49 protein-coding genes, 4 tRNA genes and 2 pseudogenes (1 of these 55 running past the window's edge) are annotated in these 57671 nt (G+C 56.1%); 22 read left to right on the forward strand and 33 right to left on the reverse strand.

Annotation, left to right across the window (positions count from 1 at the left end; translation table 11 throughout):
- Positions 1–84: 84 nt before the first annotated feature.
- The 3 genes from sbmC (at position 85) to ACOTX7_RS13605 (ending at position 2191) form a co-directional block, all read left to right on the forward strand.
- A complete protein-coding gene (gene sbmC / locus ACOTX7_RS13595) occupies positions 85–558 on the forward strand; it encodes a DNA gyrase inhibitor SbmC (protein ID WP_047354515.1) in 474 nt (157 codons plus the stop codon).
- Between the two features lie 91 nt (positions 559–649).
- Positions 650–1708, forward strand: coding sequence for an FUSC family protein (locus ACOTX7_RS13600; RefSeq protein WP_047354516.1), 1059 nt, complete (start codon positions 650–652; stop codon positions 1706–1708).
- A 147-nt stretch (positions 1709–1855) separates the two neighbouring features.
- A complete protein-coding gene (locus tag ACOTX7_RS13605; RefSeq protein WP_000450410.1) occupies positions 1856–2191 on the forward strand; it encodes a DUF496 family protein in 336 nt (111 codons plus the stop codon).
- A gap of 138 nt (positions 2192–2329) precedes the next feature.
- On the opposite strand, the gene ACOTX7_RS13610 is transcribed toward ACOTX7_RS13605, so the two are convergent.
- A tRNA-Asn gene (locus ACOTX7_RS13610) sits at positions 2330–2405 on the reverse strand.
- A 226-nt stretch (positions 2406–2631) separates the two neighbouring features.
- Between ACOTX7_RS13610 and emmdR the strand changes: the two genes are divergently transcribed.
- Positions 2632–4050: a multidrug efflux MATE transporter EmmdR gene (emmdR, locus tag ACOTX7_RS13615; protein WP_260630749.1), complete on the forward strand. Its 1419-nt coding sequence runs from the start codon at positions 2632–2634 to the stop codon at positions 4048–4050.
- Positions 4051–4153: 103 nt separating this feature from the next.
- Positions 4154–4229, forward strand: a tRNA-Asn gene (locus ACOTX7_RS13620).
- A gap of 131 nt (positions 4230–4360) precedes the next feature.
- On the opposite strand, the gene ACOTX7_RS13625 is transcribed toward ACOTX7_RS13620, so the two are convergent.
- A complete protein-coding gene (locus tag ACOTX7_RS13625; protein WP_047354369.1) occupies positions 4361–5815 on the reverse strand; it encodes an AMP nucleosidase in 1455 nt (484 codons plus the stop codon).
- Positions 5816–5891: 76 nt separating this feature from the next.
- Entirely contained in the window at positions 5892–7205 is a 1314-nt protein-coding gene (gene shiA / locus ACOTX7_RS13630; RefSeq protein WP_221812932.1) for a shikimate transporter, read from the reverse strand.
- A gap of 193 nt (positions 7206–7398) precedes the next feature.
- Between shiA and ldtA the strand changes: the two genes are divergently transcribed.
- On the forward strand, positions 7399–8334 hold the full coding sequence (ldtA, locus tag ACOTX7_RS13635; protein WP_047354371.1) for a L,D-transpeptidase: 936 nt from the start codon (positions 7399–7401) through the stop codon (positions 8332–8334).
- Between the two features lie 85 nt (positions 8335–8419).
- On the opposite strand, the gene ACOTX7_RS13640 is transcribed toward ldtA, so the two are convergent.
- Positions 8420–8495 (reverse strand) — tRNA-Asn (locus tag ACOTX7_RS13640).
- 320 nt (positions 8496–8815) lie between these two features.
- On the opposite strand from ACOTX7_RS13640, the gene nac reads away from it, so the two are divergent.
- Both nac and cbl read left to right on the forward strand, forming a co-directional pair.
- On the forward strand, positions 8816–9733 hold the full coding sequence (gene nac / locus ACOTX7_RS13645) for a nitrogen assimilation transcriptional regulator NAC (protein ID WP_221256201.1): 918 nt from the start codon (positions 8816–8818) through the stop codon (positions 9731–9733).
- Between the two features lie 96 nt (positions 9734–9829).
- Entirely contained in the window at positions 9830–10780 is a 951-nt protein-coding gene (cbl, locus tag ACOTX7_RS13650) for an HTH-type transcriptional regulator Cbl (RefSeq protein ID WP_003859532.1), read from the forward strand.
- A gap of 275 nt (positions 10781–11055) precedes the next feature.
- Here cbl and ACOTX7_RS13655 read toward each other — a convergent pair whose 3' ends face one another.
- Entirely contained in the window at positions 11056–12609 is a 1554-nt protein-coding gene (locus ACOTX7_RS13655; protein ID WP_221812933.1) for a bifunctional metallophosphatase/5'-nucleotidase, read from the reverse strand.
- Positions 12610–12741: 132 nt separating this feature from the next.
- On the opposite strand from ACOTX7_RS13655, the pseudogene ACOTX7_RS13660 reads away from it, so the two are divergent.
- Positions 12742–13894 (forward strand): annotated as a pseudogene (locus tag ACOTX7_RS13660) (cytoplasmic protein).
- A gap of 292 nt (positions 13895–14186) precedes the next feature.
- Here ACOTX7_RS13660 and ACOTX7_RS13665 read toward each other — a convergent pair.
- The 6 genes from ACOTX7_RS13665 to ACOTX7_RS13690 form a co-directional block, all read right to left on the reverse strand.
- A tRNA-Asn gene (locus ACOTX7_RS13665) sits at positions 14187–14262 on the reverse strand.
- 167 nt (positions 14263–14429) lie between these two features.
- On the reverse strand, positions 14430–16619 hold the full coding sequence (locus ACOTX7_RS13670; RefSeq protein ID WP_221256200.1) for a TonB-dependent siderophore receptor: 2190 nt from the start codon (positions 16617–16619) through the stop codon (positions 14430–14432).
- A gap of 26 nt (positions 16620–16645) precedes the next feature.
- Positions 16646–17971 carry a lysine N(6)-hydroxylase/L-ornithine N(5)-oxygenase family protein gene (locus ACOTX7_RS13675; protein ID WP_214591881.1) on the reverse strand — a complete coding sequence of 442 codons (1326 nt, stop codon included), beginning with the start codon at positions 17969–17971 and terminating at the stop codon, positions 16646–16648.
- Positions 17968–19710 carry an aerobactin synthase IucC gene (iucC, locus tag ACOTX7_RS13680; protein WP_313771841.1) on the reverse strand — a complete coding sequence of 581 codons (1743 nt, stop codon included), beginning with the start codon at positions 19708–19710 and terminating at the stop codon, positions 17968–17970. The genes ACOTX7_RS13675 and iucC overlap by 4 nt, the downstream gene beginning before the upstream one ends.
- The gene (locus tag ACOTX7_RS13685) at positions 19707–20654 is read right to left on the reverse strand and encodes a GNAT family N-acetyltransferase (RefSeq protein WP_221256198.1); all 948 of its coding nucleotides are present in this window, start codon (positions 20652–20654) and stop codon (positions 19707–19709) included. Before ACOTX7_RS13685 ends, iucC begins: the two co-directional genes overlap by 4 nt.
- Positions 20654–22396 (reverse strand): IucA/IucC family protein, encoded by a 1743-nt coding sequence (locus ACOTX7_RS13690; protein ID WP_221256197.1) that lies wholly within the window; start codon positions 22394–22396, stop codon positions 20654–20656. Before ACOTX7_RS13690 ends, ACOTX7_RS13685 begins: the two co-directional genes overlap by 1 nt.
- Positions 22397–22534: 138 nt before the next feature.
- On the opposite strand from ACOTX7_RS13690, the gene ACOTX7_RS13695 reads away from it, so the two are divergent.
- Entirely contained in the window at positions 22535–23743 is a 1209-nt protein-coding gene (locus ACOTX7_RS13695; RefSeq protein ID WP_221812934.1) for an MFS transporter, read from the forward strand.
- On the opposite strand, the gene mtfA is transcribed toward ACOTX7_RS13695, so the two are convergent.
- Positions 23740–24537: a DgsA anti-repressor MtfA gene (gene mtfA, locus ACOTX7_RS13700; RefSeq protein ID WP_006811184.1), complete on the reverse strand. Its 798-nt coding sequence runs from the start codon at positions 24535–24537 to the stop codon at positions 23740–23742. The genes ACOTX7_RS13695 and mtfA overlap by 4 nt on opposite strands.
- Before the next feature lie 266 nt (positions 24538–24803).
- Between mtfA and ACOTX7_RS13705 the strand changes: the two genes are divergently transcribed.
- Complete coding sequence (locus ACOTX7_RS13705; protein WP_221256195.1) at positions 24804–25706, forward strand: LysR family transcriptional regulator; 903 nt, start codon at positions 24804–24806, stop codon at positions 25704–25706.
- Here the strand turns inward: ACOTX7_RS13705 and ACOTX7_RS13710 are convergent.
- From ACOTX7_RS13710 to ACOTX7_RS13720, 3 genes are all read right to left on the reverse strand, one after another.
- Complete coding sequence (locus ACOTX7_RS13710; protein WP_221256194.1) at positions 25678–26466, reverse strand: substrate-binding domain-containing protein; 789 nt, start codon at positions 26464–26466, stop codon at positions 25678–25680. The genes ACOTX7_RS13705 and ACOTX7_RS13710 overlap by 29 nt on opposite strands.
- A gap of 6 nt (positions 26467–26472) precedes the next feature.
- Positions 26473–27774, reverse strand: coding sequence for an MFS transporter (locus tag ACOTX7_RS13715; protein ID WP_221256193.1), 1302 nt, complete (start codon positions 27772–27774; stop codon positions 26473–26475).
- 260 nt (positions 27775–28034) lie between these two features.
- Positions 28035–29330, reverse strand: coding sequence for a serine hydrolase domain-containing protein (locus ACOTX7_RS13720; protein ID WP_221256192.1), 1296 nt, complete (start codon positions 29328–29330; stop codon positions 28035–28037).
- Between the two features lie 95 nt (positions 29331–29425).
- Here ACOTX7_RS13720 and ACOTX7_RS13725 point away from each other — a divergent pair, with 95 nt between their 5' ends.
- Positions 29426–30331: a LysR family transcriptional regulator gene (locus ACOTX7_RS13725; RefSeq protein WP_221257268.1), complete on the forward strand. Its 906-nt coding sequence runs from the start codon at positions 29426–29428 to the stop codon at positions 30329–30331.
- Here the strand turns inward: ACOTX7_RS13725 and fumA are convergent.
- Entirely contained in the window at positions 30320–31969 is a 1650-nt protein-coding gene (gene fumA / locus ACOTX7_RS13730; RefSeq protein ID WP_221256191.1) for a class I fumarate hydratase FumA, read from the reverse strand. The genes ACOTX7_RS13725 and fumA overlap by 12 nt on opposite strands.
- A gap of 53 nt (positions 31970–32022) precedes the next feature.
- On the reverse strand, positions 32023–33531 hold the full coding sequence (locus ACOTX7_RS13735; RefSeq protein WP_006811177.1) for an anion permease: 1509 nt from the start codon (positions 33529–33531) through the stop codon (positions 32023–32025).
- 608 nt (positions 33532–34139) lie between these two features.
- On the opposite strand from ACOTX7_RS13735, the gene ACOTX7_RS13740 reads away from it, so the two are divergent.
- Together ACOTX7_RS13740 and ACOTX7_RS13745 are read left to right on the forward strand one after the other, a co-directional pair.
- Positions 34140–36920: a flavocytochrome c gene (locus ACOTX7_RS13740; RefSeq protein ID WP_047353409.1), complete on the forward strand. Its 2781-nt coding sequence runs from the start codon at positions 34140–34142 to the stop codon at positions 36918–36920.
- A 57-nt stretch (positions 36921–36977) separates the two neighbouring features.
- Positions 36978–37940 (forward strand): FAD:protein FMN transferase, encoded by a 963-nt coding sequence (locus tag ACOTX7_RS13745; RefSeq protein WP_221256190.1) that lies wholly within the window; start codon positions 36978–36980, stop codon positions 37938–37940.
- Here ACOTX7_RS13745 and dcuR read toward each other — a convergent pair.
- Positions 37921–38640, reverse strand: a complete 720-nt coding sequence (gene dcuR, locus ACOTX7_RS13750) for a two-component system response regulator DcuR (protein WP_006811173.1) — start codon at positions 38638–38640, stop codon at positions 37921–37923. The two genes, ACOTX7_RS13745 and dcuR, sit on opposite strands and share 20 nt — an antisense overlap.
- Positions 38637–40253, reverse strand: a complete 1617-nt coding sequence (locus tag ACOTX7_RS13755) for a sensor histidine kinase (protein WP_006811172.1) — start codon at positions 40251–40253, stop codon at positions 38637–38639. The genes dcuR and ACOTX7_RS13755 overlap by 4 nt, the downstream gene beginning before the upstream one ends.
- A gap of 153 nt (positions 40254–40406) precedes the next feature.
- Here ACOTX7_RS13755 and ACOTX7_RS13760 point away from each other — a divergent pair, with 153 nt between their 5' ends.
- Positions 40407–41270 carry an N-acetylmuramic acid 6-phosphate etherase gene (locus ACOTX7_RS13760; protein WP_047353406.1) on the forward strand — a complete coding sequence of 288 codons (864 nt, stop codon included), beginning with the start codon at positions 40407–40409 and terminating at the stop codon, positions 41268–41270.
- Between the two features lie 55 nt (positions 41271–41325).
- Here the strand turns inward: ACOTX7_RS13760 and ompC are convergent, their stop codons facing one another.
- Entirely contained in the window at positions 41326–42468 is a 1143-nt protein-coding gene (gene ompC / locus ACOTX7_RS13765; RefSeq protein ID WP_221812941.1) for a porin OmpC, read from the reverse strand.
- A 285-nt stretch (positions 42469–42753) separates the two neighbouring features.
- On the opposite strand from ompC, the gene ACOTX7_RS13770 reads away from it, so the two are divergent.
- Genes ACOTX7_RS13770 through ACOTX7_RS13780 form a run of 3 tightly spaced genes read left to right on the forward strand, consistent with a single transcriptional unit; the run spans position 42754 to position 45404 of the window.
- Positions 42754–43455, forward strand: a complete 702-nt coding sequence (locus ACOTX7_RS13770; RefSeq protein ID WP_221256188.1) for a phosphohydrolase — start codon at positions 42754–42756, stop codon at positions 43453–43455.
- 43 nt (positions 43456–43498) lie between these two features.
- A complete protein-coding gene (locus ACOTX7_RS13775; RefSeq protein ID WP_221256187.1) occupies positions 43499–44932 on the forward strand; it encodes a DNA cytosine methyltransferase in 1434 nt (477 codons plus the stop codon).
- A complete protein-coding gene (locus tag ACOTX7_RS13780) occupies positions 44913–45404 on the forward strand; it encodes a very short patch repair endonuclease (RefSeq protein ID WP_047353402.1) in 492 nt (163 codons plus the stop codon). Before ACOTX7_RS13775 ends, ACOTX7_RS13780 begins: the two co-directional genes overlap by 20 nt.
- Here ACOTX7_RS13780 and yedA read toward each other — a convergent pair.
- On the reverse strand, positions 45376–46290 hold the full coding sequence (gene yedA / locus ACOTX7_RS13785) for a drug/metabolite exporter YedA (RefSeq protein WP_006811166.1): 915 nt from the start codon (positions 46288–46290) through the stop codon (positions 45376–45378). The genes ACOTX7_RS13780 and yedA overlap by 29 nt on opposite strands.
- A 178-nt stretch (positions 46291–46468) precedes the next feature.
- Here yedA and ACOTX7_RS13790 point away from each other — a divergent pair, with 178 nt between their 5' ends.
- From ACOTX7_RS13790 to dgcQ, 3 genes are all read left to right on the forward strand, one after another.
- Positions 46469–47380 carry a DUF808 domain-containing protein gene (locus ACOTX7_RS13790; protein WP_221256186.1) on the forward strand — a complete coding sequence of 304 codons (912 nt, stop codon included), beginning with the start codon at positions 46469–46471 and terminating at the stop codon, positions 47378–47380.
- 77 nt (positions 47381–47457) lie between these two features.
- Positions 47458–47640: a YodC family protein gene (locus ACOTX7_RS13795; RefSeq protein ID WP_003859574.1), complete on the forward strand. Its 183-nt coding sequence runs from the start codon at positions 47458–47460 to the stop codon at positions 47638–47640.
- A gap of 84 nt (positions 47641–47724) precedes the next feature.
- Positions 47725–49425 carry a cellulose biosynthesis regulator diguanylate cyclase DgcQ gene (gene dgcQ / locus ACOTX7_RS13800; protein ID WP_221256185.1) on the forward strand — a complete coding sequence of 567 codons (1701 nt, stop codon included), beginning with the start codon at positions 47725–47727 and terminating at the stop codon, positions 49423–49425.
- Here the strand turns inward: dgcQ and ACOTX7_RS13805 are convergent.
- Positions 49410–50210, reverse strand: a complete 801-nt coding sequence (locus ACOTX7_RS13805) for a mannosyl-3-phosphoglycerate phosphatase-related protein (RefSeq protein ID WP_006811163.1) — start codon at positions 50208–50210, stop codon at positions 49410–49412. The two genes, dgcQ and ACOTX7_RS13805, sit on opposite strands and share 16 nt — an antisense overlap.
- A 294-nt stretch (positions 50211–50504) precedes the next feature.
- On the reverse strand, positions 50505–50732 hold the full coding sequence (yodD, locus tag ACOTX7_RS13810) for a YodD family peroxide/acid resistance protein (RefSeq protein WP_017383339.1): 228 nt from the start codon (positions 50730–50732) through the stop codon (positions 50505–50507).
- A 128-nt stretch (positions 50733–50860) separates the two neighbouring features.
- Between yodD and dsrB the strand changes: the two genes are divergently transcribed.
- A complete protein-coding gene (gene dsrB, locus ACOTX7_RS13815; protein ID WP_003859583.1) occupies positions 50861–51049 on the forward strand; it encodes a protein DsrB in 189 nt (62 codons plus the stop codon).
- A 99-nt stretch (positions 51050–51148) separates the two neighbouring features.
- Here the strand turns inward: dsrB and rcsA are convergent, their stop codons facing one another.
- The 10 genes and pseudogenes from rcsA to fliJ all read right to left on the reverse strand — a co-directional run.
- Complete coding sequence (rcsA, locus tag ACOTX7_RS13820) at positions 51149–51772, reverse strand: transcriptional regulator RcsA (RefSeq protein ID WP_006811161.1); 624 nt, start codon at positions 51770–51772, stop codon at positions 51149–51151.
- Between the two features lie 290 nt (positions 51773–52062).
- A pseudogene (gene fliR / locus ACOTX7_RS13825) lies at positions 52063–52855 on the reverse strand (flagellar biosynthetic protein FliR); the annotation flags it as partial.
- Between the two features lie 6 nt (positions 52856–52861).
- Positions 52862–53131 carry a flagellar biosynthesis protein FliQ gene (gene fliQ, locus ACOTX7_RS13830; protein ID WP_003859587.1) on the reverse strand — a complete coding sequence of 90 codons (270 nt, stop codon included), beginning with the start codon at positions 53129–53131 and terminating at the stop codon, positions 52862–52864.
- Positions 53132–53141: 10 nt separating this feature from the next.
- Entirely contained in the window at positions 53142–53879 is a 738-nt protein-coding gene (gene fliP, locus ACOTX7_RS13835) for a flagellar type III secretion system pore protein FliP (protein ID WP_221256183.1), read from the reverse strand.
- On the reverse strand, positions 53879–54253 hold the full coding sequence (fliO, locus tag ACOTX7_RS13840; RefSeq protein ID WP_006811159.1) for a flagellar biosynthetic protein FliO: 375 nt from the start codon (positions 54251–54253) through the stop codon (positions 53879–53881). Before fliO ends, fliP begins: the two co-directional genes overlap by 1 nt.
- A 2-nt stretch (positions 54254–54255) precedes the next feature.
- A complete protein-coding gene (gene fliN, locus ACOTX7_RS13845) occupies positions 54256–54669 on the reverse strand; it encodes a flagellar motor switch protein FliN (protein WP_003859592.1) in 414 nt (137 codons plus the stop codon).
- Positions 54666–55670, reverse strand: a complete 1005-nt coding sequence (gene fliM, locus ACOTX7_RS13850; RefSeq protein ID WP_006811158.1) for a flagellar motor switch protein FliM — start codon at positions 55668–55670, stop codon at positions 54666–54668. The genes fliN and fliM overlap by 4 nt, the downstream gene beginning before the upstream one ends.
- A gap of 4 nt (positions 55671–55674) precedes the next feature.
- Positions 55675–56145 (reverse strand): flagellar basal body-associated protein FliL, encoded by a 471-nt coding sequence (fliL, locus tag ACOTX7_RS13855; protein WP_006811157.1) that lies wholly within the window; start codon positions 56143–56145, stop codon positions 55675–55677.
- A gap of 106 nt (positions 56146–56251) precedes the next feature.
- Complete coding sequence (fliK, locus tag ACOTX7_RS13860) at positions 56252–57469, reverse strand: flagellar hook length control protein FliK (RefSeq protein WP_221812936.1); 1218 nt, start codon at positions 57467–57469, stop codon at positions 56252–56254.
- Positions 57466–57671, reverse strand: the 3' portion of a protein-coding gene (fliJ, locus tag ACOTX7_RS13865) for a flagellar export protein FliJ (RefSeq protein WP_006811155.1). It continues 238 nt past the right edge of the window; the window shows 206 of its 444 coding nt (coding positions 239–444); its start codon lies off the right edge, out of view; it ends in the stop codon at positions 57466–57468. Before fliJ ends, fliK begins: the two co-directional genes overlap by 4 nt.

A 57671-nucleotide genomic window follows, 5' to 3' on the forward strand; every position in this document is an offset into this window, starting at 1 on the left:
TGGCGATTAAATACACCATTATCATGCCTTCAGCCACCACAACAAGGGAAGACCCATATATATACAGTAATAAACGGAGGCAGCATGGACTACAGCATCAGGCAGCAACAGAAACGTACAATCGCTGGTTTTCATCTCGTGGGGCCGTGGGAAAAGACGGTCAAGCAGGGTTTTGAACAGCTGGTCATGTGGGTAGATGGACGTCATATTCAGCCCCAGGAGTGGGTGGCCGTTTATTATGATAATCCGGATGACGTGCCGGCAGAAAAACTCCGCTGCGATACCGCTGTAACGGTGCCGGAGGGTTTCACCGTCCCTGAGAACAGCGAAGGGGTGATGATGACTGAAATTGCTGCCGGAGAGTACGCTATTGCTGCCGCGCGCGTGGAAAATCATGATTTTGCCACCCCCTGGAACCAGTTCTTCAACTCCCTTCTCCAGGACAACACATATCAGATTGCGCCAAAACCCTGCTTCGAACGCTATCTGAATGATGGCAATGCAGACGGCTACTGGGACATAGAGATGTTTGTACCGGTAGAGCACAAAGTGGGATAATCCTGCGAAACGCAGGGTTTTTCAGCCGGGCGCGATCCACCCGGCTGAAAACACAGTACAATTGTGGTTTGCCGTAGAGCTGGAGACGGGTGTGCGCCCCGACAAGTCATTAACGCCTTTTGAAATTCGGTTATACAAACATTATCGCGTGGTGCACGGTTGCCGCATTGCGCTGGCGTTTGTGTTGACCTTCGTACTGGTGCGTGTGCTGGATATCCCGGAAGGGACGTGGCCGCTGATCACGCTGGTGGTGGTTATGGGGCCGATCTCATTCTGGGGGAACGTGGTCCCTCGCGCCTTCGAACGCATAGGCGGCACGGTTTTTGGCTCGGCACTTGGGCTTATCGCCCTGAAGCTGGAGCTGATTTCATTTCCAATCATGTTGCTGTGGTGCGCGGTGGCGATGTTTCTTTGCGGCTGGCTGGCCCTTGGCAAGAAGCCGTATCAGGCGCTGCTGATCGGCATTACGCTCGCAGTTGTGGTCGGCGCACCGGCGGGTGATATGACCACCGCATTATGGCGAAGCGGGGACGTGATCCTCGGCTCGTTGCTCGCCATGCTGTTTACCGGCATCTGGCCGCAACGCGCCTTCCTGCACTGGCGCATTCAGATGGCAAATTACGTCACGGCATTTAACCGGGTCTACCAGGCCGGGTTTTCGCCGAATCTGATCGAACGGCCACGGCTGGAAAAGCACCTGCAAAAAATCCTCAATGATGTGGTCAAAATGCGCGGATTGATTACCCCGGCAAGCAAAGAAACGCACATTCAGAAAGCCATTTTTGAAGCTATTCAGACGGTCAGCCGTAATCTGGTCTGTATGCTTGAACTGCAAATCAATGCCCACTGGGCCTCACGCCCCAGCCATCTTCTGATGCTCAACGCGCATACGCTGAAAGAGACGCAGCAGATGACGCAACAAACTCTGCTGACCATCGCCCATGCGCTCTACGAAGGTAATCCACAGCCGATACGGGCGAACAGCGAGCGGCTGAACGAAATCGTCGCCGAGCTCAAACAACTGATGAATGAGCGTCAGGGTGACAACGTGGCGGAAACGCCCATCCACGGTTATGTCTGGCTGAGTATGGAGCTGGCGCGACAGCTGGAGTTGTTATCGCAGCTGATTTGCCGGGCACTGCGCAAATAAAAAGCGTATGTGATGCCTGCTGCTTCGATTCAGCAACAATTAGGGTTATGATGGTTTTAAACGATATACTCATTGTCATTCGCAGCCGCTGTCTGTTAAAACGGTTGCTTTAACGAATCCGAATCTCACATTATCAGGGGTGTAAAAATGGAAACTACCAAGCCTTCGTTCCAGGATGTTCTGGAATTCGTCCGCCTGTTCCGCCGCAAAAACAAACTACAGCGTGAAATCCAGGACGTAGAGAAGAAGATCCGTGACAACCAGAAACGTGTCCTGCTGCTGGACAACCTGAGCGACTACATCAAGCCAGGTATGAGCGTGGAGGCTATTCAGGGCATCATCGCCAGCATGAAGAGCGATTACGAAGATCGCGTTGATGACTACATCATCAAAAACGCTGAGCTGTCCAAAGAGCGTCGCGACATCTCCAAAAAGCTGAAAGTGATGGGCGAAATCAAAAACGTCGACGCTAAAGGCGAGTAATCACGCGAACTGTCGCCCGGTGGCGCTGCGCTTACCGGGCCTGCAATTCCGTAGGTCGGGTAAGGCGAAGCCACCACCCGACGATTTTACCAGCCGCAGAAAAGCAAAAGCCTGCTATAAAAGCAGGCTTTTTAAATTTGGCTCCTCTGACTGGACTCGAACCAGTGACATACGGATTAACAGTCCGCCGTTCTACCGACTGAACTACAGAGGAATCGTTGTGGAGGCTTATCTTAGCGGCGAAAAAAGTTTTGTCAAACCTGATCTTAGGCAAAAGTGATTGTTTGATGATTCTGTCGTCATTTTGTTGTAAATCCAAACATAATTTTATGGAAAATACTTTGCAGGATACGCATTTCTGCCCCATCATTTGAAATGGAGTTTCAACTTTCTCGCTAAGGTCCATTTTGAACGTCACTGCACCCCTGCGCCAGGCGATTATGCGCACGCCCTGGTATGCCAAACGTAAGAGTTATCGAGTTCTGTTCTGGCGTGAAATCACCCCCCTTGCTGTGCCTATTTTCCTGGAGAATACCTGCGTCCTGTTGATGGGCGTGCTGAGCACCTTTCTGGTGAGCTGGCTCGGTAAAGAAGCCATGGCCGGGGTAGGGCTGGCGGACAGTTTTAACATGGTTGTGATGTCCTTCTTTGCCGCTATCGATCTCGGGACAACGGTGGTGGTGGCGTTTAGCCTGGGCAAGCTCGATCCGAAGCGTGCCCGCGAAGCGGCCAGACAGTCGCTGATGATCATGACTCTGTTTTCGATCATCCTCGCAGCGGTTATCCATTATTACGGCAAAGAAATTATCGACTTTGTCGCGGGAGAAGCGACCAGTGAGGTGAAGGAGCTGGCTCTCACCTACCTGGAAATGACGGTGCTGAGCTATCCGGCGGCTGCCATCGCGCTGATAGGGAGCGGTGCGCTTCGTGGCGCAGGTAATACCAAAATTCCGCTGCTGATAAACGGCGGCATGAACATCCTGAATATTATTATCAGCAGCATTTTGATTTACGGCGTCTTTTCCTGGGATGGGCTGGGCTTTGTCGGCGCGGGTTTAGGGCTGACGATTTCCCGCTATATTGGTGCGGCGGCGATAATCGGCGTGCTGATGGCGGGTATCACGCCATCGCTGCGCCTGACGCTGAAAAGCTATTTCCGTCCGCTTAACTTCGCCATAATCTGGGAAGTGATGGGGATCGGGATTCCGGCCAGCATCGAATCCGTGTTGTTTAACGGTGGGAAACTGCTGACGCAGATGTTTGTTGCCGGGATGGGCACCGACGTCATCGCCGGCAACTTTATTGCTTTCTCCATCGCCTCGCTCATCAACCTGCCCGGAAACGCGCTGGGGTCGGCGTCGACAATTATCACCGGCAGACGCCTCGGAAAGGGGCAGATAGGGCAGGCGGAACGGCAGCTTCGGCACGTCTTCTGGCTTTCAACCATTGGGCTGACGGCGATTGCCTGGGGAACCGCGCCTTTTGCCGGGCTGATGGCCTCGTTCTATACGCATGAAAATGACGTGAAAGAGGTCGTGAAGGTGCTGATTTGGCTCAACGCGGCGTTTATGCCGATTTGGGCCGCGTCCTGGGTACTTCCTGCCGGGCTGAAAGGGGCGCGCGATGCCCGGTTTGCGATGTGGGTCTCCATGCTCGGCATGTGGGGCTGCCGCGTCGTGGCGGGCTACACGCTGGGGGTGATGTTAGGTATGGGCGTTGTCGGCGTCTGGCTGGGGATGTTCCTTGACTGGGCCGTGCGCGGCGCGCTGTTCTACTGGCGCATGGTGAGCGGGCGCTGGCTGTGGAAATATCCGCGAGAAAAACCGGAACAGGAGGTTTCGGAAACGGCAAATGCCTGACAAATGTGCGAAGTGGAGAATAAATCGGCAAACGATTTTAAATCTGCATTCACCCTTTGACATCCTCAGGGCGCATCGATAATATGCGCCCCGTTCACACGATTCCTCTGTAGTTCAGTCGGTAGAACGGCGGACTGTTAATCCGTATGTCACTGGTTCGAGTCCAGTCAGAGGAGCCAAATTTAAAAAGCCTGCTTTTATAGCAGGCTTTTTGCTTTTCTGCGTTCGTAAAATTGTCGGGTGGCGCTCCGCTTACCCGACCTACGGAATTGCAGGCCGGGTGAGTGGTGTGCGTGATGTGTCCTTGTTCTCAGCGGAACGGTGGCTCATTGAAGGTGCGCAGCTTACGGGAATGCAGCTTGTCGCCCTCTGCACGCAGTAAATCAATGGCGCGAATACCAATCTGAAGATGCTCTGAGATCGCCCCTTCGTAAAAACGGTTCGCCTGACCCGGCAGTTTGATCTCGCCGTGCAGCGGTTTATCGGACACGCACAGCAGCGTGCCGTACGGGACGCGGAAGCGGTACCCCTGCGCGGCAATGGTGGCACTTTCCATATCGATCGCGACCGCACGGCTAAGATTAAAACGCAGGGCGGAAGCGGAATAGCGCAGTTCCCAGTTACGATCGTCGGTGGTGACAACCGTACCGGTACGCAGACGCTGTTTCACCTCTTCGCCCGGCATGCCGCTCACCGTTTTCGTGGCATCGTAGAGGGCGCGCTGCACTTCAGCGATACTCGGGATCGGAATGTCCGGCGGCAGAACCGCGTCAAGAACATGGTCGTCACGCAGATAAGCGTGGGCCAGAACGTAATCACCAATCAACTGGCTTTCACGCAGGCCGCCGCAGTGACCGATCATCAGCCAGACGTCCGGGCGCAGCACCGCCAGGTGATCGCAGATGGTTTTCGCATTCGACGGGCCAACGCCGATGTTAATCAGCGTAATGCCCTGGCCGTCGGCAGTGATCAGATGCCAGGCGGGCATCTGGTGCTTTTTCCACGCCAGATCGGAGATGGCCTCTTCCGGTGCTTCGGTTTCGGCGGTGATCCAGATCCCGCCCGCGCAGGAGAGGGCGATGTAAGGGCTGTCCGGGTCGAGGATCTGGCTACAGCCCCAGCGGACAAATTCGTCCACATAGCGGGTGTAGTTGGTAAACAGTACGAATGGCTGGAAATGTTCGGCTGGCGTGCCGGTGTAGTGGCGCAGGCGTGCCAGTGAAAAATCGACACGGCGGGCATCAAAGTGCGACAGCGGGGAAAACTCTGCCGGGTGATAAATCCCATCCGCCGTCTCATCGCCAATCTGCGAAAGCTCTGTGGTCGGGAAATGGCGCGTCAGCCCTGCACTCATGGAGCGATCCAGCGTCAGCGCTGAGCCGTCTATCACGTACGGGTAAGGGATCTCGTGCAGGGACGGTTCAACGCTAATCTGCGCGCCGTAATCCTGATACAGCAGGGTAAGCTGCTCTTCCAGATAGGGGCGGAACAGCGCAGGACGCGTGATGGTCGTGCTGTAACAGCCGGAGTGGGTGAAACGCGCATAGGCGCGGGTTTTCGGATTGCTGCTGGCGCTGCCGTCCCAGGTGACAGAGAGCGATGGATAAACAAAAAGGCCCTGGGTTCTGGCCTTTTCATCGGGAAGTTTCCCTGTTTCGATATAGTCACTGATGGCGCTGCGCAGTGCATTGACGGACTGTTCATACAGCGCGTCGAGTTTTTCCAGCGCCTGAGCCGGGGTCAGGCTGGAGCCCTTATTATTCATGTCTGTCTCCTTGTTCCACAGGTGTGCGGCTATACCCGATAGTATGTCACACGCCTGTGAAACAAAAGTGAGGAGATCAGCTGTGCACGGTTTCCTTCATCAACAGGGCGGTGGCGGCAGAAAGCAGGCAACCCACCAGCAGATAAATCGCCACGCTGTGCCAGTTACCGCCGGAGAACGTCACCAGCGCGGCGGCGATAAACGGCGTAAACCCGCCGCCGACCACGCTCGCCACCTGATATCCCACGCCCGCGCCGCTGTAGCGGTAGCTTGCGCCAAACAGCTCGGTAAACATTGGCTGCTGCACGCAGACCACCATATCGTGAGCGATGTTCGCCAGCATGATTGCGAAGAAGACAATCCAGAAGACCGACTGTGCCTCCAGCGCCATAAAGAACGGCCAGGCGCAGAGTGTGCCGATGAGTGCTCCGGTGATATACACCCGCCGACGGCCAAAGCGATCCGCCAGCCAGGCGAAGCAGGGGATGGTCAGGCAGCTGATCCCGCCCACCACCAGGCCAATATTCAGGAACAATTCCCGCGGCAGGCCGAGATTTTGCGTGGAGTAGTTCAGGGCAAAGGCGGTGACGATGTACATCGTCAGCAGTTCGCACAGGCGCAGGGCGATGATTTTCAGAAAAGCGCCAGGGTGCTGCACCAGCGCTTCCATCACCGGCAGCCGTTTTTTCGCGACCGCTTTTTCGCGCTGCTGCTCGAATTCAGCCGACTCTTCCATGCCGTTACGGATCCACAGGGCCATCACGACCAGCACAATGCTGAAGATAAACGGGATGCGCCAGCCCCAGCTCAGGAACTGCTCGTCTGTCGTGAGCTGGCTTATTAGCGACACGAGGCCCGTGGAGAGCAGCAGACCCACGCCATAACCCACCTGCACGCCGCTGCTGTAAAACGCCTTCTTGTTCTTCGGCGCGCTTTCCACGGACAGCAATGCCGCGCCGCCCCATTCGCCGCCGACGGCAAAGCCCTGAATGGCACGCAGCGTCACCAGCAACACCGGGGCCCACCAGCCAATTGATGCAAAGGAGGGCAAAATACCGATAAGCGCGGTGGCAATGCCCATCATCCAGACGGTGAGCATCAGCATACGTTTACGGCCAAGGCGGTCACCGAAGTGGCCGAAGATTACCCCGCCCAGCGGACGAAACAGAAAACCGACGCCGAAGGTGGCAAACGCAGCAAGCGTGCCCATGGCAGGGCTAATCTGGGGAAAGAATTCACGGTTAAACACCAGCGCAGCGGTAATACCGTAGAGCAGAAAGTCATACCAGTCGACGACGGCACCTGCGAAGCTACCTAAAGCGGCGCGGCGGGCGCGGTTAAGCGAAGGTGTCTCCTCGTCGCGGCGAGCGGAGATGAGGGTGGAGTCCATAGTTGTCCTGTCTGTACTGATTTTTAATTATTGGTATAAGAAAAGGTCACTCACATTGCGGCCGTCATATTGACGGAACCTATGAGACTACCGCGATGAGGGGGGAGAGGAAACTGATTTTATTTCCTGATGGGGTGATGCAATACGGCTACGCTATGCTTATCAGAGTCGGGAAAAGGCAAAGGAAAGGATTATGCGTCGTATGAAGGTTGTGGGCTGTCTGGCTGCGCTATTCTTCAGTCAATATGGCCTGGCGGTGAGCTACCCACTCCCTCCCGAGGGCAGCCGCCTGGTGGGGGCGCCGATCACCATCACCGTGCCTGAAGGCAATACCCTGCCGCTCGAAGCGTTTGCAGCCCGGCACGGACAAGGGTTGAGCAATATGCTGGAAGCCAACCCGGGGGTGGATCCATTTTTACCGCGAGCCGGAACTCAGCTGGTGGTGCCGCAGCAGCTTATTCTGCCGCCAACGGTGCGCGAGGGGATTGTGGTGAACGTCGCGGAAATGCGTCTTTACTATTATCCACCCGGCAGCAATACGGTTGAGGTGCTGCCTATTGGCATCGGTCAGGCCGGGCGCGAAACGCCGCGTAACTGGGTAACCGCCGTTGAGCGCAAGCAGGAAGGCCCAACCTGGTCACCCACGCCAAACACGCGACGCGCTTACGCGAAAGAGGGTAAAACGTTACCCGCGTTCGTTCCCGCCGGGCCGGATAACCCGATGGGGCTGTATGCCCTCTATATCGGCAGGCTATACGCGATCCACGGTACCAACTCCAATTTCGGCATTGGTCTGCGCGTCAGCCAGGGCTGCATTCGCCTGCGTAATGACGATATCAAATACCTGTTCGATAACGTTTCGGTGGGGACGCGGGTACAGCTTATCGATCAGCCAGTAAAAGTAACCACCGAGCCGGACGGCAGTCGCTGGGTAGAAGTTCACGAGCCGCTTTCACGTAATCGCGCTGAATTTGAATCAACGAATAAGGTGCCGCTGCCCATTTCGGCCGTGCAAAGGACGCAGCTGATAAGTGAAGGGGCGGGCGCTGAGCTGGAACGTCGGTCGGGGATGCCGGTGAAGCTTGCTATGTCCGCTGGCGCTGCGCTTACCGGGCCTGGAGCACCGTAGGTCGGGTAAGGCGAAGCCGTAACTCGACAATTTTACCAGCCGCAGAAAAGCAAAAAGCCTGCTATAAAAGCAGGCTTTTCAAATTTGGCTCCTCTGACTGGACTCGAACCAGTGACATACGGATTAACAGTCCGCCGTTCTACCGACTGAACTACAGAGGAATCGTGTGAACGGGGCGCATATTATCGACCTGCGTACGCCTTGTCAAAGGATGGATCGTCGACTTTTGATTGTTTGCTGACAAAACCAGCAAAGTGGCGTTTTTGCCAACGGAGTGCACCAAAATTGTGCAGATATACCCCGAATGGGGCAGATCGGAAACCACTGTCCTCGTCTCAAAACAGGCATCAGTGATTAGCTTTCCTTATTTTCAGCCGTTTAGCAGAGGTTTACACACTCTGTAAAAAACTGGCATCCATATTGCAAAACCTGTTTAACAACACAGCCGTTACCGGCACGCTATTTTCGAACAGGGGGCAACATGAACTTAAGACGACTGAAATACTTCGTAAAAATCGTCGATATCGGCAGCCTGACCCAGGCGGCTGAAGTGCTGCATATCGCGCAGCCTGCGCTGAGCCAGCAGGTCGCGACTCTGGAAGGCGAAATGGACCAGCAACTGTTGATCCGCACCAAGCGCGGCGTAACGCCTACCGAAGCGGGAAAAATTTTATATACCCATGCCCGCACGATCCTGCGTCAGTGCGAGCAGGCGCAGCTGGCCGTGCACAATGTGGGTCAGACCCTGAGCGGGCATGTCTCTATCGGGCTGGCACCGGGAACGGCCGCATCGTCTGTTACCATGCCGCTGCTACAGGCAGTGCGCGCTGAGCTACCGGAAGTGCTGGTTTATCTGCATGAGAACAGCGGTTCCGTGCTTAATGACAAACTGCTCAACGGTCAGCTGGATATGGCTGTGCTGTACGATCGCTCACCGGTTGCCGGCATCACCAGCCAGCCGCTGCTGAAAGAAGATCTTTATCTGGTCGGGACCCGTGACTGCCTGGGGCAGAGCATTGATTTAACCGCCGTGGCTGAGATGAACCTGTTCCTGCCGCGCGACTACAGTGCCGTGCGCGTGCGCGTCGACGAAGCGTTCTCGCTGCGCCGTCTGACGGCGAAGATCATCGGCGAGATTGATTCCATCTCCATGCTGACCGCCGCCATTGCCAGCGGCATGGGGGTCACGGTACTGCCCGAGTCTGCCGCACGTTCACTGTGCAGCGCGGCGAACGGCTGGATGGCCCGCATCACCACGCCATCCATGAGCTTACCGCTGTCGTTGAATATGTCTGCGCGCGGCTCCCTCTCCCCGCAGGCGCAGGCGGTAAAAGAGATCCTGATGTCTCTGGTCAGTAAGCCGTCCCTGGAAAATCGCGAACTGCAACTGGTCAGCTGATATTCCAAATAAGCATAAGATGCTGGTTTTTATTATTTGTTCTACAGCCCGGCTGACTCTAACAATAGCCTTATGTCAGATGCGCCGGAGTGAATCGTGAATTTCCAGCAACTTAAAATTATTCGTGAGGCGGCCAGGCGGGATTACAACCTGACCGAAGTCGCCAACATGCTTTACACCTCACAGTCGGGCGTCAGCCGACATATCCGCGAGCTGGAGGAGGAGTTAGGCATTGAGATTTTTATCCGTCGTGGCAAGCGCCTGCTGGGTATGACGGAGCCAGGCAAGGCATTACTGACCATCGCTGAGCGCATTCTCAACGAGGCCAGCAATGTTCGTCGGCTGGCGGATCTCTTTACCAACGACGCTTCGGGTGTGCTGACTATCGCTACCACTCATACACAGGCGCGCTACAGTCTTCCAACGGTTATCAAAGCATTTCGTGAGATCTTCCCGGACGTGCGTCTCGAACTCATCCAGGGCACGCCGCAGGAAATCGAAGTGCTGCTGCATAACGGTGGGGCCGATATCGGTATCGCCAGTGAACGGCTAAGCAACGACCCGCTGCTGGTGGCGTTCCCGTGGTTCCGCTGGCACCACAGCCTGCTGCTACCCGCCGATCACCCGCTGAATCAGGTTTCGCCGCTGACGCTGGAAGAGATCGTTAAATGGCCGCTTATTACCTACCGGCAGGGCATTACCGGACGCTCGCGCATTGATGAAGCGTTCAAGCGAAAAGGACTCACGCCGGACGTGGTGCTGAGCGCGCAGGATTCCGACGTGATCAAAACCTACGTTGAGTTAGGGCTGGGGATTGGTCTGGTGGCCGAGCAGTCAGGCGGAGAATATGAAGCCGGTAATCTGGTGCGTCTGGATACGCGTCACCTGTTCGACGCCAATACCGTCTGGCTGGGGCTGAAGCGTGGGCAACTTCAGCGCAACTACGTGTGGCGCTTTATCGAGCTGTGCAATGCCGGGTTGTCGGTGGATGAGATCAAACGGCAGGTGATGGAGCCGGAAGAAGTGGCGATTGATTATCAGATTTAAGTTTTTGCCCGGCGGCAAGTTGCCTGCCGGGCCAGCGGGCAAGGTGAAGGGGTTGGTCTCGTGTCTGTTACCCTTCGCATTAACTGTGTTCGTGAGCGTTGCGGCCAGGCACAACGTCATCAGACTCAGCTTTATATTTTTCTTCATGATCACCTCCCTTGAAAAAGGCGCTAGTTTGAACAAGGGTTCATGCAGAGGTATGAACCCTTCAACGGATATGTCATTTCAGTGCATTCATCACCAATGCGGCACTGCATGCAGGCATGCAAACGCCTTTATTTTTTCACATCAGCAACGCGCATCCCGTGGAGCTGCTCATCCGTAATGGTGTTACCCGCCTTGAAGTAATCGATCACGGCGTTAGAAACGTAGTAACCACCTCGTGTATTACGTGCTTTACCCTCGGTGAAGGTGCTAAAACCATCACCGCCGTCAGCAAGGAAGCTCTGGGTGGCAATGTGGTAGACTGTCGCATCTTCAATCGGTTTACCGTTAAGTGTAAATTCGACAACCCGCTGACCGATCGGTTTACCGCTGTCATATTTCATCTCCAGGCCTTTTGATACCTGCAAGACGCCATTGCTTAAACTTGCGGCATGCTCCATCAACGTGCGTAATTGTTTGCCCGTGAGGTCCATTGTGGCCAGCTCGTTAGGGAATGGAAACGTACTAATGACGCCGCCCATCGTAATCGGGCCAGACGGGATTTCATTGCGAATACCGCCGGAGTTGGTCAAGGCTAACTGGGTATCTTTACCTGCTGCCGCCAGTAACGCATCCGCAGCCAGATTTCCCAGCGAGGCCGATTCACCATAAGCACGCGTCAATTCCACCGGCGACTGCGCCACCGTTTGTTGAACTTCTTCATCCAGCTTCTTGTTCCAGCCGTCAATGACCTTTTTCGTTTGCGGGTCGGGCTTCCATTCATCCGCATAAATGGTTTTAAGTTCAAATTTTTTCACCGTAAACTGATGCGGCTTCGTGTAATCCAGCACCAGTTTCCCCACATCAATACCGCCGCTGTCGGTCGAGAGGATCAGCGTATTGCCTACTTTAATCGGTTCCGGCGTACCGACATGTGCATGTCCCGTAATCAGAATATCCAGACCTTTCACCTGGCTTGCCGTCTGAATATCTTTATCCAGCGCACGGCGCACGTCGGTCCCTCCCATACTGGACTGACGCGCCGGTGTGCCTTCATGAACCAGCAGTACGGTTAAGTCAACTTTGCCTTTCAGTTCATCTAAATAGCGTTGCAGCCATTTAATTTCATCCCGCGCTTCAATACCTACGCGCGTTGCTGCGGAAACGGTATCGTCGAATGCAAACACGCCGTGTAAACCAATGACGCCAATTTTCACGCCATCTTTTTCGATAATGGTATAAGGCTTATCCCAGAATAATTTGCTGCTGTTCTGATAAAATATGTTGCCCTGCACAACAGGGAATTTCGCCTGGCTTAACTGTAATAGCGTATTGTCCCAGCCATGATCAAATTCGTGATTACCTATCGTGACAGCATCAAATGGCATGGTATTCATAATATCAATAATTGCTTTTCCTTTCGTTAAGCTACTGATATAAGGGCCGGTAAAATAATCACCCGCATCAAAAAACCATGTTGCTTTACTTTTTTCTTTCTCCTGCTTTACCAGAGTGGTGATATTCGCCCAACCACCGACATCGCGTTTACCTTCAGCAATCCAGGGGACTTTATAAGGTTCCACATGGGCGTGCAGATCGTTGGTATAAATAAAGGTGACATCCTTGGCACCGACACAAAAGGGTAACGCCAGAAAAATACCTATGCTAATCGCTTTTATATTCACAATCCGTTCCTTCCAGTTATATAAAGATTCGGTACTTTACGTTCTGAAAGGATTTTTTATGCGAGTCTGCTCACACAAACAACCCGGTATTATCAGGCAAAATCATCGACCACTTAAAATCGTTGGTGACGCATTTTGACTTTGTTTACGATTAATACCTGCAAATCGTTTGGTTGCCGCAACTTAGGGCTGCCAATATCTGCATCTGCTGATTACCGTTGGCCTGACTACAGACTGGGATTCCCGGCATTACACTGTCGGGCTTGCGGGAGTTATCCCCCGCTGTTTGATGAACAACAATTTAATGAATGGCTAGCCGCTCATTTAAAGGCATATGCCACAGACAACGGTTATTTTTGTCCTGAATGTTATAGCCAGAAAATTATTTGTTATGGTTATAATCCACAGAGAACACAGCGCGTTCAGTGCCGGGCCTGCAAAAAAGTCTGGACACCTAAACGGCAAATAAAAAGATCAATCGTCCCCCCTGAACGTATCGAAACTATTTCACTCATTGTGCCATTCCAGGGAAGTTGTGCAGAACAAAAACTGTATGTGCTTATCAGTTTCGACGCCGACCGTGGAAGTGTTCTTCATATCTCCACAAATTTTACTCCGCATGCCAGCGGTGAAACGTTAAGGTATCGCTGGCGGGGGCATATTGAACCTGATTTGCGCCATAGTGATATTGTCAATCGGGTTGATATGCGCGAGATGCAGTTTCTACATCGTAGCCAGTTTGATGAAATTCAGTATGGTAGTGCGGCTCTTAAACGTAATGCCAGAGGTGCGATTCTGCGTCCCGTTATCTCGGCTCACGGGCATTTTCGCGTGCTGAACATCCTTTTTCCTCAGATAAAGACACACGTTATTTCACACGAATGTTTTCTTCGAGGCGCTGTCATTACCGCCTGGGCAGATCTCTTTCGCCAGCGGCAAGGTGAGCTTTGGTTTATAGAAGAGGACATCCATGAAGCTGAGAGTGAAATACCCTGGACTTTTCTGAGAACCACGCAGCATGGCTGGTGGCAAACTCAGTGGCAACTTTGGGGGCAGGGGAAAAACCGCAGGATGGTATGTTCTTTGACAGGGGGGGGATAAACGTAACGCTAAAATAGTCTCTTTAACTGCCAGCAGGAACTTTTGCCATTGGTTATACAAACAAGCTGAATTTTCGCGCAATACCAAATTGTCCGCTGGGCGCGTAATGCAAATTCTCCTTTCTCTGGCAAATGAGTATAACCATAATCTTACACAAACGTTGTCTGGCACGAGTACCGGCTAAATCTGTCTGGTGCTAAAGTTACGCCCTCTGTTCCTGGTATATAACGTCAAGGGGCCATGCAGATACATGAACCCTTTTAACATTTGCAGGGCGATCAAGGGGTAATTAAAACCGGCTGATCGCTGGCTAATCAATTACCACCATAGGTTATATAAGTAAAAAAAAAACTTTACCTTTAACAGGGGGTAAGCGGGGGGAGGGGGCAAAAACGCAAACGGCAACCCGGTACCGTCCTGCATTTCTCAGGCGCAGAAAAGCAAAAAGCCTGCTTTAAAAGCAGGCTTTTCAAATTTGGCTCCTCTGACTGGACTCGAACCAGTGACATACGGATTAACAGTCCGCCGTTCTACCGACTGAACTACAGAGGAATCGTGTGAACGAGGCGCATATTATCGACCTGCGTGCGCCTTGTCAAAGGGGAAAACACCGTTTTTGTTCGTTTGCCGAGAATTTCAGCAAACCGATGATTTAATAGCAAATTTGCTTTCAAATTGCACAGTGAGTCGCGCCGCCCGCAGGCAGGCGGCGCGCAGGATCAGAACAGAACGGAATAGTTCAGACCAAACGTACGTCCACGGCCTTTATAGGTATACAGACCCGGTGCGCCGTAGGTTGGGCTATACAGCCCCGGTGCGCGCTGGCCCCAGGCGGTGGTGTAGTCTTTGTCGAGCAGGTTTTCCACGCTGAAGCTGACTTTGCCCACCGGCAGGGCGTAGCTGCCGAGGAAATCAACGGTGTTATAGCCATCGATCTTCTTACCGTCGGCATCAGACACGTCAAAGGTTTGCGTACTCTGCACGCGCAGCGCCCAGTCGCCCGGCGCCCAGTTGACCCATGCGCTGGCTTTCGACGGGCTGGCGCTGTCGACCGTCAGCTTCTCCCATTTGCCGTTTTCACGCGTTTCGGACTTGATGGCGTTGAAGTTCGCGCCGGTGCTCCAGACGCTGTCGGTGAAGAAATAGTCCACCTGGCCCTCAACCCCGTAGATACGACGTTTGTCGTCTTCCAGGTTGATGGTCATGTCGCTCTTGTTGATGGTGATGGTTTTATCCGAGAGCGAGTAGTAGGCCGCCACCTGCGTACGCAGGTTATCGCCAGTGAAGCGCCAGCCCAGCTCGTAAGCGTTGACCTTAATACCGTCCAGCGTCGAATCGTTCACGTTCACGCTGTTTTGCAGGCGATAGTGGCCGTCAACCAGCTGATAGGTGCCTGAACCGTAATATTTGGCCAGGTCCGGAATTTCAAAGCCCTGAGAGAAGTTAAACCACAGCTGCTGCTGTTCGGTCAGACGACCGAGGATCCCGGCGTTAAACAGGAAGTTATTGTAATCGGTTTTCCCGCCCGGCACCGCGTCAGCGGAGGTCGCTTTACCCGTGGCGATTGCCTGCTGTTGGGCGTAACCGACAAAATCGTCCACCTTGTTTTCGGTGTACTGGTAGCGTACGCCGCCGCTCAGGGTGATGGCGTCAATGTCGTAGCTGGCTTGCAGGAACGGCGCGAGGTTGGTAATGCTGTAACCCGGATAACGGCCCACGTTGTAGGCGTTGTCCAGCTCCATGCCGCCGCTTGCCGCTGCTTTGCTTAAGTCGAAGAACTGCTGGTTGGCGTCGAACGTTTCATGGTCGGCATCCACGCCCCAGGTGAGGGTCAGGTCGTCCATCGGCTTGCTGTTCAGCGTCAGCTTGCCACCGTAAAAATCGGTTTTCTGCTGGGACGCGCCAATGCTGGTCACCGTGCCTTTGCTCAGCGTCGGGAACGGGTAGTAGGTCAGGCTCTCATCACGGTAGTAAATCTGCGCAACCAGATCCTGTCCCCAGAAATCCGTGTTCGAATATTGCAGGTTAATCAGATGGCGCTCTGTGCCCGGGATACGGTCAGAGTTGAGGTTGTCTTTGTTGTAAGCTTTGGCATCGCCCGTGACCGCCGCAAAATTCTCCCCGAGGTACAGGCCATGCTTCCCGTCGGATTCGCTCTTGTAATACTGCGTGGTTAACTGGAGCTGCTGATGATCGTCAATGTTAATGGTACCGGTGCCCATCACGTCGATACGGTCGGAATACTGCAAGCCGGTCTGGGTGTTATCGATGATCACCTCGTCGCCGTTGCCGTCATACCAGCCGCCGTAGCGCTGGTAGGAGACCGACAGACGGCCAGAGGCGTTATCGTTACCGCCGCTCACGGCTGCTGAGACGTTCTCATCATGATCGTTGTGGCTGTTAAATCCGCTTTTTGCCCCGGTCTGGAACTCCACTTCGGTCTCCGGCTGGCCTTTTTTGGTGACGATGTTCACCAGCCCGCCGGTGCTGCCGCCGCCGTACAGCGAGGTGGCGCCGGAGATGACTTCGATACGGTCAATGTTGAACGGATCGATAGAGTCGAGCTGGCGGCTGTCGCTGCGGGACGAGTTCAGACGTACGCCGTCAACCATCACCATCATGGAGCGACCGCGCAGGTTCATACCGTAGTTGGTGCGTCCCTGGCTGCTAACGTCCATGCCGGGGATCAGCTGGGCCAGCACGTCTTTGATCTCTTTCCCGCCCTGTACCTGCTGCTCAATTTCCGCCCGCTCAATAACCCAGGTGGTTTGCGCCATCTCTGCCACGCTGCGATGTGCCCGGCTGGCGGAAACCACAATATCTTCTTCCTTTTGTTCTTCCGCCCACGCAGAGGTTGAAAGCATGGCAAGCAAACACGGATTTAAAACCCAAAGATGAGAACGTTTCATTGTTATGTTGATCCTGAATGTGTGTGTCAGTACTCGGTGGTCTTCATTAATGATTTAAAAACCTGGCTGCTCTCCGGGCTGGTGGTGCTCCGCCAGTGGATCACGCCGGGGGTGGTTGCCAGCTCAAACGGCTCGTCAGCGTGGGCGCGATTCAGAATTCGCGCCGCGCGCCAGGCCATCAGGCTGAGCTGGGGTTCGGCAATACCGAGACGGTGCATCCCGGCATTCACGGCGAACAGGCGGTTGCTCTGCGGGCCGTCCCATTCAAGGGTGAAATCGTTGTTGATGCAGAAGGCTTCATCCTCATCCAGACGCAGGCGATGAGACAGCGGCGCGAGGAACGCGGGCTGCACGGCGCGGTAGCCGGTGGCGAAAATCACCACGTCGCTCTCCAGCTGCTCACGGCCGCCGTCCAGGTGATGCTGAATGCTGAGGCGATGTCCGGTTTCCTGGCGCGTCAGCGCCGTTACCGAGCGGGACGGCATCAGGTGCGCCCAGGGTTTTTCACGCAATACTTCGAAGCGGTGGTACATGGCGCGGTATATCGCCAGAAGTGACTCGGTGGTGATCCCGTCGGAGGTCATCTTCTGCTCGTGCAGCATCTGACGACGGGCGTCATCACCAAGGGTGGAGAAGCTGTCCACGTACTCCGGCGTGAAATACTCATTGGCAAACGCGGCTTCATCCAGCGCGTTGTAGTTGTTGCGGCGCGATACCCAGTTGAGGCTCAGCGGCTGGCCCCATTCCCCACGGAAGATATTCAAAAACAGATCGGCACCGCTCTGGCCGCCGCCGACGACGGTGACGCGCTTGCCCGCTAAATTCGGCGTGCGCAGCATCATTTCGCTGGCGTGGAAGCAGGTGTCGTCCTGCGCGGTGACGCAGTCGGGCAGATTGATCTGCTTCCCAATCCCCACGCAGACGTGGCGCGCCAGGAAGCGATCCCGCTGGGTCACGACCTCAAACAGGCCGTTTTGCTCATCAAAGCGGACCTGCTGCACCTGCTGGCTGAACGCCAGGTTCGTGAGGTTATCCGCCGCCCAGCACAGGTAGTCGGCAAACTCTTCGCGCGAGACGGTGCGCTGCTCGGTGGTCAGAAAACGGTAGAACTTTTTGCGCTGCACCAGGTAGTTCAGAAAGCTGTGGCGGTTGGTCGGCTCCACGGCGCTGACCAGATCCTTCAGGAAGCTGGTCTGCATGTGGCAGTCCGGCACCATCATTCCCGGATGCCAGGAGAAGTGCGGCTTGCGTTCAAGAAACAGCGAGCTAAAACCGTCCAGCCCCTCTGCCAGCGCGGCAATACTGAGGTTGAACGGACCGATACCAATGCCGATGAAATCATACGTTTTCATTGCGCTGACTCCTGGGAGACCAGAAAAAGAGGGTTATCAAGATCGCAGACATAGTTCGGCAGCATGCGGCTGCCGCCGTCGTGTTCAGAGAAGGTCAGTTTGACCGGGTTGAGGATCACGCGAATAATCTGCGGCTTAAACAGGTCGAACTTCACGAAGCGTTCTGCCAGATCCGGGTGGGCGGCCATATAGCGCTGTAATACCCCGGCCAGGATCTGGTAGAAGCGGGCTTCGCTCACGCCGCTTTGCAGGGTGAGACGGGAAATAAAGCGCAGCACCGTGACAAAGTTGCCGGTTTGCAGATCGTGGATGATGTACTCCGCGCTGAGGCGCGCCGTCACCGCTTTTACCTGTTCCGGCAGGGTCTGTGCCTGCGGGAAATCTTCATCCACCAGGCGCATATCACCCTGGAAATCCTTCAGCAGAATGCGCTGTGGAACGTAATCTTTCATCACCAGCGTCACGTTCTGGCCGTGGGCGATGAGCGCCACCCCGTAGCGGCAGAGCAGGTGATAGAAAGGGATCACCGTCGCCTCAAACAGCTTGTCCAGCCATGCATCAGCGGTTAACCCCGAGCGTTTGATCCACGCGTCAATCAGCGGGCGCCCCTGGTTATCGGTTTCCATCAGCGCCGCCATCAGCACTGCCTGTTCGCCATCCTGTAAATAGCAGGATGGGTTCTCGCGCCAGATCACCCCCAGCATCTCCTGATAGCGGTACGGCGCTTTCGGCAGAGCCGCATAGCCCGGATGTGAGAGATACCCGGCAGCGGGTTCGCCAAGCACCTGCGCCCCAGAGCGGGCAAGCGAGGCATCGCTGGCGAACTGTTGCTGAAGCCAGCGCGAGGCCAGCGGACCGGCGGCAATGTACTTGCCCGGAATGCCGCGATAGCAGGAGGTGTTGTAGATGGTCAGCGGCAGCTTGATGTCATACGGCGCGCGACGGCTGGCATTGGTCAGCGTGCGCAGGGACTGCTGGGCAAGATACTCGTCGCCAAACTCGCCCAGCTCCACCATTTCGCCGCGCGCGAGCTGCGCCAGGAAATGGATGGCAATTTTTTGCTGCCACTGCCACGGGTGCAGCGGCACCGGCAGCCAGCTGTCGTCCAGATCCAGCCCCTGCCAGCAGGCGTTGAACCGCTCGCGCTCGGCATCATCCATGGCGCTGGACAGCAGAGTGTGAATGTCACAATCGGCGTCGCTGCTCCAGACCAGATGCGCGCGCTTAACGGCGACCCAGTGCAGGCGAAAACGTCCGCAATATTCAGGCGCATACTGGCGTAGCGCATCCAGCCCCCAGCCGCGGCGTCCCTTGTTGAAAATAAACTTCGGGTGACCGCGCATCAGACACTGTAATTCGTCCGGGTCGAGGTGGATCAGCGCATCGGCATCCAGGGTTTCACGCGCCTGCAACAGCTGCATGTCGCCCCGCAGCGTGGCGTAGAGATCTTCCATGTGCTCCGCCGTTTGCGCGTCGCTCATCTCCAGCACGGTGGCCAGTTGCAGCAGCGCGTTTTCCGCTTCAACCGCCGCGCCGCTGGTGGTGGTCAGGGTGTCAGGGTCGATATGCAGCCAGCCCCAGATCCCACGCGTGGCGCAAAACTGCCAGGTCGCGTTGCCCATGCTGATGCGCCAGCCGTCCGCCGAAACCGGTTCGGCGCGCAGGGTGCGTTCATATTCCAGTTCAGCGAGGATCTTCGCCACCATCTCGCGGTTCACTTTCTGCCAGAGTGCGTTCACAGTTCCACCTCGTGGAAGAAGCGGTGACGCTCGCTCATGATGAGACGGGAGCGTTTGTGCGGGAAGTCGAACTCTTTCACCGTGTCGAAACCGGCGGACGCCAGATGGCGGAACAGACGCTGGTTGTCGAAGCGCGGTTCCGCCACAATGCGCGCCGTGCGCGGCTCATCGAGATACAGATAGTGGCTGAGGCCGCGCAGCCAGCTGCGGATATACTGCGCCCCGCGCCAGCTCTCTTCGCCCACCAGCATGTGCAGCCCGCGGTCAAAGGGCTGCCAGCGGTAGTGACGGCCAATGCGGTCTTCTGCCGCCCAGTAGAGTTCAAAATAGCCGAACGGCTGGTCGTCGAAGCAGCCGATAACAGGGTAGCAACAGGTCGAGTCGAGCTGGCGACGCAGGTAGTTTTCCTGTTCTGCCTGCGGCCCCGCCATCTCCCAGAAGGCATTCACGCGCGGGGTGTTCATCCAGCGGGTAAAACGCTCGCCATCCAGCGCTACGTCCGCCACGCGGAAGCTCAGGGTGCGCTTAATCTGCGGATCGTAACGGCGATACACTTCGCCCTGCGGACGGTGAGGGCGCACCGGGAAGTACAGCTGACGGCTCTCATCAAACTGCATGCCGCCGCTCACCTGCGGACGTTCGCCTTTCAGCCACAGCGGCAGCTGCCAGAAAACGCCGCGCGCCAGATAATCCCCGTGAACCAGGCTAAACAGCGCCTGCGCCTGCGGTTCATCCTGCCAGGCAGCCCACGGCAGGGTAATACCCGTCAGGGCGGGCGCGGCAACAAACAGCTGGTCGAGGGCGTCCACCAGCCAGCCGTCTGGTAGCCCGGCCAGACGCTCCAGCACCGCGCTGCCGTCAAGACCCAGCGTCAGCGGCAGGTTTTGTTCCGTGGATGTGCAGCGGAAGCCGTAACCGGAATGGACGATATTCGCAATGGCCATCACGCCTTCTCCTTATAAAACGGGTTGCTAAAGTCGAAATAGATCACCGCAGGATCGGCGATGGTGTTTTCGTTGCGATCGTGCAGGTAACAGAAGAAGTTGCCTTTACAGTTCCAGGTCGGGCTGTCGAGCACGTAATCGAGGCAGCGGGTCTGCTTCGCCGTCTTGCGCAGTTCCGCCAGCGCGTCACGTACGCGGGACATCAGGCTCTCTTCGCTGTCGAACCCGGCAGCGGCAAGCGCGGCGGTGACGGCAAGGGTGGAGTTCAGCAGCAGGTAGTACGGGAAGTAGCGCAGCAGCTGGCTGTCGCCAAAGCGGTTTTCTACCCCGGTTTCGCCTGCCTCTTCCAGCCACGCGTCGGCCCCTGCGGTCCAGGCGCTGCCCTGGCAGTCGCGGTAGATCAGCCCAACGGGGAAATCCTGCTGCATCTCAACGAGGATATTTTGCTGGTGCGCCAGCAGGACCAGACCGTAGTCCGCCTCGGCGCTGAACAGCGGAAGCAATACGCGGTCGCAGTAGGCATCCAGCCAGCAGCGCGCGGCCTGGGCGAGCGGGAGATCCAGACGCTGGCTCAGACGGCGCACCGCCGCCGCCAGCAGGCTGTCGCCGCCGTCCGGTGCGGCCTGGGTCAGGCTCACCAGTACGTTGGTTTGGGTTGCCGGGGTATCAAACAGCAGATTGACGCGCAGGGCCATCAGGCTCTCTTCCTGAACGACGCCGTTTTCGTCACGCAGCCCAGCCCAGCCGTCTTCCTGCATCACGCGCATGGTCGGGTAGCGCGCCTGAAGTTCCTGCCAGCGTGCCGTTTTCGCCAGTCGTGCCAGGCGCATGCCGCGCTTAACTTCTTTCACCGACAGCGTGCGCACGGAGTTGGTCAGGCGTACGCTCAGGGAAAACTTAATCATGTCGTTGTTGGTTTCGCTGTACAGCGAGCGGGAGGAGCTGGTGGGCAGCCAGTGCGCACCGGCTTCGCCCAGATCTTGCAGGGCACCGTTTTCCGCCAGACGCTGGCACCAGTCCTGCTCCAGCAGATAGTCGGCCTGCCACGGATGCATCGGCAGCAGCCAGCGGGTGTCGGTGAAATGACCGAGCAGCTCGGGTGCGCTCTGGGCGGCGAAGCGCAGCAGACGTTCCCGCAGAGAGACATTCAGGCTGTCGCCGGCGATCAGCGTATGCTCAACCGCAAACCAGCGCAGCGGGAAGCGGGAGGCGAAATCTGGCAGATAGCGGCGCGCCTCGGCCTCGTTAAACGGCTCGTGCGATTTCGGGGCAGGGTGAAAAGCATGGCCGACCAGCAGCGCCTGTTCCGCGTCGGCAAAGGTCAGCGGCGTATCGCGCAGGTTTGCCCAGTTGTGACGTAAATCAATGGCCTGCCAGGTATGCGTATGGCTTTCCAGAACGCGCTGCCTGAAGCGAGCCAGCGTATCGGCGTCCAGAGTGCCTTTTACTGACTCTTTTTGAAGAATAAAATCAATCAGTTGATGAAATGTGACCGCGTCACCGCCGTCGCTGTCGGCCTGAATCAGCGTTGCCGGGAAATGATACTGGTGATGCTGCGTGGGGGAGAAATAGCGAACCGGAACCCGGATGGTCTGGGTTGGGGAGAGCGGGATATGAATCTGCGATAACTCATCCGCACGGGTTGCGGGAAGATAGTGCCAGTCCTTCGTTTCGCGCAGCAGCGCGTTCAAAAAACACTGGGCCGCAACATCTGTACCGGCGGAGCGGGGCAGAGTACGCATAGATGTACTTCATTCCATGACTGATAATAATTCTCGTTATGATATTCATTCTGTTTACAGCCGCAACTATTTTTGCAATATTTGTTTTCACAAACTTCATAATTTCCACACATTTATTGACATTATCTTCACAATCTTATGCGCACCCGTACTGAAAATCTCACCGACGTTGTGGCTCCGAAAGCTAACTGGCCCCTGGCACTGGGCGCAGGTTTATTAGGTATTGGGCAAAACGGTTTGCTGGTCATGCTGCCGCAGCTGGTCTCTCTGACCGGACTATCGCTGTCCGTCTGGGCCGGGCTGTTGATGTTCGGCTCAATGCTCTTTTTACCCGCCTCGCCCTGGTGGGGACGCCAGAGTGAGCGACACGGCTGTAAGGTCGTGATGCTGGCTTCGTTAGGCGGTTACCTGGCCAGCTTCGTCGTGATGGCGCTGGTGGTCTGGGCGATGGCAAACGGCGCGCTGAATGCCTTCTGGGGCATGGCGGGGCTGGTTTTGTCGCGCATGCTGTATGGCCTGACGGTATCGGGGCTGGTGCCTGCGGCCCAGACGTGGGCCATTCAACGCGCGGGGCTGGATAAACGGATGGCGGCGCTGGCGACGATAAGCTCTGGCCTGAGCTGCGGGCGTCTGCTGGGGCCGCCTCTGGCCGCGCTGATGCTCAGCGTCAGCCCGGTCGCACCGCTCTGGCTGATGGCGGTGGCGCCGTTTATCGCGCTGCTGCTGGTGCTGCGTGAAGCCGCCGATCCCCCGCTGCCGCCGGTGGTGCATCAGTCGACGCGGCTACAGGCCTCTATGCTACCTTTCCTCATACTGGCGCTGCTGCTGGCGGCGCTGGTCAGCCTGATGCAGCTTGGCCTTTCGCCACATCTTCACCCGTTATTCAATGGTGATGCGGTGCAAATCAGTCATCATGTCGCGCTCCTGCTGAGCCTGGCCGCGCTGGCGACCCTGGCGGCGCAGTTTCTGGTGGTGCGCCCGCAGCATTTTAGCCCGAGGGGGTTACTCTTGCTTGCCGCGGTGCTGATGGTGACGGGGCTTGGGGTGATGTGTCTCGCCAGTTTAGCCCTGTTCTACGTGGGAATTGTCCTCACCTCACTGGGGGCCGCTATGGCAACACCGGGATATCAGCTTTTGCTCAACGATCGCCTGACGACGGGCAAAGGCGCAGGGGTGATCGCCACCAGCCATACGTTGGGGTACGGGGCCAGCGCACTGCTGGTACCCGTGGTGACGCGCTTTTACGGTGAGCAGTTTTTGATTACTGCCGCCTGGGGAATGGCGCTGCTGTTTTTCGCGGTGAGCGTATGGGTACGATCAACCGATCGTACCCCTGCTGAACATTAGTGGAACGGATGAGAGGATGTGCTGGCAGCGTCCTCACTTTGCCGCAGACGCTGGAGCGGATCCTGCTGATAAAACTGGCAGAAACGCTGCCACAACGCCGGGAAGCGTGGGGCGAAAAGCTCAGGTGCGCTAAAGAAATACTCGGACAGCACCGCAAAGCACTCGGCGGGATCGGTCGCGGCGTAGGCATCAATGCTGGCCGCACTTTCGCCCACCAGGTCTATCTCATCCTGGATGTTTTCCATCGCCGCGTGCAGGTCGTGCTCCCATCCCGCGACTTCACGCAGGGGGATCAGCGGCACGCCGCTGGCGCGATCGCCGTTGCGGGTATCCAGCTTATGCGCCACCTCGTGAACGATCAGGTTGAAGCCCGAGGCATCAAACGAATCCTGAATATCCAGCCAGTTGAGGATTATCGGCCCTTGCTGCCAGCTTTGTCCTGACTGCACCATACGCTGGTTATGCACCAGACCGATGTCATCCTCCCACTCATCATCGACGATAAACGGCGCCGGGTAGATCAGCACTTCGTGGAAGCCATCCAGCCACTCGATGCCTAACTCCAGCACCGGCAAGCAGAATAGCAGGGCGATTCGCGAATTTTTAAGCGGATCCAGTTCGAAGCCCTGTAGCGGCACCAGCCGTTTTTGCTGTAAAAAACGCTCGGCCAGCTGAATCAGCCTGGATTGCTCTTCAGGCAAGAGATTCGCCAGCACGGGGATCGCCAGAGCCTCATCCCAGGGCAGCGCCATATTTCGACCAGCTTCGTTCGTTTTCCAGGGCCACTTAATCATCGCTTTGCTCGTTACTCGCACGTGAACAAAATGGAAAGGTCAGGGGCTGTTAGCATGCCAACATACACTGTTTAGCAGTATGACACTCCTCTTCGGCTGTTTGCAGACTGGCAGCCTGTTTAAGAGGAATCCAGCCCGCATAAACTATCACTATGTGCCGTCAGGTTGATAGCGCTTTAGGGGTATCCCCTTCATTTTGTGAAGTATGTCGTGCGCGGCTATGATAAATCTCTTCTTACTCTACCGTGCTTAAGGATCCCGTCAGTATGCCCGTCAATTTTGACCTCAACGATCTCTACGCCTTCCGCGCACTGCTGGAGTACGGCAATTTCCGTCTTGCGGCAGAGTCTATCTGCCTTTCCCAGTCGGCGTTGAGTCGCAGAATTGAAAAGCTGGAGGCGGCACTGGGGGCAAAACTATTCGACAGAACCACCCGGCGCGTCACGCTGACCCTGTATGGTCAGACCTTTGCCGACCGGTGCGGGCAACTGCTTGCCGATGTGGAATCCATGCTTTCGGATATCGATAAAGCCAGCGAGGAGCGCACGGGGCTGATCACCGTGGCGACGGTGCCGTCAGCCGCCTGTTACTTTATGCCGGATGTGATCCGCCGCTTTCAGTCCCGTTACCCCCGCGTACGCATAAAACTGATCGACAGCAGCGCCGGAAATGTCATCGAGGCCGTTACCCGCGGACAGGCCGATTTCGGTATCTGCTTTGCACAAAGTTTGCAACCCGACATCGAGTTTGTCCCGCTGGTGGAGGACGTCTACGTCGCCGCCTGCCGACGAGACAGCCCGCTTGCAAAAAGAAAAAGCCTGACGTGGCAGGCTTTTTATCAGCAGGATTATATCGGTCTGGATAAGACCTCTGGCAACCGCAATCTTCTCGACCAGCGGGTCGGGCATATTCGGCCTGAGCGCCCCAGTATATGCGAAACGCGGCACGTAACGACCATGCTGGGGATGGTGGAAGCGGGCATCGGCATTGCGGCCGTTCCCGCTATGTCGATGCCCCGCGCAGAGCATTCATTGCTGACGTCGGTGCCTTTGATCGAGCCAGAGGTCAGGCGAACCGTGGGGCTGATTCGCCGTCGCGGGCGGATCCAGTCCTATATTGCTGCCGAACTGGAAACGCTGATCACTGAGCAGTATCGCGAGTTGCACTGACGGGCATTAAGCCCGTTGCCGTGATGACGCTGACGGCCTGTGGCGAGGAGAGAAAGGCCAGCAACGCTTTCCCCTGTTCAGGATGGTCGGCCTTCTGCGTTACGGCTCCGGCGAAACGGGTAATGTACTGCATGTCGTCAGGCAACTTACCCACAAACGTCACCCCCGGTACCGGCAGAAGTTCGCTCACCTGCTGAAAGCCGAGATCGTATTTCCCTTTAGCCACTTCAGACGCCACCGGAATGCGCTCAACCCGGTGCGCTTTATCGTGAACCTGACCGTCGATGCCCAGCTTACGAAACAGCTCGCTCTCAACATACCGGCCGCTGGCGCTGTCGGAATAAGCCATGGAATGTGCCTTCAGCAGCGTTTGCCGCAGGGCGGGCACCGTACTGATATCCGGCACTGGCGCGCCCGCCCTGACGACCATGCCGACGGGTGAATCCGCCAGCTCCACGCGGGAGCCTGGCGCCGTCCTGCGATCCTGTTCCAGTTTCGCCAGCGCATCGCCCACCATAATCACCACGTCCGCTTTTTCGCCCCGGGCGAGCCGGGCCGGAATGGCCTGCGGCGTTTTGCCCATCGACGGGCCGGAGATCAAAACGATCCTGTCCCCGCTTTTTGCTTCGTACTGCGGCGCCAGCTTCTCCAGGGCGGCCTTGAAGCCGCCAGAAATCATCACCGTCACATCCTGTGCAAGCGCGCCCGCACTGAGGGTGGCGAAAGTCAGGGCGGTAATCACCGTTCTGAATGTAAGCATAATGAATCACTCCTCAACGGCGGTTTGCAGGGTTAACGTGCGACGGCGATAGAGATAGAGCGTCGCCAGCAGGGCGCAAACGGCGGCAAAGCTCATCCAGTAGCCCGGGGAGGCTTTGTCTCCGGTGTACTCAATTAAGGCGGTTGAAATGACCGGCGTGAAACCGCCAAACACCGCCGTTGCCAGGCTGTAAGCCAGCGAGAAGCCCGCCACACGCACCTCTGTTGGCATGATCTCCGTCAGGGCCGGGATCATCGCGCCGTTATACAGGCCGTAGAGGAAAGAGAGCCACAGCAGCACGGTCAGCATCATGGAGAAGCTCGGGGCTGCGGCCAGCATCGTCAGCGCCGGATAGCTGGTCGCCAGCGCCAGCAGCGTCATGGCGATCAGCACCGGTTTACGCCCGAAGCGGTCCGACAGCGCGCCGCCCACCGGCAGCCAGATGAAGTTAGATACCGCCACCAGCAGCGTCACCAGCAGGCTGTCCGACGCGCTCAGCATCAGGACTTTTTTACCGAAGGTCGGTGCGTAAACGGTGATCAGGTAAAACGCGGTGGTGGTCATCGCTACCATCAGCATGCCCGCGAAGACAACCTGCCAGTTAGCGAGCAGCGTCGAGAAGACCTGACGCATCGCCAGATGGTGGCGACGGGCGCTGAATTCCTCGGTCTCCTCCAGCTTGCGGCGCAGGAAAAAGATGAACGGCACAATCAGACAGCCAAACAGGAACGGGATACGCCAGCCCCATTCGCGAATGGCACTCTCCTCCAGCACCACATTCAGGGCGAAGCCCATCGCCGCTGCGATCATAATGGCGACCTGCTGGCTCCCCGACTGCCAGCTGGTGTAAAAACCTTTGCGGCCCGGCGTGGCGATCTCCGCCAGATAAACCGAAACCCCGCCCAGCTCGGCGCCTGCGGAAAAACCCTGTAACAGGCGTCCGGTCAGCACCAGCAGCGGTGCCAACAGGCCAATGCTCTGATAAGAAGGGATCAGCACAATCAGAAACGTTCCGGCGGCCATAATCGACAGGGTGACGATCAGCCCTTTACGGCGACCCACTTTATCAATGTAAGCCCCCAGGACAATGGCCCCAATGGGACGCATCAGGAAGCCTGCGCCAAAGACGGCGAAGGTCATCATCAGCGACGCAAATTCACTGCTCGCCGGAAAGAACGTGTGGGCGATGTAGGTGGCATAAAAGCCGAACAGAAAGAAGTCGAATTGCTCAAGAAAGTTGCCCGATGTGACGCGAAAAATCGCGCCCGCTTTCGCACGAACCGTTGCAGGTGAGGTTGAGGAAACCATGATTATCTCCAGTTTTATAGTGACGTTATGCTCGTCTGTTTCTGAAAACTGGATCAGGAAGCGGAAATTAATAAGCGCAAATAGCGCATGAACTGATGCGTGTCGTGCATTAATGACAATCTGTTGACCAGGATTTACATATGCAACAATAACTTAACATTTTGGTGATCTTTCATTTACCCGATTTCGCTAAGTTGCTGATATCGCTGTTTTGTGACATCGCGCAGGCAGAAGCCAGGCGGGGGCCTGGCTTGGGATAATCAGCGCAGCGCGTTCGCAATCGCGCTAAACATCAGCGATGCTTCCAGCGGCTGGGCGCTGAATGACGGCTCTGCCTGCGGCCAGGTGGACCACTGGACGATAACCAGATTTTCTTTCTGATTAACCATGATCATCTGACCAAAAATGCCCAGCGCCCAGAGAGAATCCTTCAGCGAATTTTCGGCTGTCGGCTCCACGTGTGTGGCGGTGACCGGCACTTCGTTGTTCCACCACTGGTAGCCGTACAAGCCCTTTGGATGCGCGGCGGACACCGACCCTTTGGCCTGCGTCCAGGTGGAGGACTGTTTCACCCAGCCGTCGGGGAGGATCGGCTTTCCGTCCGGCAGCGTACCGTTATGCAGGATAAACTCCCCGAAACGCCCCCAGTCTTCCAGCGTGGCGTTAAACCCATGCGCGCCCACGTCGTGCTGGCCTTTGCTGTAGGCATGCCACACGCCGTCGCTCGCCATGCCGTACGGCTGCCAGATGGTCTTCTCCAGATACGCCGCGAGCGTCATGCCGGTGGCGCGCTCAAGCACATCGCCTAACAGCCAGGCGCCACCCGAGGAATAGGACCAGTTTTCACCCGCCGGGTGTTCGCGGTGTAATCCCTTCACCAGGGCGCGCACGCAGTCGTAGGTTCCCGGTTTCGCTTCGCATTCGGTAAGCCGGGCGAAGTCAGATTGCGGGTTGGTGTAATCTTCACTCCACGCCACGCCAGAGGTGTGGGTGATGAGCTGTTTCAGCGTTACACCCTCCCAGGCGGTGCCTTTTAAATCCGGTTCGTATTGGGTAATAAGGTCGTCCAGGGAGTGGATTTTCTCTTCTTTAATTGCAACCCCCACCAGCGCGGAAACCACGGATTTGCCCACGGAGCGCGACGTCCAGAGCGTTGAGTCGGTATTGCCTTCTCCGAGATATTTATAGGCGACTTTGCCATTTTTCAGCACCAGCATGCCGCTGACGTTCTGGCGTTTCAGGTAATCCTGAAGATTGTAAATCTTACCCTTCACCTGATAGCGGGCATCGGTGAGCGGTTTTTCTGCGGGCAGCAGCGGCGTAGCGTTGCCGTGGCGGAACACATCCCCCGCGTAGTTGCGGTAGTCATTGCGAAAGCCCACCACGCGATCGGCCTGGCTCCAGGTGAGCATAGTATGCGCGTCCGGGAGTCTGGCATCGAAAGGTGCCGGGCAGGTGGTGAGGTCGGTACCGTTGCAGGCCGCGAAAACGGCGGGCGAGAGCAGGCTGCTGACAACCAGCGCCGCGAGCAGCGTGCGGTTTGTTTTGATTTTCATCTTTATCTCGTATGGCTCAGGAAGGACTTCAGTTTAAGAACCCGCGCTCTATAATAAAAAGCGCGTTATGGGGGAAAATCCCCCGCAAAAATTGCGTGGAGAATGACGTGGCATCACTGATCTATTCCTTTGCCCAGCTTGAGGCGTTCACCGCCGTCGCTGAGCACGGCAGCCTGATGAAGGCGGCCAGTAAACTCGGCAAAGATCGTACTACCCTGCGGGATCTGATCGATTTCATGGAAGATGGGCTGGGCTACGCTCTGTTCCTGCGGGAGGGGCGCAGCCTGCGCCTGACGCCGGAGGGGGAGCAGCTTCAGCGGCAGGCGCACCTGCTGATGCTGCAGGTCAAAGCGTTTGAGGCGTTTGCCAGAACTGTGCCGGACAGCGCCACGCAGGAGATTGCCCTCGTTTACGATCCATTCACCCCCAGAGCCTTTTTACAGGCGCTGATTGCCACACTGGCGGCGAAAAACATTCGCCTGAGCCTGACCAGCGCATCGCGCGATGAGGCAGAAGCGATGCTGGCAAACGGTCAGGCCGATGTGGGGATCTGCCAGGCGCGCAACCGCAGCGTGGGCAATGAGATGGAGTGGCGAGCGCTGGGGGCGATCGAAATGGATTTTTACGCCGCCACGGCGCTGTTTGCGAAGGCACCGTCGCCGGTGTCGCTGCTCGATCTCTCTCTGGTTCCGCAGATCATTATGCATGCCGCCTCAGACGAGCCGGTTGCCCGTCGCCTGCAAATTTCAGGGCATACGCTTTTCACTAACGAGCTGGAGATGCTGCGTGGCCTGCTGGAGCAGGGGGGCGGCTGGGGCTTTTTGCCGACCCATCTTCACGCGACGCAGTGGCAAAACGTTAAAAGGCTGCCCACCGAAGTGGGCAGCCAGGGGATAAGTCAGACGATGGTCACTATCTGGAAGCCAGGCAGCGACAAGCGCGGGGTGATCAATGAGACGCTGTCGCTGCTTCCGGCGTTATGGAAAAGCTCAGCGCTGTGAGCATCCCTGGCACTGTTTGTTCTGGATCTGCTGGAAGAAGTCGTTGCCTTTGTCATCCACCAGGATAAACGCCGGGAAGTTTTCTACCTCAATTTTCCAGATCGCTTCCATACCCAGTTCGGGATACGCCACGCACTCCAGGCTCTTGATGCTGTTTTGCGCCAGCACTGCCGCCGGGCCGCCGATGCTGCCGAGGTAGAAGCCGCCGTGTTTATGGCAGGCGTCGGTGACCTGCTGGCTGCGGTTGCCTTTGGCCAGCATGATCATGCTTGCACCGTGGGATTGCAGCAGGTCCACGTAGGAGTCCATACGTCCGGCGGTGGTTGGGCCTAAGGAGCCAGAGGCGTAACCTTCCGGCGTTTTGGCCGGGCCTGCATAGTAAATCGGGTGATCTTTCACGTACTGCGGCAGGGCTTCGCCGTTATCGAGCAGCTCTTTCAGTTTCGCATGGGCGATGTCGCGCGCCACGATAATGGTGCCGTTCAGCGACAGGCGGGTAGAGACCGGGTGCGCGGAAAGCTGCGCCAGAATGTCGTGCATCGGCTTGTTCAGATCGATGCTTACCACGTCGCCTTCCCCCTGCTGGCGGAGAGATTCAGGAATGTACTGGCCCGGGTTGTACTCCAGCTTCTCAATCCAGATCCCGTCGCGGTTGATCTTCGCTTTGATGTTGCGGTCAGCGGAGCAGGAGACACCCATCCCGATTGGGCAGGAGGCACCGTGGCGCGGCAGACGGATGACGCGGATGTCGTGGGCGAAGTATTTCCCGCCAAACTGCGCGCCAAGGCCGAGGTTTTGCGCTTCCTGAAGCAGTTCCTGTTCCAGCTGAACGTCGCGGAACGCCTGACCGTGCGCGTTGCCTTCGGTTGGCAGCGCGTCGTAGTAGCGGGTGGAAGCGAGCTTGACGGTTTTCAGCGTCGCTTCTGCGGAGGTGCCGCCGATAACGAAGGCGATATGGTAAGGCGGGCAGGCTGCGGTGCCCAGGGTACGCATCTTCTCAACCAGATAATTTTTCAGCTTCGCCGGGGTGATCAGCGCTTTGGTTTCCTGATAGAGGTAGGTTTTGTTGGCAGAGCCGCCGCCTTTTGCCATGCACAGGAATTTGTATTCGTCCCCGTCCACGCTGTAGAGGTCGATCTGCGCGGGCAGGTTGGTGCCGGTGTTCACCTCTTTATACATATCCAGCGCCGCATTCTGCGAGTAGCGCAGGTTGTCTTCAATATAGGTGTTATACACGCCCTGACTCAGCGCCGCTTCATCGCCGCCGCCGGTCCAGACGCGCTGGCCTTTCTTACCCATAATGATTGCCGTGCCGGTATCCTGACACGTAGGCAGCACGCCTTTCGCCGCAATCTCGGAGTTGCGCAGGAATTGCAGGGCAACGTACTTATCATTCTCGCTGGCTTCCGGGTCGCTCAGAATGGCCGCAACCTGCTTCTGGTGAGAGGTGCGCAGCATAAACGCCGCATCGTGGAAGGCCTGCTGTGCCAGCAGGGTCAGCGCTTCCGGCTCCACTTTCAGCACTTCCTGACCGTCGAACTCGGCAACGGAGACATGCTCTTTGGTCAGCAGATAGTATTCGGTGTCGTCATGGGAAAGCGGGAAGGGGTTCTGATAAAAAAACGGTTTATTCGACATAGTATTGCTCCACAAAAATAAAACCGCCGGAGGAGAAGTCCGGCGGTCAGGAATCAGAACATCATGGACATCCACGGATAGCCAATCAGCAGCAGGGCCGCCAGGAAGATGGCACCGAAGATGGTGCCGAGGCGCCAGTAGTCTTTGGTTGGCAGGTAGCCGCTACCGTAGTAAATCGGGCTTGGACCTGTACCGTACGGGGTGATGATCCCCATTACGCCCAGCGAGGTCACCATCAGCAGGACGAACACGTCCATATTCATGCCCGGAATGGTGGAGGCGATGGTCAGCATCGCAGGCAGCAGCGCCGTGGTATGCGCGGTGGTGCTGGCAAACAGGTAGTGCAGCAGGTAGAACGCCAGCAGCAGAATAATGGTCGCCACGCCCGGAGAGATGCCGCTCATCAGCAGGCCGCCTTCTTTACCCAGCCAGCTAATGAAGCCGGTAGAAGAGAGGCCATCCGCCAGCGCCACCAGGGTAGCGAACCAGACGAAGGTGTTCCACGCGGCTTTGTTACCGGTGATATCGTTCCACTCCAGCACGCCGGTCCACAGCATCAGGCCGACAATGAGCAGGGCCGCCATCGCTGGCTCAATCCACGCCGCGGCGAAGATCCACATCAGCAGCGCACAGCAGACAAACACCAGCAGCAGGATCTCATTGCGCGACAGTTTGCCCAGTTTTTCCAGTTCACGAGTCGCCCACAGCGGTACTTCGTTGTTCACTTTCACTTCCGGCGGGTAGAACCAGTAGGCCAGCAGCGGCATGGTCAGGATCAGCAGGATACCCAGCGGCAGGAAGGCGAGGAACCAGGTCCCCCAGGAGATATCAATCCCGACGGTGCTTTTCACCAGCGCCAGCGCCAGCAGGTTAGGTGCCAGGGCGGAAAGGAACATCGAGCTGGTGATACAGGCCGCGGTGATCGCCACCCACATCAGATACGAACCGATTTTGCGCGCGCTTGGGTCATTGGGTTTTGAACCGTACAGCGGCGGCAGGTTGGCAATAATCGGGTAGATGGTCCCGCCGCTGCGCGCGGTGTTGGACGGGGTGAACGGGGCCAGCAGCAGATCCGCGAAGGTAATGGCGTAGCCGAGCGTCAGGCTGCGACGGCCAAGATATTTCACCAGAATCAGCGCCAGACGGCGGCCGAAGCGGGTTTTGTCGTAGCCCGCGGCGAACATAAAGGCACCGAAAATCAGCCAGACGGTGGAGTTACCAAATCCGCTTACCGCCCATTTAAAGGAGGCGCCCGCCAGCTTGAATTTTGGGTCGGCCAGCTGATCGGGGCTGAACAGCACCCACTGGCTGCACAGGGCAATCGCCACGACGCCGGTAAGACCGATCACCGCGCCCGGCAGCGGTTCGAAGATCAACCCGACGATGACGCCGACAAAGATGGCGAAGTAGTGCCACGCATAAGGCGGCAGCCCTTCCGGAACGGGGACAAACAACAGCAGGACGGCAACAATGACGGGCAGAGCCATCATCAGCAGTCGTTTTGCTGTTCCATTTGATGCCAGATTCGCCGCAGGAGGCGTTACAGCAGTTTTTGTATTCATAGTTTCACGTCTTAAGTTGTCAAAAATTCGTCGTACAGCGAAAACACACTTTCGATTTCTTTATTCACTTTGCTTTTTTTAGTTATTTAAGGTGCGGTTTTGTGTTTTCAGTAATAGCGATTTAACGCATTTTTGTTTGCGCTAAATAAAAAATGATGATGTTTTTATATTGCTCTTTTGGATGTCATAACTATTGATCGCGATCAAATAAACGGAACTGAATGCCTTTTTTTATACTTTTTATAATAACCACTCGGAGTAGTGTGGTTATTCGCTGGTTTTGCACATTTTACGTATCAAAACTATAACATTTAAAATCTGGTGTTATTTTTAAGTTTTGTTTTATGAGGGTTTTTATTGTTTATGGTGCATTGGTTTGACCTTTATTAATTTAACGTTTTTTAAATTATTGTGAACAGGTGAAACAATCCCGCTAACACCAATGTGTTATTAATGTTATCGAAGGGATTAAATAGTTTATTAACTAACGTAATGGCTTTAGAAACTAAAAAAAGCTTTATATTACTATCATGACATCGGCAAAGAACACGAAATAAAAAATCATCCCGATAACGAATTCTTAATTTTTAAAGTTTGGAGTTTCTATTATGAGCACTAACGAACGTATTTTAAGCCCCTTCACATTACCGAATGGTACTGAACTCAAAAACCGTTTGTTAATGGCCCCGATGACAACCTGTACCGGTTATTACGATGGCACCGTGACCAGCGAGCTGGTGGAGTACTACCGCGCCCGCGCGGGCAGCATCGGCACCATTATCGTTGAGTGCTGTTTTGTGGACGACCTCGGCCTGGCGTTCCCGGGCGCAATTGGTATTGATAACGACGAGAAAATCGCCGGGTTGGCAAAAATCGCTGACGCCATCAAGTCAAAAGGTTCCAAAGCGCTGCTGCAAATCTACCACGGCGGCCGCATGGTCGACCCAAAACTGATTGGTGGGCGCACGCCGGTTGGCCCAAGCGCCGTTGCCGCACCGCGTGACGGTGCCGCGACGCCGGTTGCCCTGACCGCAGAAGAAGTGGAAGGTATGATCGGCAAGTTTGGCGAAGCCGTACGCCGCGCAATTCAGGCTGGCTTCGACGGCGTGGAAATCCACGGGGCCAACACCTATCTGATCCAGCAGTTCTACTCCCCAAATTCCAACCAGCGCGACGACGAGTGGGGCGGCAGCCGCGACAACCGCGCGAAGTTCCCGCTGGCGGTGCTGGACATCACCCACAAGATGGTGCGCCAGTACGCGGATGATGCGTTCATCATTGGCTACCGTTTCTCTCCGGAAGAGCTGGAAGTTCCAGGCATCCGCTTTGAGGACACCATGTACCTGCTGGAGAAACTGGCCGCGCGCGGCGTGGACTATCTCCACTTCTCCGTGGGGGCCACCCTGCGTCCTTCTATTGTCGACACCCAGGATCCGACGCCGCTTATCGAAAAATACCGCGCGATGCGCTCTGAGACGCTGGCGCAGGTGCCGGTGATGGGCGTCGGCGGCGTGGTGAATGCTTCAGATGTGAACGACGCGCTGGATCACGGTTACGACCTGATTGCCGTCGGTCGCGCCACTATCGCCTACCCGGACTGGACCGACCGCATTGCGGCGGGTGAAAGCCTGGAGCTGTTTATGGACAGCACCAAACGCGAAGAACTGAGCATCCCTGAACCGCTGTGGCGCTTCTCGCTGGTGGAAGCGATGATCCGCGACATGAGCATGGGCGAATCTAAATTCAAACCGGGCACCTTCACGGAAAAAGTGCAGGACGACACCAGTGAACTGGTGATTAACGTCAGCCTTGAAACCGACCGCATCGCCGATATCGAACTGGCCTCTGGCCCGAGCGAAGACGTGGCCTTTGTCACCAGTTTCGAGGAGATCCGTACCCGCATTCTGGACGCTAACACCCCGCACGTGGACGCGATCACTGGCGCCACCAGCCAGAGCGAGGCGGTGAAGAAAGCGGTCTCTAAAGCGATGCTGAAATCCAGCAAAGCGCTGGCGGCAGAAGAGGGCGCGGACCCGAACGAAACCCGAAGCGTAGATGTTGTCGTGGTCGGCAGCGGCGGTGCCGGTCTGGCGGCGGCCATTCAGGCCCACGACGAAGGCGCGAGCGTACTGATCGTCGAGAAAATGCCTACCATCGGCGGGAACACCATTAAAGCCTCTGCCGGGATGAACGCGGCAGAGACCCGCTTCCAGCGCGTGAAGGGCATTCAGGACAGCAAAGAGCTGTTCTACCAGGAAAGCCTGAAAGGCGGCGGCAACAAGAACAACCCGGAGCTGCTGCGCCGCTTTGTCGAGAACGCGCCGCAGGCCATTGAGTGGCTGGCCACGCGCGGCATCATGCTGAACGACATCACCACCACCGGCGGGATGAGCATTGACCGTACGCACCGTCCGAAAGACGGTTCCGCAGTGGGCGGGTATCTGATCAGCGGCCTGGTGCGTAACGTCAACAAACGCAACATTGAGGTGATGCTGGATACGTCCGTCAGCGACATCCTTTTCGAAAACGGCGAGGTGACAGGCGTGCGTCTGACCACCGAAGAGAACGAAACCGTCAATGTGGCAACCAAAAGCGTAATTGTCGCGACCGGCGGCTTCAGCGCCAACAGCCAGATGGTCGTGAAATACCGCCCGGATCTGGAAGGGTTTGTGACCACCAACCACAAAGGCGCAACAGGCGGCGGTATCGCGCTGCTGGAACGTATCGGGGCTGGCACTGTCGATATGGGTGAAATTCAGATCCACCCCACCGTTGAGCAGAAAACGTCGTATCTGATTTCCGAATCCATCCGCGGCGGCGGGGCGATTCTGGTCAATCAGCAGGGCAACCGCTTCTACAACGAAATGTCGACCCGCGATAAAGTCTCGGCGCAGATCATCGCGCTGCCGGAGAAATACGCTTACATCGTCTTTGATGAGCATGTTCGCGCCAAAAACAAAGCCGCGGATGAGTACATCGCGAAAGGTTTTGTCACCAGCGCCAGCTCGCCGAAAGCGCTGGCGGAAGCGCTGGGGATGGATCACCACCAGTTCCTGGCAACGCTTGAGCGTTACAACGGCTTTGTGGAAAAACAGCACGACGATGATTTTGGCCGCACCACCGCGCTGCGTGCGCCAATCAACGAAGGGCCGTTCTACGCCATTCAGATTGCGCCTGGTGTGCACCACACCATGGGCGGCGTGACCATCAACACCGATACCTGCGTGCTGGACAGCAACCACAACGTGCTGCCGGGAGCATTTGCGGCGGGTGAAGTGGTCGGCGGGATCCACGGCGGCAACCGTATCGGCGGTAACGCGGTGGCAGATATCATTATTTTTGGTACGCTTGCAGGACATCAGGCGGCTATGCGTTCGAAAACACGGTAAGGCTCCTGTTTCCCCGGCGGCGCGGTGCCTGCCGGGGCTACATATGAGGACTCTGCTATGCCTGACGACATTCGCGTTTACAGCTACTCCGCCGTTCTGATGGGCTCGCCCATCCTCCTGAAACTCTTCTCCCATGACGAGGCCCTCGCTTCCCGCGTGTTCCGCCTGATTAAACAGTATGAAGATCTGCTTACCGTCAATCGTGCCCATTCGCAGGTGATGGACGTCAACCATGCTGCCGGTCAGCATCCGGTTGCCGTCAGTCGCCCGGTGTTTGATCTGATCCGCTGTGCCAAAGCCGCCAGCCTGGTTAAGGACAGTGCGTTCAACCTGGCCATTGGCCCGCTGGTGAAGCGCTGGAAAATTGGCTTTAAGGGTGATGCCGTGCCGCCCGCGGACGAGATTGCCGCCTTGCTGGGCATCACGGATCCCGCGGACGTGGTGCTGGATGAAGCCAACAGCAGCGTGTTCCTCACGCGCCAGGGAATGGAGATCGATCTGGGGGCCATCGCCAAAGGCTATATTGCCGACAGGGTGCGGGATTACCTGCATAAAGAGGGCGTCGAACGTGGGCTGATCAACCTTGGCGGCAACGTCCAGACGTTAGGATCGCCGGAGGGCGGCTGGCGCGTCGGCCTGAAAAAACCGTTCGCCGGTGACGAGCTGATTGGCGCCATGACGGTCGAAAACCGGTCGGTTGTGACGTCAGGCACCTATGAGCGCTATTTCGAGCAGAACGGCAAACGCTATCACCACATCCTTGACCCGCGCACCGGCTACCCGCTGGATAACGAACTGGACAGCGTGACGATTATTTCGAAAGACTCCCTCGACGGCGATATCTGGACCACGCTGATCTACGGCATGGGCGTGGAAAAGGGCTGTGCCGCGCTGCGCTCGCGCCCCGATATTGAAGCCATTTTTGTCACCAAAACAAAAGAAGTGGTGATCTCCTCGATGCACCACTTCCGTTTTACCCTTCTGGACGACAGCTACCGCATTACTGGCAGTACTGTTTGAGCAGTCCGACCTGTTCCGGCTGTAAGCGGTAGCGATACACCGGTCTGCCGGTCGCACCGTAGTGAATGCTGGTGAACAAGATATTAATTTGCGCCAGCCAGATCAGGTATTTGCGGCAGGACACGCGGGAAATGTTGACCGCATTAGCCAGATCGTCAGTGGAAAATTCCATCTCTGGGTGGCTGTCGATCCACTGGCAAATGGTGCGCAGCGTCTGCGGCGTTAAGCCTTTCGGTAATTTTTTGCTGTCGGCCAGCTCCGGCGCGCCGCCGTGGATCAGCCTGTCGACGTCGGCCTGTTCATAATACTGATGCGAACCCATCAGACTGCGCTTTGCCTTCCAGCCGTTCAGCGCCTCTTCAAAACGCGGGAACTGGAACGGTTTGATCAGGTAATCCACCACGCCATAGTGCATCGACGTCTGGATCGTCGCAGCGTCGGAGGCCGACGAGATCATGATGACGTCGATCGGGCGGCCCGATGCGCGGATGATGGGCAGCAGATCCAGCCCGTTATCCTGCTGCATATAAACATCCAGCAGCACCAGATCGATCGGCTGGCCTGGGTTTGCGATCAACGCCTCGGCCTGGTTGAGCGTGGAAGCGACGCCGCAGCAGCTAAAACCCTCAACGCGGTTAACATACAGACGGTTGAGGTCGGCTACCATGGCGTCATCATCGACAATTAACACATTTATCACGCGATATTCCTCTCGCTATCCCAGGGGATCTGAACAAAAAATTGGGTAAATACGCCAGGCTCCGACTCGACGGTAATATCGCCGCCCAGGTTCTGGATCTGCTGACGTGCAAGGAACAGCCCAACGCCGCGGTTTTCACCTTTTGTTGAGTAGCCCTTTGTAAAAATAGACTCCAGCCGCTCGGGATCAATGCCGGGACCGTCATCGCTGACTTCACCGCTGAGCCAGCCGTTCTGATAATGCAGCAGCAGGCCGATCTCGCCATCCGGCTGACCGTCCATCGCATCCAGAGCATTTTCGATTAAATTGCCCAGCACGGTGATCAGCACCGCAACCTGCTCTTCATTGGTGGTGTCAGGAAGCTGACTCTCCTCCGCCAGCGTCAGGGTCACTCCGGCCTCTTTAGCGCGGTTAATTTTACCCAGCAGGAAACCTGCAATAACCGGGGATTTAACCTTGCGCTGTATCGCACCGATATCCGTCTGATAATTCTGCGCGGTCTGGATGATGTACTCCTCCAGCTTGTCGTAGCGCTTCATGTGCAGCAGGCCGAGGATCACGTGCAGCTTATTCATAAACTCGTGCGTATGGGAGCGCAGGGCATCAACGTAGTTGACCATGCCATCGATACGCTGCATTAACTGGCTGATTTCGGTTTTATCGCGGAACGTGCTGATGGCGCCGATCACCTGATTCTGGCTTTTTACCGGCACCATATTGCACAGCAGCAGCCGTCCGTTACAGCCGATCTCCTGATCCTGACGGGCAATACCGGTCCTCGACACTTCGCGCAGGCTGGCCAGAAGCGGTTCACTGCTACTTTCGGAATGCTCGCCCGAGGTCAGGAGTAATATTTCTCTGGCGGTGTGGTTAATCATCGTCACGCGCCCGTGAATATCCACAGCCATGACACCCTCGCGCAGAGACTGCAACATGGCCTGGCGCTGCTCAAAGAGGGCGGAGATCTCGTAAGGCTCCAGCCCGAACAGGATACGTTTCAGAACCCGGACCAGGCCCCATATCGCCAGTGAACTCATCAGAACGCTGAATAAGATGGTCCACACGGCGTTGAGCCGTCCGCGGGCAATCTGATCTTCTACTTTATTCAGCGAAATACCCACGACCACTACGCCGATCTGGTCGTGCCGTTCGTCATACACGGGCGTAAAGACGCGCAATGCTTCCGCGAGCGCGCCCCGGTTAACGGAGACATTCTCTTTTCCTTCCAGGGCGGGCGTCAGATCGTCACCAATAAAATGCAAACCTAACAGCGCTTCGTTTGGATGGGAATAGCGGATCCCACGCAGGTCGGTGACCACGGTAAACAGCAGGTCGTTGCGCTTCGTCACCGCCTGGGCAATCGGCTGGATGATGCCAGCCTGCGGCGACGCCATCAGGCCGCGCTTGATATCCGGGCTGTCGGCCAGCGTGCGGGCGATACCCAGCGCGGTATCTTTCACGTCATCGCGCGTGGCGCGGGTGATCTGCACAGAGTACAGGGCGAAGACCACCAGCAGCACAGAGCCGATAATGGCGCACACCATCAGCGTAACCAGCGTATTCAGCTTCATAGGGCGCTTGCGCGTCGGGGGGAAAGGCTGCAAATCGCTCATCAAGACTCCGCGATGAAAAAGAAAGGGCTAATTATCGCTGATGACGGGCGTTTCATAAAGCCATGTAAAGAGAGGCGTTTCGTGAGCCTCCTCTCAGGTGACCTATATAAAACACTTTATAGTGTGTGGGTACTCATAATAAGGAGGCAGTTTATGAGCATTACGCTTACCGGTACGGCCAGGGAAAGACGGCACGCCAGCTCGATGAACATCGACAGATTATCGACGCTGGATATGCTTAATGTCATTCACCAGGATGACGCGCAAATCTCTTCTGCTCTGACCCCTCACTTAAGTATGCTGGCCCGCGTGGTGGATAACGCGGCGGCGACGCTTAGCCACGGTGGACGTCTGGTACTGACCGGCGCGGGCGCGTCCGGGCGCGTGGCGGAGCAGGCGGCAGCAGGGTTTGCGCCGGGAAAACATCCCGTCATTGCGATGACAGCAGGCGATCACGCCGGTAGCTACGCGCGCGGCGTTGCCGACCTTCAGACGATAAAATTTGGCGAGCATGACATGATGCTGGCGCTGTCCGTTAGCGGTAAAACACCCTGGGTATGGGGCGCGATGCGTCATGCGTGGTCTCTGGGGGCAACGGTCGCGATCGTTACGACGGATGCGCAAAGTGAAGCGGCGCAGCTGGCGAGCATGGTTATTGCCCCCGATCTGGGCGCTGATGTGGTAGCCGGGTATGCCAACACCAAAGCAGGCATTGCGCAAAGCATGATTATGCATATGGTCACCACCGGCCTGGCGGTGCGGACCGGTCGGGTGTACAGCAACCTGCGCGTTGATCTGGAGGCAAGCAACACCAGATGGGCCGAACGACAAATTGCCATCGTCATGGAAGCGGGGGGATGTACCCGGGCGCAGGCGAAGGCCGCGCTGGAAAGCTGTAACCACCAGTGCAAAACGGCGGTACTGATGGTGCTGACGGGTCTGGATGCCTGGAAAGCACATGAACTGCTGGCGCAGAATAACGGGTTTGTTCGTCTGGCCTTGCAGGAAGCGCCGTAATATTGCCGCGTGAAATAAAAAAAGCCCGCATCGCGGGCTTTAATATTTAGGGGGATTAGAACTGGTAGGTCATGCCTACGCCAACGATGTCATCGGTAGAAATACCGTATGCATCATACAGCGCTTCATCGTTGTCCAGCATGTTGATTTTGTAGTCAACATAGGTGGAGAAGTTTTTGTTGAAGCTGTAGGTCATGCCCACATCGATGTAGTTAACCAGATCCTGATTGAATCCCTTACCATCCAGGTCTTTACCTTTTGAGTAAACCCATGCCAGGGATGGACGCAGACCGAAATCGAACTGGTACTGTGCAACCGCTTCAAAGTTCTGAGTCTGGTTAGCGATGCCCAAGTTACCGATCGGGGTCATGTTGCGGGTTTCTGCATACATCATCGCCAGATAGACGTTATTAGCATCATATTTAGCGCCAACGATCCACGCTTCAGCCTTTTCACCGCCAGCAAAACCGACGCCTTCGTAGCTTTTACCGTATCCAACCTGTTTGTTAGTACGGTCAGAAGATGAGTATGCCGCCCCCAGGCTCAGGCCGAAGAGATCGCCAGAGAAGTCATAGGAGGTAGACATGCCGAAGCCGTCGCCGTTCTGGAAGCGTACGTCTTTATGACCATTTTTCGTGCCTTCCTGGTCTTCTTGAGCAAACTGATCTTCATTCGCACCCTGGTATTGCAGCGCAAAGTTCAGGCCGTCGACCAGACCGAAGAAATCGTTATTACGATAAGTTGCCAGACCGTTAGCACGGCCGTTCATGAAGTTATCGGTCCAGGTGTAAGAATCTCCACCAAATACCGGCAGCATATCGGTCCAGGCTTCTACGTCATACACGACGCCGTAATTACGGCCGTAATCAAATGAGCCGTAGTCGCCAAATTTCAGGCCAGCGTATGCCAGACGGTTGAAAGATCTATCCCCTGCGCCTTCGGTGTCGTTAGCGTAGGTTTTATATTCCCACTGACCATAACCTGTCAGTTCGTTCGTGATCTGCGTTTCGCCTTTGAAACCCACCTGTACATAGGTTTCATCGCCGTCGTCGCCTGGGTTGTCGGAGAAGGTATGACGCGCATCAACCTTACCGTACAGGTCAACCTTGTTGCCATTCTTGTTATACATTTCCGCCGCATTTGCTGCGCCAGCCATTAATAACGCGGGTACAAGCATTGCCAGAACTTTTCTTTTTATTATATATTCCCTTTAAATATAAATTGTCTGAATATATGTAGTCACCCTCCGTAACTACATGGTCGATACTATTCTATGGATTATTATTTAGGTTCAAAAATAAATGTAAGTAAAGTGGTAGAAATATTACAAAATATTTCTTTTTGTCTCTTTATTTTTCACATGAATTAATTCATTGAAAAATATAGCGGGTAATTATTATTAAGTATTTCGCAATTCTATTTTTCATACTCTTTAATTCGGATGTATTATATTTCACACTCTTTTTAGCAACAGGATGGGATTATGGAACTGGTGCAATGGCAGCAGCGTTTTGAGCAGTGGCTTGACGAAAATCATTTAACTGATGATGCGGCGCACGATATCGCCCATTTTCGCCGCGTCTGGATGACGGCGCAGAGCATTATGGCTGAGCACGCCGTCGATCCGCTGGTCGTGCTGACCGCATGCTACTTCCACGATATTGTCAGCCTGGCGAAAAATCACCCCGAACGTAGCCACTCTTCCCGGCTTGCCGCGCGAAAAACGCGCGAGATCCTGAGTCGCGATTTTCCTGACTTTCCGCCCGATCGTTATGCGGCCGTTGAGCACGCCATTGAAGCGCACAGCTTCAGCGCCGGTATCGCGCCGCAAAGCCTGGTGGCCAAAGTTGTGCAGGATGCCGATCGGCTGGAGGCGTTAGGCGCTATCGGCCTGGCGCGCGTCTTTGCCGTGTCCGGTGCGCTGGGTGCCGCGCTGTTTGATGCCGACGACCCGTTTGCCGGAACACGAAAGCTGGATGATAAAGCCTTCGCGCTCGACCACTTTCAGACCAAACTCCTGCGTCTGCCGGACACCATGCAAACCGCGCGGGGACGCGAACTTGCGCGTCACAATGCCGATTTCCTGATCCAGTTTATGGCGAAACTGAGTGCCGAATTACAGGGCGATTACCTCGGAACCGACAGCCAGATATTGACCCATTTCCGTCGCAGTGTGCGATCCTGAACTGTGGTACTCTGTTTTCTGTCTTTATTGTCCGGTTAAGAGAATGCAGGAAAATCGATCAGTGACTGTGCCCGCGCCTGAGCGGGTTGAGAAATCAACGTCAGCCGTGCAGGCACTCCTGCGTCAGCTGCTGGAAATGTATGATGCTAAAACGCTGGCAAACCAGCTGGTGGCCCATGGCGAGAGCCACTGGAGCCCGGCGATACTCAAGCGGCTGCTGATAAGCGACAGGGCAGGGCACCGCCTGAGCGACGGCGAGTACCGCTATCTGCACAACCTGCTGCCGCGTCCTCCTGCTGCGCATCCGAATTATGCCTTTCGTTTTATCGATCTCTTTGCCGGTATCGGCGGCATTCGCCACGGCTTTGAAGCGATTGGCGGGCAGTGCGTGTTCACCAGTGAATGGAACAAACATGCTGTCCGCACCTATAAAGCCAACTGGTATTGCGATCCCGACGTGCACCAGTTCAACGCGGATATTCGCGATGTCACCCTGAGCCACAAAACCGGCGTCAGTGACGAAGAGGCCGCGGAACACATTCGCAACACCATTCCGGCGCACGATGTGCTGCTGGCCGGTTTCCCCTGCCAGCCGTTCTCGCTGGCTGGCGTGTCGAAGAAGAACGCCCTGGGACGCGCGCACGGTTTTGCCTGCGATACGCAGGGCACGCTGTTCTTTGATGTTGCCCGGATTATTGATGCCCGCCGCCCGGCGATTTTTGTGCTGGAGAACGTCAAGAATTTAAAGAGTCATGACGGCGGCAAAACCTTCCGCATTATCATGCAAACGCTGGATGAACTGGGTTACGACGTGGCGGACGCTGAGGATATGGGGCCGGACGATCCGAAAATTATCGACGGCAAACACTTCCTGCCACAGCACCGGGAACGCATCGTGCTGGTGGGTTTCCGCCGCGATCTCAATCTGAAAGGCGATTTTACGCTGCGTGATTTGCCCTCGCTGTATCCGGCGCGCCGTCCGACAGTGGCCGATCTGCTGGAGCCTGCGGTCGATGCGAAATTCATTCTGACGCCGGTGCTGTGGAAATACCTCTATCGCTACGCCAAAAAGCACCAGGCGAAAGGCAACGGTTTTGGGTTTGGCATGGTCAACTCGCTTAATCCTGACAGCGTGACGCGTACGCTGTCGGCGCGCTATTACAAAGATGGCGCGGAAATTCTTATCGATCGGGGCTGGGATAAGGCGCTGGGTGAAAAAGATTTCGACGATCCCCAGAACCAACAGCACCGACCACGGCGTTTAACGCCGCGCGAGTGCGCCCGCTTAATGGGCTTTGAGACGCCGCAGGGCTACAGTTTTCGCATCCCGGTGTCGGATACCCAGGCCTACCGTCAGTTTGGCAACTCGGTGGTGGTGCCTGCCTTTGCCGCCGTAGCGAAACTGCTGGCCTCACGCATCAGCAAGGCCGTTCAGCTTCGTCAGAGTGAGGCCGTCAATGGCGGACGTTCACAATAAGGCCACGCGCAGTAAAAACATGCGTGCCATCGGCACGCGTGATACCGCGATTGAAAAACGGATCGCGGGCCTCCTGACCGCTGTCGGGTTTGAATTCAGGGTGCAGGATGCCACGCTTGCCGGGCGTCCTGATTTCGTCATCGACGCGTACCAGTGCATCATCTTCACCCACGGCTGTTTCTGGCATCATCACGATTGTTATCTGTTTAAAGTCCCGGCGACACGTACCGACTTCTGGCTGGAGAAGATTGGCAGGAACGTCGAGCGTGATAAACGCGATGTTTCGCAGCTTTACGCTCAGGGCTGGCGGGTGCTGATTGTCTGGGAGTGCGCGCTGCGCGGAAGAATGAAGCTGAATGACGTGGAACTGACGGAGCGGCTGGAAGAGTGGATCTGCGGCGGCGGGCAGGCCGCGCAGATCGACACTCAGGGCATTCACCCGATCACGGTTTCTCCACCTCACACGGCGTGACAATCGGTTTCGCGGGCAGCAAATATTTACCCAGCGTGACCAGCACCACGGCAAAGACAATCACACCCAGCGCCAGCCATTCTATTGTCGACAGCACTTCGCCCGCAAACCCGGTACCCAGCAGCACGGCCACCACCGGGTTAACGTAGGCGTAGCTGGTCGCGACCGCCGGTGAGACGTTGCGGATCAGGTACATATAGGCGTTGATGGCGATAATGGAGCCAAACAGCGCCAGATACCCGACGGCCAGAAAACCTGCCAGGTCTGGCATCGCCGTGAGTTTTTCACCCGTCAATGCGGAGGCAATCAGCAGCACAATGCCTGCCGCGAGCATCTCAATGGCACCTGCCATCATCCCGGAGGGCAGCTCAATGCGGGAGCCGTAGACCGAGCCAAACGCCCAGCTCATAGAGCCGACCATGATCAGAACGGCAGCCCAGGGGTTCCCGCTCAGGTTACCGCCGCTGTTGAGCATGATGATACCCACAAGCCCAATCGCGATGCCCAGCCATTCGAGCTTACGGGTGCGGATCCCGAACAGACGACTAAAGCAGAGCGTAAACAGCGGCACGGTCGCGACGACCACTGCGGCGATGCCCGACGGCACGTTCTGGTGTTCGGCGACGGTTACCGCACCATTGCCCACCGCCAGCAGCAGCAGGCCGATCAGGGCGGCGTTAAGCAGGGGACGCAGCGGGGGTAGCCTGTGACCGCGCAGCAGTAAAAACGCCATCAGCAGCACGCCAGCCGTAAGGAAACGAATACCGGCCATCATCAGCGGGGGCCAGCTTTCCACGCCAATACGAATGACAAAATAGGTGGATCCCCAGATGATATACAGGGAAAAGAGTGCTCCAATGAGCGGTAATAAATGCCGAAAACGCATAGTCCCTCACGACGAAATAAAAAGTTCGCTCATAGTTAACGCCAAAACTATCGGGCTGGCGAGTGCTTTAATTGTGTTGTTAATGTGAAATTTGTGTTGACGCGAGGTGCCTGTTTCCGGGCGGTAAGTTTTGTTCCATACTATTCACTTAATTAGCAAAAAAAGAAGGATAGAGATTTTGGCAGGAAGTAGCTTATTAACATTACTGGACGATATCGCCACCTTGCTGGATGACATTTCGGTTATGGGAAAACTGGCGGCGAAAAAGACCGCCGGGGTGCTGGGAGATGATTTGTCGCTGAACGCGCAGCAGGTCAGCGGCGTGCGGGCGAACCGTGAGTTGCCGGTGGTGTGGGGCGTAGCGAAAGGGTCCTTTATTAACAAGGTGATCCTCGTGCCGCTGGCGCTGCTGATTAGCGCCTTCATACCCTGGGCCATCACGCCATTGCTGATGATCGGCGGGGCGTTCCTCTGTTTCGAGGGTGCCGAAAAAGTGTTGCATATGTTCGCCGCACGCAAACAGAAAGACACCCCGGAAATGCGTCAGCAGCGTCTGGAAGCGCTGGCTGCACAGGATCCAAAAACGTTCGAGCGCGATAAGGTTAAAGGTGCGATCCGTACCGACTTCATTCTTTCGGCCGAGATTGTGGCGATTACGCTGGGGATCGTCTCAGAAGCGCCTCTGATGAACCAGGTGCTGATCCTCTCCGGCATTGCGATCCTCGTGACGATAGGGGTTTATGGCCTGGTGGGGCTGATCGTCAAGCTGGACGATATCGGCTTCTGGCTGGAAAAGAAATCCAGCGCAATTGCGCGTGGCATCGGGAAAAGCCTGCTGGTGCTGGCACCGTGGCTAATGAAAACGTTGTCGGTGGTGGGAACCCTGGCGATGTTCCTGGTCGGCGGTGGCATTATCGTGCACGGTGTTGCTTCGCTGCATCACATGATTGAGCATTTTGCGTCAGGCCAGGGGGCGCTGGTCGCCGCGGTTCTGCCCACACTGCTTAACCTCGTGCTGGGCTTTATCGTCGGTCTGATTGTGGTCGCCGTTGTTAAGCTGGTTGAAAAAGTACGCGGAAAATCGCATTAATTATTGTTGTCCCCGGATGCAAAAAGACCATTCCTCGTCTAAATTGAAAACGTTTCACCCTGATACAGGAGGCAGGTATGGTCTTTTTGATCAGTGATGAAGTTAAGCCTAAGAATGGTGGTCCAGGCATGATTGTCACCGGGTATTCCAGTGGAATGGTGGAATGTCGGTGGCATGATGGATACGGCATTAAGCGGGAGGCTTTTCGTGAAGACGAGCTTCAGCCTGCGAATAAAAGGCAAAAACGCGACAAGGCTTAATCACACAACGCCCGGCCTTGCCGGGCGTTTTTACTGGCAGAAGACTTATCATATCGGATGGTGAGCGACAATCAGGGAGTGTGTGTGCAGCACGATACCTTTGGTGTAAAGCAATCTTTTTTGCAGTGGCTGCATAAGCGTAGCAATCCCCGTTTGATTGTTAACCTCTGTTTTATTGTTGTCCTGATCTTTTCCACCCTCCTGACCTGGCGCGAAGTTGTGGTACTGGAAGATGCTTATATCTCCAGCCAGCGTAACCATCTGGCCACGGTTGCCAGTGCGCTGGACAGACAACTCCAGTTCAGCGTCGATAAAATGCTGTTTTTTCGCCACAGCATGCGAGATGCACTGGAAACGCCGCTGGCCTTTGGCGTGCTGCATGATGCGGTAAAGCGTTTTGCGCGTTTGCGCACGTCCCCCGCCTGGCAAATTGCGGTTGATAAACAGCGCACGTTACCCATCAACGGGGTTTCGGATGCCTTCGTTGAAAAGACCACCCTTCTGAAGCGTGATGATGAGTACCTGGATAACGAACTGTCCGCCGCGCTCGAAGTGGGTTATCTGTTGCGTCTGGCATCCAGCGCTTCGCGCAACGAAGAGCGCGTGATTTATGTCTCTCGCGCCGGATTTTTTCTGGAAACGGATATGCCGGACAATGCCAGCGATATCGTGCCGCGCTACTACCATCTGGTCACTCAGCCCTGGTTTACCCACCAGTCCGAGCGTGAAAACCGTGCGCGTGCCGTGCGCTGGTTTATCCCGCCTCCGTCCTCCTTTGTGGGCAAAAAGCCGCTGATCACCGCCAGCGTGCCTGTTTCTTACCAACGCGTCTGGTATGGCGTGGTAGCGATGGATTTCACCCTGGCCACCCTGCGTCGCCTGCTGGTGGAGGCCGTTAACGATGCGCCGGAAGGGGAATACCAGCTGTATGACAATCGTCTTACCCTGCTCGCGACGTCTGGATCACCGGCTGCGGACGTCAATCATTTTGACCCGCGCGAATTAGCGCAGATAGCGCACGCAATAGAGTCGGATTCCGAAGGCGGCATTCGTCTGGGGAGTCGTTTTGTCAGCTGGGAGCGTCTTGACCATTTTGACGGCGTCGTCCTGCGTGTGCATACCCTTGATGAAGGGGTGCGCGGCGATTTCGGCAGCATCAGCATTGTGCTGGCATTGCTTTGGGCGCTGTTCACCGCGATGCTGCTCATCTCATGGCTGGTGATCCGGCGCATGGTCAGTAATATGTATTCGATGCAGAACTCGCTGCAATGGCAGGCCTGGCACGACCCTCTGACCCGGCTGAATAATCGGGGATCGCTGTTCGAGCAGGCGAAAAGGCTGGCGAAGCAGTGTGAACAGCAGTCGCTGCCTTTCTCTGTCATCCAGATCGATCTTGACTGCTTCAAGAGCATCAACGATCGGTTCGGGCATCAGGCGGGGGATAAGGTGTTGACCCATGCCGCGGGGCTGATTGCCAGCACCCTCGGCGCGAAAGATATTGCCGGACGCGTCGGGGGCGAGGAGTTCTGTGTGGTGCTGCCCGGCATGACGCTTGAAGAGGCGGCGGAAGTCGCAGAGCAGATCCGCGAGCGTATCGACAGCAAAGAGATCCTGATCAAGAAAAGTACCACCCTGCGCGTGAGTGCGTCGTTTGGCGTCTCTGGCGCGCAGGAGAAGGGCAATTATCACTTCGAGAATCTGCAATCCACCGCCGATGCGCGTCTGTATGAGGCGAAACAGCGCGGGCGTAACCGGGTGATCTGGCAGGATCACGTCAAAAAGTAATCGAGCCCCTCGCACCAGCCGGTCGGCCCGGTGTGCTGAGTGCGATACACCCGTGCGGGATCGTTGTTCTCAAGGCTGACACCCTCCCGGTTGAAGCCTTTCACCACCACGGCGAAGCCTACGCTGTCCAGCAGAGGGGCATCATTGGGGCCATCGCCCAGTCCCAGCGTCGTGGGTTCGAAGCCTTCATGCAGGCGATACTGTTCCACAAGCCAGTGAACCGCCACGTCTTTGCCGCAGCCTGCGTCCAGAATGTGCCAGAAACGTGCCCCCTGGACCATCTTCAGCCCCTGCCGGGCGAGTTCGGCGGCAAAGCGTTTCATCTGTTCATCACTGTCACGCCAGATCAGCGTCACGGAAGCCTCGTGCTTGCGCGCAAGCACCGAACGGGGACGGCTCAGTCCGGTCCATTCGGCGACCACGCGATCGTCCACATCATCGAAGGTGGTGAATTTCAGATGCAGGTCCTGACGTACCTGCGCGAGAAACTGCCAGATATCGTCATGCTTCTTTGCTGAGATGAACCGTGCGGCGTTTTCCCACCGTACGTCAGGCTGGATCACCGCGCCGTTTTCCGCAATGTACGGCAGCCCACCAAGCCCCAGTTCCTGTTGCATGTCCTGCATCCCGGCGGTGGTTTTGCTGCTGCACAGTATGACCGGTATCTGTTTATCCCTTAATTTCGCCAGCCAGGGAGCCGCTGGCTGCCAGTCGAGCGTGTGAAAATCCAACAGCGTGCCGTCGAGGTCGGTAAAGACAAGCAGGGTCTCCTCAAGCGAAGGCATAACGTCTCCCGGGTGATGATTTTAACCTAAGAAAAATCTTAAAAAATGGACATTGACGCGCCGTTGAGGTGGAAACGATCCCGACAAACCCACACGCGGCGCATGTTTATACTCATAACCAAAATTCACATGTATAAAATATAATATTCGCTAAGAGAATATATGCTTGTAAGACAATTCTGTTGGGGATAATGTCTTACCTGCATCAGATTTCCTGGTGTAACGAATTTACAAGTGCTTCTTGCATAAGCAAGTTTGATCCCGGTCATCCCCATGACCGGGATTTTTTTCGGCTTAGCGGTTCGTCTCCGAGACGCTAAAGTCATGAATATCCAGCTCGAACGCTTCTGCCAGTTCACGGTAGGTATGGTAATCCCGACCATTCACCACGACACGATCTGAATTATCCTCCGCGCGATGAACTTCGGACTCACTGATTTCATTGATGGCGGCAAGCAGGGCATCGACATCCACTTCCACCTCACGCTTAATGGTGTCGCTGTACTCTTTGTCGGTCTTCATTGCGGGCTCCTCATTTAACCGTCTCCACAGCTTAGTATAGACCGCACACAAAAACGCCATTCGCGCCAGGCGGCGATGCCAGGCAATGTAATTTGTTCTACACTGGCTCAAAACCACAGGAGGAATGTATGAAGGTCAACGATCGGGTAACCGTCAAAACGGACGGTGGGCCGCGCCGCCCGGGCGTGGTGCTGGCAATAGAAGAGTTTAATGAAGGCACAATGTATCTGGTGTCGCTGGAAGATTACCCGCTCGGCATCTGGTTCTTCAACGAACTGGGCCACCCGGATGGGATCTTTGTGGAAACGGCGGAATAGGGCGGCGTCGGGGGCGTAATCTCCCCGGCTCCGGCTGCTGAAAAGCAAAATCTCTGGCCAGGCCAGAGATCAGGGTAGGGTACAACATGGCCGTGCAACTTAGCGCATATTAACGAAAATCCCATTCGTCACATTATCTGTCAGGCGTACGACATGGTATATCACTTGCTTATTATGCGTTTTAATTTTCCTTTTAATATTTCCTTTGTGTGACGATACTGTTTTTGCCTTGATATTCATCTGGTCTGAGATCTGAATTGTCCCTTGCCCAGCCATCCACATTCTTAACATACTAGATTCAGTTCTGCTTAATGATAGGGTGGGTAAGTTAATCGCCCCTACATTCTTCACTTCTTTATTCAAATAATCGCCCAGAATGTCATCAAGTGACTCTGGTTTAATCGATTTCGAACTGATTAATAAGTTTTTACGCACCAGCAAATACTCATCGAAATGAATATTGGCGATTGCCATAAAAACAATAAACAGGGTCTTAGGATGCTGATTAATGATCTGCTTAATGTGCTGACTGTTAGCGGGGTCGTGAATGAAACAGTCCTCATTAATAAACACCACGCCAGGCTTGTGAACGTCACAAGCGGCTGCGAGTTCTTCAACGGTGTGCGCATCGTTGATGTCTCTCTTTCTTACCCCTCTGCTTGCTAAGTACCCGGTTAACCCTAGCCGGGTGTAGCTGCATAAATCCATAATGATCGTTGACATGGCATACCCTCACTCAATGCGTAACGATAATTCACCACCTGCCTGAGAGCTCATAAACAGCCATACGGGATGGAAAAAATCTAATAAAACCTGTGAGCATGACAAAGACTTTCAGGCGAACTCACTATCCCGTAAAGTTACGTATAATTTGCCAGGAATCATCTTAAAGTAAAGTAAATATTAAGTATTGTGAGGTGGTTAGAAACATTTAAACCGCGTCAGATATATCCTGGTAGATGTTTTTCGAGATTATTTTTAGGAATATCCTCAGAAAGACATTGCAAACGCTGCGGGTTATTATTTGCGTGGAAGTTCGCTGACAATATCCGCTAACAGATTGAATATCTCGCTGAATAAATGCTCGCAGAAGGGGGCGATAAGTGGCATCAATAATGACATTAATAAAAGCCCAACCGTCAATGTCACCGGAAAGCCAATCACGAATACTGACAGCTGCGGGGCCATTCGGTTGAGTAAACCTAATGCGAGGTTAACGGTGAGCAGCAGGGTAATGATCGGCAGCGCCAGCATCAGCCCGTTGAGGAAGATCAGCCCGGCAGCCCGCACCAGCGCCAGAAAGGCGTTGCTGTTGACCGGGTTGTCGCCAATCGGCAGCGTATGAAAAGTGTCCACCAGCATAGAGATCAGCCACAGGTGGCCGTTGAACGAGAGGAACAACAGCATCGCCAGCAGGTCGATAGTGCGCGCCAGCACGGGCATATTCAGGTGGCTACCCGGGTCAACGAACGTCGCGAAGGACAGGCCCATCTGCAAACCGATCAGTTCCCCCGCCGTTCGTACCGCCGCAAAGGCGAGCTGCATCGTAAACCCGACCGCCACGCCAATCATCACCTGTTGCAGGGCAATCCAGATCGCATTCGGAGAAAAGATCGGGATATCCACCGCCGGGAGGGAAGGGGCAACGATAATGGTGATCACAATGCCCAGCCCAATTTTGACGCGCTTAGGCACCGACTTTTCACTCAGAATGGGGGCGGTGGAGATCAGCGCCATGATGCGCAGCATCGGCCAGAAATAGATCCCGAGCCACTGAACAAACTGATCGCTGGTGAAATGCAGCATCGTCCGTCAGCCGATGATGTACGGCAGGTTGGTGAACAGGTTACGCATATAGTCCAGCAGCAAATTGAGCATCCATGGCCCGGCAACGATAATCGCCACGAAGACGGCAATGATCTTCGGGATGAACGACAGGGTCATTTCATTAATCTGCGTGGCGGCCTGGAGAATACTGATAATCAGACCGGTGACCAGCGCAACCAGCAGCAGGGGCGCGGCGACGGCAATCGCGACTTTCATCGCCTCCGTGCCCATCATCATGACCGACTCAGGCGTCATTGCGCGCTCCTCAACTGTAGAAACTCTGCGCCAGCGAGCTGACCAGCAGCTGCCAGCCGTCGACCAGCACGAACAGCATGATCTTAAAGGGCAGGGCAATGGTCGCGGGCGGGACCATCATCATCCCGAGCGCCATCAGAACGCTGGCGATCACCAGGTCAATAATCAGGAATGGAATGAAAATGGTGAAGCCAATCTGGAACGCCGTTTTCAGCTCACTGGTGACATATGCAGGCAGCAGAATGCGCATCGGCACCGCTTCCGGCCCCTGTAGCTCACCCGTGTTAGCGAGACGGGCAAACAGGGCTAAATCCGCTTCGCGCGTCTGGCGAAGCATAAATTCACGTAATGGCTGCGCCCCCTTTTCCAGGGCAACCTGCATGGAAATTTTATCTTCGCTGAATGGCTGGTATGCCTCGGTGTAAATCTTGTCGATTACTGGCGACATAATGAAAAAGGTCAGGAACAGGGCTAAACCCAACAGCACCTGATTGGGTGGCGCGGACGGCGTGCCGAGCGCATTTCGCAGCAGGCCAAACACAATGATGATGCGGGTAAAGCTGGTCATCATCAGTAAGATTGCCGGGATAAAGATCAGCGAGGTGATGAACACCAGCGTCTGCACGGACAGGGACCAGCTTTGTCCCCCGTTCGCCAGCGGCGTGGAAACCAGCCCCGGCAGCTGCGCATACACGGAGGGCGCGAACAGGCCCAGACCTGCCAGCGTAAGGAATAACAAACGGCGCATCAGGATCTCCCGGGACGCTTGAGCAAACTCTTCATAACGGACTGAAAATCCGCAGGGGCCTGGGAGGTCGTCTCCACCGTGGCAGGCGCAGGGGGCAGCGTGTGCAGGACGTTAATGCTGGAGGCGGTTACGCCCAGCACCAGTCGCGCATCTTCCACTTCCACAATGACCACGCGCTCGCGCGGCCCGAGTGGGGTGCTGGCGCTGACCTTCAACCCGCGCGTACCGGCCGTTTTCCCCGCCAGACCAAAACGCTTTGCCAGCCAGGCGGCAATCAGGATAAAGGCAATAATACCGAATAGCGCGCCGCTCACCTGAAGCAGCGGTGAGCCGGGTACGGCAGAGGGCGCGGACAGTGTTGCCTGGGTTTTCATGCTTAACGGCTCAGACGACGCATACGTTCGGAAGGGGTAATGATGTCGGTGATACGTACGCCGTATTTATCGGCCACCACCACCACCTCACCCTGCGCAATCAGGTAGCCATTGATCAGGATATCCAGCGGCTCACCCGCTAAACCGTCAAGCGCCACCACGGAACCCTGCGTCAGGCGCAGCAGCTCTTTAATGGTCATGCGGGTGCGACCCAGCTCAACGGTCAGCTTAACCGGAATGTCCATAATCAGGTCGATGTCCTGCAACGTGCCGCTGACGTCGCCGCCGCCTAACTGCTGGAATACCGCGTCTGCCGCGCTTTTTGTCGGCGTCGTTTTTTGCTCGTTTAACGCGTCAGCCCACAGATCGTCCAGTGCTCCGCTGTTTTCATCGGACGGATTGTTCATGTCACTCATTTGGGCTGTTCCTCATTCAGCGAATTCAAAATCGGGTTGATCAAGTGCTCAACGCGTAACGCATACTGACCGTTAATCGTGCCGTACTGGCTTGTCAGCACGGGTACGCCATCCACATGGGCAATAATGCGGTCGGGTTTATCTATCGGCAAAACGTCGCCGGGTTGTAATTTCAGGATCTGCGATAACCGCATGGAGATGTCGGCGAAGTTGGCCACCAGTTCCAGCTGTGAATGTTGTACCTGACGCACCAGGTTTTCACGCCAGTTCTGATCTTCATGGCGTGAGTTCTCCAGCGGCGGGTTCACCAGCAGTTCGCGCAGCGGTTCAATCATGCTGAACGGCAGGCAGATGTTGAACTCACCCGTCAGGTTGCCGATCTCGACGTGGAACGGCGTGTTGACGACGATATCGTTCGGGGAGGTGGTGATGTTGGTAAACTTCACCTGCATCTCGGAACGTACGTACTCCACTTCCAGCGGGTTAATCGCTTTCCACGCGTCGCTGTAAGATTCCAGCGCCAGCTTCAGCATGCGGTTAATCACGCGCTGTTCGGTATGGGTAAACTCACGGCCTTCCACTTTGGTCGGGAAACGGCCATCGCCACCGAACAGGTTATCCACTGCGATGAACACCAGGCTTGGCGAGAACACCACCAGACCGGTGCCACGCAGCGGTTTCAGATGGATCAGGTTAAGGTTGGTTGGCACCGGCAGGTTGCGGGCAAACTCATGATACGGCTGAATGCGGATCGCACCGACGGTGATATCCGGGCTACGACGCAGCAGGTTAAACAGCCCCATGCGGAACTGTCGGGCAAAACGTTCGTTGATGATCTCCAGCGCCTGTAAACGCTCGCGCACCACGCGACGCTGGGTATTGGGATCGTAGGGACGAATATTGTCGTCGCCGGTCAGACCCGGTTTCGGATCGTCACTCTTATCGCTGTCGCCGTTGAGCAGCGCATCGATTTCTGCCTGAGAAAGAATACTGTCGCCCATGTCGTTACCGCAGAATGAAGGCTGTATACAGAACGTCAGTGACTTCCTGCTTAGGTTGGCCATTGACCAGCGGGGTCGCCAGGGTCTGTTTTATGGCATCGACCAGCTTTTGCTTGCCCACATCGGTGGCGAGCGTGGAGGCGTCCTGACGAGAAAACAGCAGCAGCAGACGGCTACGCACTTCTGGCAGGTAGTCGTTCAGACGTGCACGGGTCGCTTCATCTTTCAGACGCAGCGTAATGCCCACGTAAAGCACACGATCCGCGTCGCCCAGGTTCACGGTGAACGTATCCAGCGGGTAGAAGACCGGTGCCGGTGGAGGCGGCGCTTCAGCTTTGGCGGCCGCGCTGGAGGGCTCCTGCTGCATACGCCAGTAACTGTAGCCTGCGGTGGCGCAGGCCGCGAGGGTAATCAACACCAGCAGCGGGATCCAGATGGAACGCTTGCTTTTTTTGGTGATAGCGGAGTCTGTCATCTGATACGAGCTTCCTGTTTCGGTACAGCTTAATACGGTGATTATCCCGTGTCCGGCTTAGGTCAAAGCGTGGAAAAGACGGGGATAATCACGTTACCTCTGGCGTTTAGGCAAAGATGTCTACGGCACGGCTGCCGCGCGCGGCGGATTGCAGGGCGGCAGGGGTGGGCAATAACTCTTCGCTCTCATCGTTAAACCCGCCAGGCTGGCCGGAGCGCGAAGCGTGCTGTTGCTGTCCGGATGAGGACTGTTGTTGCCCGGCAAAGCCCTCGCTGCTGACGCTGCTTTGGGAAAGCTGAATGCCGTTTTCCGCAAGCTGCGTACGCAGGATCGGCAGGGCCGCTTCCAGCGCCGCACGGACGTGGCTGTGGGGCGAAACCATCTGCAACTGCGCCTGGTTGTCATCCAGCTTAAGCGAAATTTGCACCTGCCCCAGATCCTCCGGGTGCAGACGCAGCTCCGCGGTTTGTTGTCCCTGTCTGGTGAACAGAGTGATGTGCTGGCTCAGATTCTGCTGCCATTCATGCGTACCCAGCGGCTGGCTTAACACCGGTGCTGTGGCAACGGTAGCGGCAGGCTGGGAGGGCGCCAGGTGGCTGACGATCGGGGCCAGCGTTGCGGTTGGGCTGGCGACCGACGACGCCGTGCTCACTACGTCCTGCTTCTCCGCGACGGCGGCGACGGCTGGCGTTACGGCGGATGCCGTGGCGGGCAGCGACGTGTCGCCGTCCTGAACCGGCATTTTTTCCTGACCCGTTAACGCATGGCTAAGCGGAGGCTGCTGGCCGTTGTCCGTCTGGGTGAGCGCTGAAGGGAGGGCGCTACGGGGGGCGATCTCCCCGGTGCTCGCAGGCTGCGCCGCTACCGGGGTGGTAGTCTGCTGGTGCGGTAACATCGCCATCAGCGCGCTTAACCCGGCCAGCTCCTCTTCTTCAGTCGTGGTCTCGCGGTTTGCTTTCGCGTCCGGCTGGGTAAGTGCCTTCAGCGCATCCGTATTCGCTGCGGGTTTCAGGCCGGAGACGAGGCTTTGCAGGGCGACGGCGGTATCTTCCCCGGTCAGCGTCTCCTGACGGGAGAGCAGTTCGGCGATTTTCGCCTGGAGCGTGGTATCACCGTTTTTTTCCTTCGCCGCAGTCGACAGCTTGCTGCCCGCGGCTTTCAGATCGGCCAGCGTCAGCGGGGCATCTTTGCCTTTGCCGGTGGTCTCGGTCAGTGCGCCCGCCAGCAGAGAGAGAAAATCTTGCGCGCCTTCAGCGCCTTTTCCGGTCAGCGTGCCACCGGACGGGTCGCTGTCGGTCATCAGCAGTTGTTGCAGTGTGATCATTCTGGTTTCCTCATTGATGCGCGCTGGGCAAACTCATCCATTTTTTTCTGATCCAGACGGTTTTCCGCCAGGGTCGAAGCGGCAATCTGCCGGTCCTGTAAGGTTTGCCAGGCCTGCAACCGCTGTTTTTTCTCGCGCCAGAAATTGAGCGCGGTATCGACTTTTTGCGTCCACTGGTTGAGCTGCTGGCGATGCTGCTCAA

Origin of the sequence: Enterobacter cloacae complex sp. IR5418 (assembly GCF_049238105.1) — a bacterium.
Taxonomy (GTDB): domain Bacteria; phylum Pseudomonadota; class Gammaproteobacteria; order Enterobacterales; family Enterobacteriaceae; genus Enterobacter; species Enterobacter hormaechei.

What these genes read in the sequence shown, in the direction of transcription:
- ACOTX7_RS13770 (WP_221256188.1), top strand. Translation starts at nt 42,754, where the DNA reads ATGGAACTGGTGCAATGGCAGCAGCGTTTTGAGCAGTGGCTTGACGAA.
- ACOTX7_RS13795 (WP_003859574.1), top strand. Translation starts at nt 47,458, where the DNA reads ATGGTCTTTTTGATCAGTGATGAAGTTAAGCCTAAGAATGGTGGTCCA.
- ACOTX7_RS13760 (WP_047353406.1), top strand. Translation starts at nt 40,407, where the DNA reads ATGAGCATTACGCTTACCGGTACGGCCAGGGAAAGACGGCACGCCAGC.
- fliL (WP_006811157.1), bottom strand. Translation starts at nt 56,145, where the DNA reads ATGACAGACTCCGCTATCACCAAAAAAAGCAAGCGTTCCATCTGGATC.
- ACOTX7_RS13720 (WP_221256192.1), bottom strand. Translation starts at nt 29,330, where the DNA reads ATGAAAATCAAAACAAACCGCACGCTGCTCGCGGCGCTGGTTGTCAGC.
- ACOTX7_RS13775 (WP_221256187.1), top strand. Translation starts at nt 43,499, where the DNA reads ATGCAGGAAAATCGATCAGTGACTGTGCCCGCGCCTGAGCGGGTTGAG.
- ACOTX7_RS13670 (WP_221256200.1), bottom strand. Translation starts at nt 16,619, where the DNA reads ATGAAACGTTCTCATCTTTGGGTTTTAAATCCGTGTTTGCTTGCCATG.
- mtfA (WP_006811184.1), bottom strand. Translation starts at nt 24,537, where the DNA reads ATGATTAAGTGGCCCTGGAAAACGAACGAAGCTGGTCGAAATATGGCG.
- ACOTX7_RS13740 (WP_047353409.1), top strand. Translation starts at nt 34,140, where the DNA reads ATGAGCACTAACGAACGTATTTTAAGCCCCTTCACATTACCGAATGGT.
- fliO (WP_006811159.1), bottom strand. Translation starts at nt 54,253, where the DNA reads ATGAAAACCCAGGCAACACTGTCCGCGCCCTCTGCCGTACCCGGCTCA.
- shiA (WP_221812932.1), bottom strand. Translation starts at nt 7,205, where the DNA reads ATGGACTCCACCCTCATCTCCGCTCGCCGCGACGAGGAGACACCTTCG.
- ACOTX7_RS13780 (WP_047353402.1), top strand. Translation starts at nt 44,913, where the DNA reads ATGGCGGACGTTCACAATAAGGCCACGCGCAGTAAAAACATGCGTGCC.
- ACOTX7_RS13675 (WP_214591881.1), bottom strand. Translation starts at nt 17,971, where the DNA reads ATGAAAACGTATGATTTCATCGGCATTGGTATCGGTCCGTTCAACCTC.
- dsrB (WP_003859583.1), top strand. Translation starts at nt 50,861, where the DNA reads ATGAAGGTCAACGATCGGGTAACCGTCAAAACGGACGGTGGGCCGCGC.
- fumA (WP_221256191.1), bottom strand. Translation starts at nt 31,969, where the DNA reads ATGTCGAATAAACCGTTTTTTTATCAGAACCCCTTCCCGCTTTCCCAT.
- ACOTX7_RS13625 (WP_047354369.1), bottom strand. Translation starts at nt 5,815, where the DNA reads ATGAATAATAAGGGCTCCAGCCTGACCCCGGCTCAGGCGCTGGAAAAA.
- ACOTX7_RS13745 (WP_221256190.1), top strand. Translation starts at nt 36,978, where the DNA reads ATGCCTGACGACATTCGCGTTTACAGCTACTCCGCCGTTCTGATGGGC.
- rcsA (WP_006811161.1), bottom strand. Translation starts at nt 51,772, where the DNA reads ATGTCAACGATCATTATGGATTTATGCAGCTACACCCGGCTAGGGTTA.
- ldtA (WP_047354371.1), top strand. Translation starts at nt 7,399, where the DNA reads ATGCGTCGTATGAAGGTTGTGGGCTGTCTGGCTGCGCTATTCTTCAGT.
- ACOTX7_RS13690 (WP_221256197.1), bottom strand. Translation starts at nt 22,396, where the DNA reads ATGCGTACTCTGCCCCGCTCCGCCGGTACAGATGTTGCGGCCCAGTGT.
- yedA (WP_006811166.1), bottom strand. Translation starts at nt 46,290, where the DNA reads ATGCGTTTTCGGCATTTATTACCGCTCATTGGAGCACTCTTTTCCCTG.
- ACOTX7_RS13735 (WP_006811177.1), bottom strand. Translation starts at nt 33,531, where the DNA reads ATGAATACAAAAACTGCTGTAACGCCTCCTGCGGCGAATCTGGCATCA.
- emmdR (WP_260630749.1), top strand. Translation starts at nt 2,632, where the DNA reads ATGCGCACGCCCTGGTATGCCAAACGTAAGAGTTATCGAGTTCTGTTC.
- fliK (WP_221812936.1), bottom strand. Translation starts at nt 57,469, where the DNA reads ATGATCACACTGCAACAACTGCTGATGACCGACAGCGACCCGTCCGGT.
- fliM (WP_006811158.1), bottom strand. Translation starts at nt 55,670, where the DNA reads ATGGGCGACAGTATTCTTTCTCAGGCAGAAATCGATGCGCTGCTCAAC.
- ACOTX7_RS13710 (WP_221256194.1), bottom strand. Translation starts at nt 26,466, where the DNA reads ATGCTTACATTCAGAACGGTGATTACCGCCCTGACTTTCGCCACCCTC.
- ACOTX7_RS13715 (WP_221256193.1), bottom strand. Translation starts at nt 27,774, where the DNA reads ATGGTTTCCTCAACCTCACCTGCAACGGTTCGTGCGAAAGCGGGCGCG.
- sbmC (WP_047354515.1), top strand. Translation starts at nt 85, where the DNA reads ATGGACTACAGCATCAGGCAGCAACAGAAACGTACAATCGCTGGTTTT.
- ACOTX7_RS13605 (WP_000450410.1), top strand. Translation starts at nt 1,856, where the DNA reads ATGGAAACTACCAAGCCTTCGTTCCAGGATGTTCTGGAATTCGTCCGC.
- yodD (WP_017383339.1), bottom strand. Translation starts at nt 50,732, where the DNA reads ATGAAGACCGACAAAGAGTACAGCGACACCATTAAGCGTGAGGTGGAA.
- ACOTX7_RS13805 (WP_006811163.1), bottom strand. Translation starts at nt 50,210, where the DNA reads ATGCCTTCGCTTGAGGAGACCCTGCTTGTCTTTACCGACCTCGACGGC.
- ACOTX7_RS13755 (WP_006811172.1), bottom strand. Translation starts at nt 40,253, where the DNA reads ATGAGCGATTTGCAGCCTTTCCCCCCGACGCGCAAGCGCCCTATGAAG.
- nac (WP_221256201.1), top strand. Translation starts at nt 8,816, where the DNA reads ATGAACTTAAGACGACTGAAATACTTCGTAAAAATCGTCGATATCGGC.
- fliP (WP_221256183.1), bottom strand. Translation starts at nt 53,879, where the DNA reads ATGCGCCGTTTGTTATTCCTTACGCTGGCAGGTCTGGGCCTGTTCGCG.
- ACOTX7_RS13685 (WP_221256198.1), bottom strand. Translation starts at nt 20,654, where the DNA reads ATGGCCATTGCGAATATCGTCCATTCCGGTTACGGCTTCCGCTGCACA.
- ACOTX7_RS13695 (WP_221812934.1), top strand. Translation starts at nt 22,535, where the DNA reads ATGCGCACCCGTACTGAAAATCTCACCGACGTTGTGGCTCCGAAAGCT.
- ACOTX7_RS13705 (WP_221256195.1), top strand. Translation starts at nt 24,804, where the DNA reads ATGCCCGTCAATTTTGACCTCAACGATCTCTACGCCTTCCGCGCACTG.
- fliN (WP_003859592.1), bottom strand. Translation starts at nt 54,669, where the DNA reads ATGAGTGACATGAACAATCCGTCCGATGAAAACAGCGGAGCACTGGAC.
- fliQ (WP_003859587.1), bottom strand. Translation starts at nt 53,131, where the DNA reads ATGACGCCTGAGTCGGTCATGATGATGGGCACGGAGGCGATGAAAGTC.